General features: G+C 73.4%; 58 protein-coding genes and 1 riboswitch (1 of these 59 cut by a window edge). Of the genes, 23 read left to right on the top strand and 35 right to left on the bottom strand.

The annotated features are described in order from the left end of the window. Nucleotides 1–126 precede the first annotated feature (126 nt). Nucleotides 127–711, bottom strand: coding sequence for a DUF3885 domain-containing protein (locus tag ABTY15_RS28750; RefSeq protein ID WP_350601806.1), 585 nt, complete (start codon nt 709–711; stop codon nt 127–129). A 134-nt stretch (nt 712–845) separates the two neighbouring features. Between ABTY15_RS28750 and ABTY15_RS28755 the strand changes: the two genes are divergently transcribed. The 3 genes from ABTY15_RS28755 (at nt 846) to ABTY15_RS28765 (ending at nt 3,227) form a co-directional block, all read left to right on the top strand. Continuing rightward, nucleotides 846–1,385, top strand: a complete 540-nt coding sequence (locus tag ABTY15_RS28755; RefSeq protein ID WP_350601808.1) for a hypothetical protein — start codon at nt 846–848, stop codon at nt 1,383–1,385. Between the two features lie 112 nt (nt 1,386–1,497). Beyond that, on the top strand, nt 1,498–2,643 hold the full coding sequence (locus ABTY15_RS28760; RefSeq protein WP_350601810.1) for a serine hydrolase domain-containing protein: 1,146 nt from the start codon (nt 1,498–1,500) through the stop codon (nt 2,641–2,643). After that, on the top strand, nt 2,631–3,227 hold the full coding sequence (locus ABTY15_RS28765) for a hypothetical protein (protein ID WP_350601813.1): 597 nt from the start codon (nt 2,631–2,633) through the stop codon (nt 3,225–3,227). Before ABTY15_RS28760 ends, ABTY15_RS28765 begins: the two co-directional genes overlap by 13 nt. A gap of 82 nt (nt 3,228–3,309) precedes the next feature. On the opposite strand, the gene ABTY15_RS28770 is transcribed toward ABTY15_RS28765, so the two are convergent. Further along, entirely contained in the window at nt 3,310–4,704 is a 1,395-nt protein-coding gene (locus ABTY15_RS28770) for an alpha/beta fold hydrolase (RefSeq protein WP_350601817.1), read from the bottom strand. Nucleotides 4,705–4,879: 175 nt separating this feature from the next. Between ABTY15_RS28770 and ABTY15_RS28775 the strand changes: the two genes are divergently transcribed. Further along, the gene (locus ABTY15_RS28775) at nt 4,880–5,869 is read left to right on the top strand and encodes an ArsR/SmtB family transcription factor (protein WP_350601820.1); all 990 of its coding nucleotides are present in this window, start codon (nt 4,880–4,882) and stop codon (nt 5,867–5,869) included. A 15-nt stretch (nt 5,870–5,884) separates the two neighbouring features. Here ABTY15_RS28775 and ABTY15_RS28780 read toward each other — a convergent pair whose 3' ends face one another. Together ABTY15_RS28780 and ABTY15_RS28785 are read right to left on the bottom strand one after the other, a co-directional pair. Next, on the bottom strand, nt 5,885–6,694 hold the full coding sequence (locus ABTY15_RS28780) for an alpha/beta fold hydrolase (protein ID WP_350601823.1): 810 nt from the start codon (nt 6,692–6,694) through the stop codon (nt 5,885–5,887). Between the two features lie 113 nt (nt 6,695–6,807). Beyond that, nucleotides 6,808–7,602, bottom strand: coding sequence for a DUF6215 domain-containing protein (locus ABTY15_RS28785; protein ID WP_350601825.1), 795 nt, complete (start codon nt 7,600–7,602; stop codon nt 6,808–6,810). A 107-nt stretch (nt 7,603–7,709) separates the two neighbouring features. Between ABTY15_RS28785 and ABTY15_RS28790 the strand changes: the two genes are divergently transcribed. The 4 genes from ABTY15_RS28790 to ABTY15_RS28805 all read left to right on the top strand — a co-directional run bounded on the left by ABTY15_RS28790 (nt 7,710) and on the right by ABTY15_RS28805 (nt 10,626). Beyond that, nucleotides 7,710–8,243 (top strand): SigE family RNA polymerase sigma factor, encoded by a 534-nt coding sequence (locus ABTY15_RS28790; RefSeq protein ID WP_350601826.1) that lies wholly within the window; start codon nt 7,710–7,712, stop codon nt 8,241–8,243. Beyond that, entirely contained in the window at nt 8,240–9,187 is a 948-nt protein-coding gene (locus ABTY15_RS28795) for a hypothetical protein (protein WP_350601827.1), read from the top strand. Before ABTY15_RS28790 ends, ABTY15_RS28795 begins: the two co-directional genes overlap by 4 nt. A 126-nt stretch (nt 9,188–9,313) precedes the next feature. After that, complete coding sequence (locus tag ABTY15_RS28800) at nt 9,314–10,108, top strand: ArsR/SmtB family transcription factor (protein ID WP_350601889.1); 795 nt, start codon at nt 9,314–9,316, stop codon at nt 10,106–10,108. Next, the gene (locus tag ABTY15_RS28805; RefSeq protein ID WP_350601828.1) at nt 10,105–10,626 is read left to right on the top strand and encodes a hypothetical protein; all 522 of its coding nucleotides are present in this window, start codon (nt 10,105–10,107) and stop codon (nt 10,624–10,626) included. Before ABTY15_RS28800 ends, ABTY15_RS28805 begins: the two co-directional genes overlap by 4 nt. A gap of 133 nt (nt 10,627–10,759) precedes the next feature. On the opposite strand, the gene ABTY15_RS28810 is transcribed toward ABTY15_RS28805, so the two are convergent. Then, on the bottom strand, nt 10,760–11,644 hold the full coding sequence (locus ABTY15_RS28810) for an NAD(P)H-binding protein (RefSeq protein WP_350601829.1): 885 nt from the start codon (nt 11,642–11,644) through the stop codon (nt 10,760–10,762). An 88-nt stretch (nt 11,645–11,732) separates the two neighbouring features. Between ABTY15_RS28810 and ABTY15_RS28815 the strand changes: the two genes are divergently transcribed. The 9 genes from ABTY15_RS28815 to ABTY15_RS28855 all read left to right on the top strand — a co-directional run bounded on the left by ABTY15_RS28815 (nt 11,733) and on the right by ABTY15_RS28855 (nt 17,911). After that, nucleotides 11,733–12,173 carry a winged helix-turn-helix transcriptional regulator gene (locus tag ABTY15_RS28815; protein WP_350601830.1) on the top strand — a complete coding sequence of 147 codons (441 nt, stop codon included), beginning with the start codon at nt 11,733–11,735 and terminating at the stop codon, nt 12,171–12,173. A gap of 154 nt (nt 12,174–12,327) precedes the next feature. Next, on the top strand, nt 12,328–13,245 hold the full coding sequence (locus tag ABTY15_RS28820) for a phosphotransferase (protein ID WP_350601832.1): 918 nt from the start codon (nt 12,328–12,330) through the stop codon (nt 13,243–13,245). Between the two features lie 139 nt (nt 13,246–13,384). Continuing rightward, entirely contained in the window at nt 13,385–14,725 is a 1,341-nt protein-coding gene (locus tag ABTY15_RS28825) for a serine/threonine-protein kinase (RefSeq protein WP_350601834.1), read from the top strand. Nucleotides 14,726–14,823: 98 nt separating this feature from the next. Then, nucleotides 14,824–15,027, top strand: coding sequence for a hypothetical protein (locus ABTY15_RS28830; RefSeq protein WP_350601835.1), 204 nt, complete (start codon nt 14,824–14,826; stop codon nt 15,025–15,027). A 147-nt stretch (nt 15,028–15,174) separates the two neighbouring features. Continuing rightward, nucleotides 15,175–15,492: a hypothetical protein gene (locus ABTY15_RS28835; RefSeq protein ID WP_350601836.1), complete on the top strand. Its 318-nt coding sequence runs from the start codon at nt 15,175–15,177 to the stop codon at nt 15,490–15,492. Between the two features lie 85 nt (nt 15,493–15,577). Next, complete coding sequence (locus tag ABTY15_RS28840) at nt 15,578–15,934, top strand: DUF6204 family protein (protein ID WP_350601837.1); 357 nt, start codon at nt 15,578–15,580, stop codon at nt 15,932–15,934. Nucleotides 15,935–16,009: 75 nt separating this feature from the next. Then, nucleotides 16,010–16,528 (top strand): MarR family winged helix-turn-helix transcriptional regulator, encoded by a 519-nt coding sequence (locus ABTY15_RS28845; protein WP_350601838.1) that lies wholly within the window; start codon nt 16,010–16,012, stop codon nt 16,526–16,528. 43 nt (nt 16,529–16,571) lie between these two features. Continuing rightward, nucleotides 16,572–17,249 carry a class I SAM-dependent methyltransferase gene (locus ABTY15_RS28850; RefSeq protein ID WP_350601839.1) on the top strand — a complete coding sequence of 226 codons (678 nt, stop codon included), beginning with the start codon at nt 16,572–16,574 and terminating at the stop codon, nt 17,247–17,249. A gap of 203 nt (nt 17,250–17,452) precedes the next feature. Further along, nucleotides 17,453–17,911: a hypothetical protein gene (locus tag ABTY15_RS28855; protein WP_350601840.1), complete on the top strand. Its 459-nt coding sequence runs from the start codon at nt 17,453–17,455 to the stop codon at nt 17,909–17,911. Here ABTY15_RS28855 and ABTY15_RS28860 read toward each other — a convergent pair. From ABTY15_RS28860 to def, 4 genes are all read right to left on the bottom strand, one after another. Next, the gene (locus ABTY15_RS28860; protein WP_350601841.1) at nt 17,896–18,855 is read right to left on the bottom strand and encodes a MerR family transcriptional regulator; all 960 of its coding nucleotides are present in this window, start codon (nt 18,853–18,855) and stop codon (nt 17,896–17,898) included. The two genes, ABTY15_RS28855 and ABTY15_RS28860, sit on opposite strands and share 16 nt — an antisense overlap. A gap of 60 nt (nt 18,856–18,915) precedes the next feature. Continuing rightward, entirely contained in the window at nt 18,916–20,349 is a 1,434-nt protein-coding gene (locus ABTY15_RS28865; RefSeq protein ID WP_350601842.1) for an RsmB/NOP family class I SAM-dependent RNA methyltransferase, read from the bottom strand. A 126-nt stretch (nt 20,350–20,475) separates the two neighbouring features. Then, entirely contained in the window at nt 20,476–21,414 is a 939-nt protein-coding gene (gene fmt, locus ABTY15_RS28870; protein ID WP_350601843.1) for a methionyl-tRNA formyltransferase, read from the bottom strand. A gap of 70 nt (nt 21,415–21,484) precedes the next feature. Beyond that, on the bottom strand, nt 21,485–22,030 hold the full coding sequence (gene def / locus ABTY15_RS28875; RefSeq protein WP_350601845.1) for a peptide deformylase: 546 nt from the start codon (nt 22,028–22,030) through the stop codon (nt 21,485–21,487). A 267-nt stretch (nt 22,031–22,297) separates the two neighbouring features. Here def and ABTY15_RS28880 point away from each other — a divergent pair, with 267 nt between their 5' ends. Then, complete coding sequence (locus tag ABTY15_RS28880) at nt 22,298–22,864, top strand: hypothetical protein (RefSeq protein ID WP_350601846.1); 567 nt, start codon at nt 22,298–22,300, stop codon at nt 22,862–22,864. A gap of 209 nt (nt 22,865–23,073) precedes the next feature. Here ABTY15_RS28880 and ABTY15_RS28885 read toward each other — a convergent pair whose 3' ends face one another. From ABTY15_RS28885 to pyrR, 14 genes are all read right to left on the bottom strand, one after another. Then, nucleotides 23,074–25,161 carry a primosomal protein N' gene (locus ABTY15_RS28885; protein ID WP_350601847.1) on the bottom strand — a complete coding sequence of 696 codons (2,088 nt, stop codon included), beginning with the start codon at nt 25,159–25,161 and terminating at the stop codon, nt 23,074–23,076. 91 nt (nt 25,162–25,252) lie between these two features. Further along, the gene (gene metK, locus ABTY15_RS28890; RefSeq protein ID WP_350601848.1) at nt 25,253–26,461 is read right to left on the bottom strand and encodes a methionine adenosyltransferase; all 1,209 of its coding nucleotides are present in this window, start codon (nt 26,459–26,461) and stop codon (nt 25,253–25,255) included. 150 nt (nt 26,462–26,611) lie between these two features. Beyond that, entirely contained in the window at nt 26,612–27,850 is a 1,239-nt protein-coding gene (gene coaBC / locus ABTY15_RS28895) for a bifunctional phosphopantothenoylcysteine decarboxylase/phosphopantothenate--cysteine ligase CoaBC (protein ID WP_350601850.1), read from the bottom strand. A gap of 195 nt (nt 27,851–28,045) precedes the next feature. Then, nucleotides 28,046–28,312 (bottom strand): DNA-directed RNA polymerase subunit omega, encoded by a 267-nt coding sequence (rpoZ, locus tag ABTY15_RS28900; RefSeq protein ID WP_030056185.1) that lies wholly within the window; start codon nt 28,310–28,312, stop codon nt 28,046–28,048. A gap of 37 nt (nt 28,313–28,349) precedes the next feature. Then, complete coding sequence (gmk, locus tag ABTY15_RS28905; protein WP_350601852.1) at nt 28,350–28,907, bottom strand: guanylate kinase; 558 nt, start codon at nt 28,905–28,907, stop codon at nt 28,350–28,352. Nucleotides 28,908–28,956: 49 nt separating this feature from the next. After that, nucleotides 28,957–29,283 (bottom strand): integration host factor, actinobacterial type, encoded by a 327-nt coding sequence (mihF, locus tag ABTY15_RS28910; RefSeq protein WP_030056187.1) that lies wholly within the window; start codon nt 29,281–29,283, stop codon nt 28,957–28,959. Between the two features lie 385 nt (nt 29,284–29,668). Next, nucleotides 29,669–30,502, bottom strand: a complete 834-nt coding sequence (pyrF, locus tag ABTY15_RS28915) for an orotidine-5'-phosphate decarboxylase (RefSeq protein ID WP_350601853.1) — start codon at nt 30,500–30,502, stop codon at nt 29,669–29,671. A gap of 52 nt (nt 30,503–30,554) precedes the next feature. Further along, nucleotides 30,555–31,679, bottom strand: a complete 1,125-nt coding sequence (locus tag ABTY15_RS28920; RefSeq protein ID WP_350601854.1) for a quinone-dependent dihydroorotate dehydrogenase — start codon at nt 31,677–31,679, stop codon at nt 30,555–30,557. Nucleotides 31,680–31,747: 68 nt separating this feature from the next. Beyond that, nucleotides 31,748–35,056: a carbamoyl-phosphate synthase large subunit gene (carB, locus tag ABTY15_RS28925; protein WP_350601857.1), complete on the bottom strand. Its 3,309-nt coding sequence runs from the start codon at nt 35,054–35,056 to the stop codon at nt 31,748–31,750. Then, nucleotides 35,049–36,221, bottom strand: a complete 1,173-nt coding sequence (gene carA / locus ABTY15_RS28930) for a glutamine-hydrolyzing carbamoyl-phosphate synthase small subunit (protein WP_350601858.1) — start codon at nt 36,219–36,221, stop codon at nt 35,049–35,051. Before carA ends, carB begins: the two co-directional genes overlap by 8 nt. Continuing rightward, nucleotides 36,218–36,784 carry a PH-like domain-containing protein gene (locus ABTY15_RS28935; protein WP_350601859.1) on the bottom strand — a complete coding sequence of 189 codons (567 nt, stop codon included), beginning with the start codon at nt 36,782–36,784 and terminating at the stop codon, nt 36,218–36,220. The genes carA and ABTY15_RS28935 overlap by 4 nt, the downstream gene beginning before the upstream one ends. Then, on the bottom strand, nt 36,781–38,085 hold the full coding sequence (locus ABTY15_RS28940; RefSeq protein ID WP_350601860.1) for a dihydroorotase: 1,305 nt from the start codon (nt 38,083–38,085) through the stop codon (nt 36,781–36,783). The genes ABTY15_RS28935 and ABTY15_RS28940 overlap by 4 nt, the downstream gene beginning before the upstream one ends. Continuing rightward, nucleotides 38,082–39,056, bottom strand: a complete 975-nt coding sequence (locus ABTY15_RS28945; RefSeq protein WP_350601862.1) for an aspartate carbamoyltransferase catalytic subunit — start codon at nt 39,054–39,056, stop codon at nt 38,082–38,084. Before ABTY15_RS28945 ends, ABTY15_RS28940 begins: the two co-directional genes overlap by 4 nt. Nucleotides 39,057–39,061: 5 nt before the next feature. Further along, nucleotides 39,062–39,685: a bifunctional pyr operon transcriptional regulator/uracil phosphoribosyltransferase PyrR gene (gene pyrR / locus ABTY15_RS28950; protein ID WP_350601863.1), complete on the bottom strand. Its 624-nt coding sequence runs from the start codon at nt 39,683–39,685 to the stop codon at nt 39,062–39,064. Between the two features lie 329 nt (nt 39,686–40,014). On the opposite strand from pyrR, the gene bldD reads away from it, so the two are divergent. Continuing rightward, entirely contained in the window at nt 40,015–40,518 is a 504-nt protein-coding gene (gene bldD / locus ABTY15_RS28955; protein ID WP_031072501.1) for a transcriptional regulator BldD, read from the top strand. Between the two features lie 107 nt (nt 40,519–40,625). On the opposite strand, the gene ABTY15_RS28960 is transcribed toward bldD, so the two are convergent. From ABTY15_RS28960 to ABTY15_RS28980, 5 genes are all read right to left on the bottom strand, one after another. Continuing rightward, nucleotides 40,626–41,522 carry a DUF8829 domain-containing protein gene (locus tag ABTY15_RS28960; RefSeq protein WP_350601864.1) on the bottom strand — a complete coding sequence of 299 codons (897 nt, stop codon included), beginning with the start codon at nt 41,520–41,522 and terminating at the stop codon, nt 40,626–40,628. A gap of 141 nt (nt 41,523–41,663) precedes the next feature. Next, nucleotides 41,664–42,491, bottom strand: coding sequence for a thioesterase family protein (locus tag ABTY15_RS28965; protein ID WP_350601865.1), 828 nt, complete (start codon nt 42,489–42,491; stop codon nt 41,664–41,666). 163 nt (nt 42,492–42,654) lie between these two features. Continuing rightward, complete coding sequence (gene nusB / locus ABTY15_RS28970; RefSeq protein WP_350601866.1) at nt 42,655–43,092, bottom strand: transcription antitermination factor NusB; 438 nt, start codon at nt 43,090–43,092, stop codon at nt 42,655–42,657. A gap of 4 nt (nt 43,093–43,096) precedes the next feature. Continuing rightward, nucleotides 43,097–43,660 carry an elongation factor P gene (gene efp / locus ABTY15_RS28975; RefSeq protein ID WP_350601867.1) on the bottom strand — a complete coding sequence of 188 codons (564 nt, stop codon included), beginning with the start codon at nt 43,658–43,660 and terminating at the stop codon, nt 43,097–43,099. Nucleotides 43,661–43,736: 76 nt separating this feature from the next. Then, the gene (locus tag ABTY15_RS28980; protein WP_350601868.1) at nt 43,737–44,843 is read right to left on the bottom strand and encodes a M24 family metallopeptidase; all 1,107 of its coding nucleotides are present in this window, start codon (nt 44,841–44,843) and stop codon (nt 43,737–43,739) included. Nucleotides 44,844–45,053: 210 nt separating this feature from the next. Here ABTY15_RS28980 and rpmG point away from each other — a divergent pair, with 210 nt between their 5' ends. After that, nucleotides 45,054–45,218, top strand: a complete 165-nt coding sequence (gene rpmG / locus ABTY15_RS28985) for a 50S ribosomal protein L33 (protein ID WP_350601870.1) — start codon at nt 45,054–45,056, stop codon at nt 45,216–45,218. A gap of 63 nt (nt 45,219–45,281) precedes the next feature. Here the strand turns inward: rpmG and ABTY15_RS28990 are convergent, their stop codons facing one another. Continuing rightward, complete coding sequence (locus tag ABTY15_RS28990; RefSeq protein ID WP_350601872.1) at nt 45,282–45,854, bottom strand: helix-turn-helix domain-containing protein; 573 nt, start codon at nt 45,852–45,854, stop codon at nt 45,282–45,284. A gap of 174 nt (nt 45,855–46,028) precedes the next feature. Between ABTY15_RS28990 and ABTY15_RS28995 the strand changes: the two genes are divergently transcribed. Then, nucleotides 46,029–46,877, top strand: coding sequence for an EamA family transporter (locus tag ABTY15_RS28995; protein ID WP_350601873.1), 849 nt, complete (start codon nt 46,029–46,031; stop codon nt 46,875–46,877). Between the two features lie 7 nt (nt 46,878–46,884). On the opposite strand, the gene nicT is transcribed toward ABTY15_RS28995, so the two are convergent. Then, nucleotides 46,885–48,000 carry a Nickel transporter NicT gene (gene nicT / locus ABTY15_RS29000; RefSeq protein WP_350601874.1) on the bottom strand — a complete coding sequence of 372 codons (1,116 nt, stop codon included), beginning with the start codon at nt 47,998–48,000 and terminating at the stop codon, nt 46,885–46,887. Nucleotides 48,001–48,033: 33 nt separating this feature from the next. Then, nucleotides 48,034–48,240: riboswitch (cobalamin riboswitch) on the bottom strand. Nucleotides 48,241–48,322: 82 nt separating this feature from the next. On the opposite strand from nicT, the gene ABTY15_RS29005 reads away from it, so the two are divergent. Both ABTY15_RS29005 and ABTY15_RS29010 read left to right on the top strand, forming a co-directional pair. Then, a complete protein-coding gene (locus ABTY15_RS29005) occupies nt 48,323–48,718 on the top strand; it encodes an ArsR/SmtB family transcription factor (RefSeq protein WP_350601875.1) in 396 nt (131 codons plus the stop codon). 55 nt (nt 48,719–48,773) lie between these two features. Then, nucleotides 48,774–50,450, top strand: a complete 1,677-nt coding sequence (locus ABTY15_RS29010) for a CDP-glycerol glycerophosphotransferase family protein (protein ID WP_350601876.1) — start codon at nt 48,774–48,776, stop codon at nt 50,448–50,450. On the opposite strand, the gene ABTY15_RS29015 is transcribed toward ABTY15_RS29010, so the two are convergent. The 5 genes from ABTY15_RS29015 to aroB form a co-directional block, all read right to left on the bottom strand. Further along, nucleotides 50,447–52,444, bottom strand: a complete 1,998-nt coding sequence (locus ABTY15_RS29015) for an AAA family ATPase (protein WP_350601878.1) — start codon at nt 52,442–52,444, stop codon at nt 50,447–50,449. The two genes, ABTY15_RS29010 and ABTY15_RS29015, sit on opposite strands and share 4 nt — an antisense overlap. A 70-nt stretch (nt 52,445–52,514) precedes the next feature. Next, nucleotides 52,515–53,324, bottom strand: coding sequence for an Fpg/Nei family DNA glycosylase (locus tag ABTY15_RS29020; RefSeq protein ID WP_350601879.1), 810 nt, complete (start codon nt 53,322–53,324; stop codon nt 52,515–52,517). A gap of 79 nt (nt 53,325–53,403) precedes the next feature. Beyond that, the gene (locus ABTY15_RS29025; RefSeq protein WP_502893616.1) at nt 53,404–54,381 is read right to left on the bottom strand and encodes an AAA family ATPase; all 978 of its coding nucleotides are present in this window, start codon (nt 54,379–54,381) and stop codon (nt 53,404–53,406) included. A 139-nt stretch (nt 54,382–54,520) separates the two neighbouring features. Beyond that, on the bottom strand, nt 54,521–54,949 hold the full coding sequence (gene aroQ / locus ABTY15_RS29030) for a type II 3-dehydroquinate dehydratase (RefSeq protein ID WP_350601891.1): 429 nt from the start codon (nt 54,947–54,949) through the stop codon (nt 54,521–54,523). 8 nt (nt 54,950–54,957) lie between these two features. Next, a protein-coding gene (gene aroB / locus ABTY15_RS29035; protein WP_350601880.1) for a 3-dehydroquinate synthase crosses the window boundary here: on the bottom strand, nt 54,958–55,417 show its final stretch. The gene runs 632 nt beyond the window's last position; only the last 460 of its 1,092 coding nucleotides appear in the window; its start codon lies beyond the right edge, outside the window — the gene reads right to left on this strand; the stop codon is at nt 54,958–54,960.

Genomic DNA, 55,417 nt, shown 5'->3' on the forward strand with positions numbered 1-55,417 from the left:
CACGAAGACCGCCCCTGACCACCCACCCCGAGGGCGCAGTACGTCCGGCCTGCCCGGGAACGGCACCGCCCGTAGGAGAACGACCGTGGCGAAGCCCCGCCGACTTCCCACTCCACCCCATCACGTTCAGAGCCCGTCCGGGCGGCGCGACAGCCAGTCGGCGTGCCGCTCGCGCAGACGGTCCCGCTCATCCGGCGAGGCGAGGAAGACGTCCGCCCCGCCGTCGTAGGGGCTGTAGAGGCGCCGCATGGCGGTGTCTGTGATGATCACACCGGACACCTCGTCGTCGGCGACCCGGCGCAGCAGGGCGTCGAGGCAGCCGTACCGCCACTCCCGGCGCTCGACGAAAACGTGGCAGTAGCTGCGGAACTCCGGATCCGGGTCGTCCCGGTACAGCCAACTCCGCCAGTGCACACCGCCCCCGCCGGCCGGGGCCTCCGGCGTGCCGGTCCACACCGGCGTGCTGACGTACACCTCCTGGCCCGCGAACAGCTCGTCCAGCACGGTGTTGTAGCGCTCCAGCGCGACGGCGTACTCGGCCTCGTCCCCGGGGTAGCGCTTGGACTCCGGCAGGCTGTGGAAGCGCACCCAGACGTCCCCGTGCTCCTCGCCGATCTCGTACCCGATCGGCGGGCCGCCCGGCCACTGCCGCTCCCACAGATCCCACAGCGCAGCCAGCGCGTCCCGGTCCACGTCGATCCCCTCCGTCACCCGGCTGATCATCCCAGACGCCGATTCCCCCGCCGGGGGGAGGCTCCCGGCCCCTGAGCAGGAGGCCCGGCCGCCGTGATCCACGGCACCGTGGATCACGACGGACGACGGAGATCCCGGAGAGGACCGAGCAGTTGACACCGGAGACGACGCGGCGGGCGGCGGCCACGGCAGGGGCCCTGGCTCTCCCCTACATCGCGCTGAAGACGTACTGGGCGGCAGGCGGGCAGGCAGGGATCGCGGACGGGTTCGACATGGCGGCGGAGTTCGAGCACAACGGTGCGCCCGCCGCACTCGTGTGGCTGGAGCGGCACGGCGTCGACTTCACGGCCGTCCTCGCGCTGGCGGGCCTGGCCCTCGCCTTCGCCCTGCTCTCGCCGATGAGGAGCCGGCGCATGGTCCGCCGGATGCTGCTCGCCCCGGCCTGGGCGGGGACGCTGCTGGTGCCGTACGGGCTGCTCACCGCCCTGGCGGGCGCGTTCGGTGACCGGACGGACGGTCCGCTCACCGGCTGGGTGATCCCCGCCGGGGCGGCCGCCTTCGTGGGCATCGGGACGGCCCTCGCCCTCGGCGCCTGGCCCCGACGCCGCGCACCGGAAGCGACCGGTACCTCCGCCCCGGGGAGTAACCGGCACCCCCGCACCGCAGTGACCGGCGCCCTCCCACCGAAGTGACCCACTCCCTCGTACCGGTGTCCTAAATCTGGTCGTGCCGAGCCCGCCGGGGCCGTACCGTAGTCCGGTCGACGATCTTGGGACGAACTACGAGGGAACGGGGCAGAACGCCATGCAGCAGTACCAGGGGTGGGCCGACGAGCGCTTCGGCGCGGTCGCGGACGTCTTCGCCGCCAACTTTGCCGAGTTCCCCGAACTCGGCGCCGCCGTCACGGTGTTCGCCGGCGGCCGCAAGGTGGTCGAGCTCTGGGGCGGCACCGCCGACGAACGCACCGGGCGGGCCTGGACGCAGGACACCGTGGTGCCGGTGTTCTCCTGCGCCAAGGGACCGGTGAGCATCTCCGCCCACCTGCTCGCCGAGCAGGGCCGGCTCGACCTGGACGCGCCGGTCGCCCGCTACTGGCCGGAGTTCGCCCAGAACGGCAAGCGCGACATCACCACCCGGATGATCCTCGGCCACCGCGCCGGCATCCCGGCCCTGGACGCGGTGCTCTCCTTCGAGGAGATCGCCGCCTGGACGCCGGTCGTCCGGGCGATCGAGGAGCAGCGGCCGCTCTGGGAGCCGGGCGAGACGTACGAGTACCACGGTCATGTGCTCGGCTTCGCGGTCGGCGAGGTGATCCGCCGGATCACCGGGCTGACGCCGGGCGCGTTCCTGCGCAAGGAGATCGCCGAGCCGCTCGGCGGCCTGCCGGTCTGGATCGGCCTGCCGGAGAGCGAACTCCCGCACCTGGCCCGGCTGGTGGAGGCCGAGGGCCGCCGCCCGATGCCCGGCCCGGAGCACCTGCTGACCCGGATCGTGACGATGAACGGCGCGCTGGTCTTCCCCGGCCTGGACGTGCCGCACGGCTGGAACGACCCGGCCCTGCACGCGATCGAGCTGCCGGGCGCGGGCGCCGTCGCCTCGGCGACCGGCCTGGCGGGCCTGTACGCGGCGGCCGTCACCGGACTGGACGGCGGGTCGCGCCTGCTCTCGCCCGACACCGTCACCGACGCGCTGCGCGAACTCTCCGCCGGCCAGGGCTTCCTGGGCTTCGACATGGGTGCCCGCTGGGGTGCGGGCGTGCTGCTCGACTCCCCCGGCTTCCGCCCGCTGCTGGGCGCGCGCAGCTTCGGCAACGACGGCGCGGGCGGCCAGTTCGCCTTCGGGGACGACGAGTTCGGCATCGGCTTCGGCTACGTCGCCAACCGGATGATCGGGCACGGCGACGCCCGCGCGACCCGGCTGGTGGAGGCGGTCCGCGGATGCCTGAACTGACCGGCGGGGCCCCGGACTTCCTCGCGCAGCTCACCACCCTGGCCACCACCGGCGTCCTCGGCGGCCTCGGTGGCCTCGGCGGGCTCCGCTACAACGCCTCGCTGCCCGAACTCGCCGACCGCTACGGGCGACCGTGGGACGGCGGCCGGGTGCACAAGGGGTCCCGCTGGCCGCACCTCTTCGGCTGGGGCGACGTGCAGACGGTGTTCTGCCGGTGCCGCCGGCTCCGCTCGTTCTCCCTGCCCGCCTGGCACGGCGAGCTCGAACTCCCCACCCCCGACGGCGGGTTGCGGACCATCGACTCCCAGGTCACCGAGTCCGCCCTGGTCGCCGCACTCACCGCCGCCAACTGCCGCTGGGAGACCGTGACGTACCAGAACCTCCCCGGCCAGCGGACCCTGGAGGTCACGCCGGCCGAGGAGGTCCGGGTGGGACTCGTCCTCGTCGACCGCGAGGGCTATGACGAACCGCCCCTGGCGGACTGGCTGTTGAACAAGGCCCTGCTCTGGGGCTACGACCACGTCGACTGCCCCGAGCCCGACCGGTCCCAGCCCGACGACGGGTGGGGGGCCGCCGTGGACTGAGCACACCGGCCGCGGTGCGACCGGACCGTTCCGACCCCCGTCCGGAACGGTCCGGTCCTCCCCCCTCCCCCGTTTCCTGCGGCTACTTCAGCAGGAAGTCGTAGACCGCCTGCCGCCCCACGTCGCTGGCCGCCCGGGTCTGCACCGAGTGCGCGGCCCCCGGGACGATCACGACCTGCGCCTGGCGCGCCATGGCCGCCTCCTGGTGCAGCCACTCCAGCGGGGTGGAGAGGTCCCGGTCGCCGCCGAGCAGCAGCACCGGCACGTTCGGCAGCTTGCGGTGCTCCGACGGGGCCGGCGGGACGGGCTCCTGCGGCCAGTTCAGGCAGGTGAGCAGGGAGCCGAGCCCGGTGGCGGTGTCCGCGTCGAACGGCCAGGTCTGTTCGGCGGTCAGCTGCTGCCGGGTGCGCTCCAGCGCGGCCGGGCGGCTCTCCACCGGCGTGTCGGAGGTGCCCCAGGGGTAGCGGCCGTCGGCGCACAGGGCGCTGGCGTGCAGGCCCTGGCTGAGCAGCCAGGCCGGGACGGCGTCGCCCTCGTGGCCGCCGTCGATGTAGCCCTGGAGCTTCTCCGGGTGCCCGGCGGCCGCCTCGTGCAGGGCCTCCGGGATGCCGCCGTAGTTGGGGTCGACGAACTCGTAGGAGGTGAGCGCGTCCAGCACCGCCGGTCCGTTGTGGTAGCGCCGGACGGTCTCGGCGAGGTCGACGGCCGGGTCGGTGGTGCAGCCGGTGGCCTGGCAGGCGGCCCGCAGCACCCGGGCGGCGGCGGGCAGTGCGGCCAGGTCCATCGGGTCGTAACTCTGTTGCGGCACCACGGAGTCGAGCACCAGCCGGGCCACGTGCCCGGGGTGGGCGAGGGCGTACCGCTCGGCGACGAAGGTCCCGTACGAGACGCCGTCGAGAGTGAGGCGGTGGTCGCCGAGGGCGCGGCGCAGCAGGTCGATGTCGCCGACGGTCTCCGCGGTGCCGTAGTAGCGCCGGTTCGGGCCGATCGCGGCCGCGCAGTCGGTGACGGCCTGCGGGGTCGGCGGGGTGAGGTCGGAGGCGCCCATCTGCTCCTGGAGGGCGGGGCACTGCAGGGCGTTGTCGCCGGTGCCGCGCTGGTCGAACATGACCAGGCGGTAGTCCTTGAGGACCGGGCCCAGCTTGCTGACGATGCGCTTGACCAGCGGGACGCCGGGCTGGCCGGGGCCGCCGGTGAGGAACAGCAGGTCGCCCTTGGGGGCCTTGGTGTTGCCGGCGACGGCCACCGCCAGGTTGAGGGTGCCGGGGGTTGCGCCGCTGTGGTCGAGCGGGACGGTGAGCGTCCCGCAGGTGAAGTCGGGCAGCTCCGGGCAGGGTGCCTGCCCGGTGAGTCCGCTGCCCGGGGCGGGCCGGTCCTCACCGGCCGTGGCGCCGACGGCGGGTGTGGCCAGCGTGGTGCCGGCGACCACCGCGACGGCGCCCAGCAGGGCGGCGATACGGCCGCGCGTGCTCGTCATGTTCGTCCTTCCCGTTCGACCGCGTCCCCCGTGTGACGCGGTCACGAAAGAAGCTTGTGCCCTGGACCACTTCGGGCGCGACGATTCGTGTCAGGATTCGACCAGCTTCGAAACCTCAGGGGTCCCGAGGCCACTCGGCCGGCGGAACGGCGGGGGAACAGGGGGAGGAACGGCCATGATCCAGCTCACCATCGACTCCAACGGGCTCGCCCGCTCCCGCTTCGTCGTGTCACCGCTGCACGAGGCGGTGAACACCCTGATGGCCTCCGGCCTGGGCCCCCGCACCGGCCCGTACGCCTGGGTCGGCCGGACCAGACGCGTGCTGCGGCGGGAACGGCTGGAGCTGCTGTCCGGGCTGGCGCTGGACCAGGACGGCGGCTACCTGCCCGACTTCCTCTCCCCGCACCCGACCGGGCCCGCGCCGACGGTCGAGGAACAGCTGGAGGCGGTCCGCCGCACCGCGCCGGAGCGGGTCCGGGCCGAGCTGGCGATCGCCCAACACGGCCTTGCCGCCGCACGCCTGAACGGCCGCCAGGTATCGGACGTGGTGCTGCGCACGCTGGAGCGCGGCCCGCGCTACTTCGCCGAGCGGGTGGCCGACGAACTGGGCCACTACTGGGAGTTGGCGCTCGCCCCGTACTGGCCGGACGCCCGGGCGGTGCTCGACCCCGAAATCGACCAGCGGGGCCGCTTCCTCGCCCGGCACGGTTCGGCGGCGCTGTTCAACTCCCTTGCCCCGGAACTGTCCTGGGTGGAGGGGCGGATCGAGCTGGAGAGCCGCTTCGAGGTCGCGCTGCCCGCCCGGATGGTGCTGCTGATGCCGACGCTGGTGACCCGGACGATCCACGTCATCCTGGACCCGGTCGACGGGTACCACCGGGCGCCGACCCTGATGTACCCGGCCGCGCAGCCGATCGCCGTCCCGCACGCGCCCACGACCGCGCTGGCCCAGCTGCTCGGGCCGACCCGGGCCGATCTGCTCGCCGCGCTGGTCGACCCGGCCACCACGGTGGCCCTGGCGGGCCGGCACTTCCTCAGCCCGGGCACGGTCTCCTACCACCTGGGCGTGCTGCACCGCTCGGGGCTGGTCAGCCGGGTGCGCAGCGGGCGCGAGGTGCTGTACCGGCGGACGCCGCGCGGGGAGGAGCTGGTGGCGGAGGGGTAACGGTCGCGGCCTGCCTCACGCCAGGGCGCGCGGCAGCACCACCCGGACCCACTCCTCCGGCTGCGACAGGTGCGGAGCGTGACCGGCACCCTCGTACAGGTGCCGTTCCGCGTTCGACAGGGTGAGGTCGACCAGGTCCAGCACCTCACCGAAGATCGGCGGGCTGTCGTCGCTCTGGGTGAGCAGCGCGGGCTCGGTGAAGCCGGCCAGCGCGGTGAGGTCGAGGTCCAGCGCGTCCGGGTCGCGCAGCTCGTCCAGGAAAGTCGGCGCGTTGCGCACGAAGGTGTGCCGGACCGGCGCGGGCAGCTGGGCCCACGCGCCGGGGCCGAACGCCACGGTCTCCACGAACAGCTCCGCCGCCGCGGCCGACTCGGCCTGCTCCAGCAACTCCCGGACGCCGGCGATCCGGTCCGCGAAGGCCGTGCCGATCGGCCGCAGCCCCGGGTCGGCGAGCAGGACCCCGATGCCGGGCGGCTCGTGCACGGCGATCCCGCGCAGCAGGTCGGGCCGGGCCGCGGCGAGCCGGAGCGTGATCAGCGAGCCGTACGAATTGCCGCAGACGAACGCCGGGGCCAGGCCCAGGCCCTCGATCAGCCCGGCCAGGTCGGCCGCGTCCTCGTGCACCGACCCCTGGGTGAGCAGGTCCTCGCTGCGGCTGTGCCCGCGCCGGTCGTAGGCGACCACCGTGGTGGACTCGGCCAGCCCGGGCATCACCCGCGCCCAGCCGTCCGCGTCGCTCCACGACCCGTGGACCAGGACGACGCCGGGGCCCTCACCGAGGGCCTCGTAGTGCAGCGACACCCCGTTCACCCTGATCTCGGCCATCACGAGCCTCCCGATCTCGGCGGTGCTCCCCCACCAGCCTGACACAACCCTCGGGAACGCTCAGATCCAGTTCACACAGAGTCACCGACCGGCCGGTCACCGCCGCGCCGTCGTCACGGCGTGGGCGCTCCGGGCCCCGCCACCCAGCCCTGGAGGGTCGGCAGCACCTGGGTGGCGACGCGGTACAGGGTGGTCTCGTCCGGGGTGGCGAAGTCCTGACGCCAGACGGTGAATTCGAAGGTGCCACCGCCCGCCGCGGCGTCCTTCTGGACGACCAGGTGGCGCGACACGCCGCCCGTGCCGGCGCTGGACGTCCCGCCCTTGAACGACAGCGCCGTCGTGCGGCCGTCGTACGTCATCGCGGGGTGGCCGAGGACGGTGGTCGTCGTCGGGTTCCGGTTGCCTCTGACCCGGCCGAGGTCCTCGATCGAGATCTTCTTGTTGTCGGTGACCTCGATGCAGAGCGAGCCGATCTGCACCTGCGCCGAGGCGTCGAACTCCTTCGTCCCGTCCGCGAAGGTGAACGGCCCGCCGCCGGACTGCGCGATCGACACGTGCTCGCCGGGCAGGCCCGCCAGCGTCGGCAGGTCCGGGCGGTTGAGCGCGGCGCACAGCGCCGGGTACTCGGGCGCGTCCGTGTCCTTCGGCGGGTTGCACACGGCCGGCTTGCTGCTCTGACTCGTCAACGGGTCGTCCACCGCGGCGGCCAGCCCCATGAACGCCCCGATGACCCCCGCCACCAGCACCACCGCCGCCGCGATCTGCACCCCCACACTCGGCCCGCGCTTCCCCGGCGCCCCCGCCTCGGCCTCGACCTCCGCCCCGGCCTCAGCCTCGGCCTCGATCTCCACCCCGGCCTCGGTCTCAGCCTCGGTCCCGGCCCCGTCCCCACCCACACGCTCATCCATCACCGGCGGACCGTACCCCAACTCCCGCCGCCGCCCCAGCGGATTTTCGGCCCCATGAGGAAGCGGTTTCGGCGGCACCGGGACTCTAGGAGGGTGAGGAGGTGCTCATGGGAGTAACGAAAGCCGACCGGGGCGACGAGTTCCAGGCGTTCATCGTCGGTGCCTGGCCCCGGCTGCTGCGGACGGCGTACCTGCTGACCGGGGAGCAGTACGCCGCGGAGGACCTGGTGCAGTCCGCGGCGGAGAAGGCCTGTGCGGCCTGGGGGAAGGTCCGCCGGGCCGACGATCCGTACGCCTACGTGCGCCGGATCATGGTGAACGAGTACGCCCGCCGCTGCCGGCGCCGGCCGCCGGAGCTGCTGGTCACCAGCGTGCCGGACGGGCCCGGCGAGGAGGACGGCTTCGCGCGGTCCGACCAGCGCGCGGCGCTGATGGCCGCGCTCGCCACCCTGCCGCCGCGCCAGCGCGAGGCGGTGGTGCTTCGGCACTGGGAGGACCTGAGCGACAGCCAGACCGCGGTGGCGATGGGCTGCTCGGTGGGGGCGGTGCGCAGTCAGACGGCGAAGGGCATAGCGCGGCTGCGGCAGACCGCGGCACTGCGGGCGATCAAGGGCTTGGCACACATCGGAGGCGGGGCATGAGCATGAGCAGCGGCAACGGGACGGGCGCGATGGATCAGATGGACGACGGCGACACCACGCTGTGGGTCGGGCTCGGCCTGGCGGAGGCGGCGGCCGGGGCGAAGGTCGGTCCGGTGCCGGTCGCGGACATCCTGGCGGGCGGGCGCCGGCTGCGGCGCCGACGGCACGCGCTGGTGGGGATGGTCGCGCTGGGGTCGGCGATGGTGCTGGCCGGCGGGGCGATGGCGGCCCTGCACGGCGCCGCGGCGGACGGCGGCTCGGTGGCGGCGATCGCCCCGGCCAACGCCGGGCCGGGCGGCGGCACCGGCGGCGGGCCCTCGTTCGAGCCGCCGGCCGGCGCCGTGGCGGCGGTGCGCAACCCGCTGGTGCCGGTCCGGACGGTGCTGGCTCAGGGCACCGTCGACGGCAAGGAGTGGAAGGTGTGGGCGGCGCTGTGGCCGCTCGCCCCGCAGGAGCGGGCCTACGAGCAGGCGCTGGCCGTCTGGAACGAGCGCCGCACCGTCGACCCCGAACTGAGCAGGCCGACGGAGGACTTCGTCCGGCAGTACTGGCAGCCGGACAGCGACGTCGTCAACGTCTACTTCACGGTGGACGGCGTGCGCCTCGGCCACGACAGCGAGGGCACCGCCCTGGCGCCGGGCCACCTCCCGCCGCAGGCCGCCCAGGCCACCACGTTCGGCGGCGGCCTGCTCGGCCACCGGGGCAAGGACGACACGGTGGCCCCGCTCGACGTGGCGACGGTCGCACTCGGGCCGAACGTCGGCAGGGTGGTGGTCACCTGGACGGACGGCACGACCACCGAGCCGCAGGCGGTCACCGTCGGGGACTCCCCGATCCGCCGCATCGCGCTGGCCGCACCGGACGGCAAGAAGGCCAAGTCCTGGCAGTTCTACGACCGCAACGGCGCCAAGCTCCCGAACGACGGGATCGAGCTGCTGAGCTGAGCCGAGCTGACCTGAGCTGATCCGGACCACCCCTCCCACGCCCCGGCGGGCCCTCACGGGCCCGCCGGTTGACAATAGGCAGGTAAATACCTGCATAATCGAGGGGTGAGCCTCGAAGCAACAGCGATGGACACGGTGTTCAAGGCCCTGGCCGACCCCACCCGACGACTCCTGCTCGACCGTCTCCGGGAACAGAACGGCCAGACCCTGCGCGAACTGTGCGAGCGCCTCGACATGGCCCGCCAGTCCGCGACCCAGCACCTGGACGTCCTCCGGAAAGCCAACCTCGTCACCGTCGTCCGGCGCGGACGGGAACGGCTCCACTACCTCAACCCGGTGCCCATCCACGAGATCGAGGAACGCTGGATCTCCGGGTTCGAGAAGCCCAACCTGCAATTGATCAGCGCCATCAAGAACCAGGCGGAGGAATACGCCATGACCGGCACCACGGCCACCGTGCCCAGCTACGTGTACGTCACCTACATCCGCGCGAGCGCCGAGCAGGTCTGGCAGGCCCTCACCGACGCCGACCTCACCGCCCGCTACTGGAACCACGCCAACGTCTCGGACTGGCAGCCCGGTTCGCCCTGGGAGCACCGTCGGATCGACGGCTCCGGCGCCGTCGACGTGGTCGGCAAGGTGCTCGAAGCCGAGCCCCCGACCCGGCTGGTCATCACCTTCGACGACGCCCCGGACGCCGGGACCAAGCGCGAGCCGTCCGTCGTCACCTTCGACGTCGAACCGCACCAGGACATCGTCCGGCTCACCGTGACCCACGAGAACCTGCCCAACCTGGACATGTACCACGGCATTTCGCGCGGCTGGGCGGCCGTCCTCGCCAACCTCAAGTCGCTGCTCGAAACCGGCGAACCCCTCCCCCAGGCGCCCTGGGAGATGTCGGGCACCACCAGCCACGCGTGACCCGCCGGGACGAGGAGACCGACATGCTCGACACCGCCCCGCTCCGCGACGCCTACCGCGCCCTGCTCGACGCCGCCGTCACCGTGGCCGAGGCCGGCGACGCCGTCACCACCCCGCCCCCGGGCGAGTGGAACGCCGACCAGATCCTGGCGCACGTCTCGCTGGTCACCGCCGCCACCATCACGGCCGTCTCCGAGGTCGCCGCGGGCGCCCACGCCGGCTACGACAACCGCAACGCCCTCGACCCCTGGACCATCGACCGCCTCATCACCCTCGCCGGCGGCCCGGAGGGGCTGCGCACCCGCCTCCGGCACCAGGGCGACGCCCTGTGCGCCCTGGCCGGCCCGCAGCTGAGCGGCAGCGAACTCGACACCCCGGTACCGACCCTGCTGCTCTCGAACGGCACCGTCCTCGTCGACCAACCGCTGGCCCTGCGCGACCTGGTCACCGGCCTAGCCGACGTCGAACTGCCCAACCACACCGCCCAGTTGCTCGCCCTCCTGCCGGCCCGGGCCTGACCGCACACCAGCCGGCCCGGCGCCCCGCCACCCCGACGGGACGCCGGGCCGTCCGGCACCCGGGCGGGGCACCACCAGACGCCGCAACGCACCGAAGCGGGCGGCGCCACCTGCCGGGCCCCAGCTCCCGCGCTCATCCCCCAGCCGCCACCGCCGCCCGCACCGTCGACGCGATCAGCGCCCGCGCCGCCCGGGGCCGGCCCGGCAGCAGCCCCGGCAGGTCGGACGCGGCCGCGACCGCGAACCCGGCGGCGATGTTCGAGTGCAGCGAGACGGCGTGCCCGCGCTGGTACGGATCGGCGCCGAGCGCCTCCCAGACCGCCCAGGTCTCCCGCAGCGGCGACGGCTCGTACCGCACCGGCCGCCCCAGCACCTCGGCCAGCACACCCGCCAGGTCCGCGCCGCCGACCACGGCCTCGCCCTCCAGCTCGTACGTCCGGCCGGCGTGCGGGACGGGCCGGCCCGCGTCGATCGCCCCCTGCACCTCGCGGGCGACCCGCGCCGCGGCGTCGGCCAGGTCCTCCCGGGACACCACCGGCAGCGTCCCCGGCCCCCACGGCAGCCGGAACACGCCCTCGGCGGCGGCGAGTTCGGCCCCCAGCCCGGCCAGCGTCCCGGCGAACTCGGCGTACAGGCCGTTGCGCAGCACCGTCCAGCCGAGCGGCGCGGCCGCCAGCGCCCGCTCCGTCCAGCGGTGCGGCACGGCGAGGGTCATCCGCTCGCCCGAACCGGCGATGCTGGTGTAGACCACGTGCCGGACGCCGGCCCGCACGGCCGCCTCGATCGCCGCGCCGTGCCGGGCGATCACCACGTCGTCGTCGGCGTAGCCCGCCGAGACCAGCAGCAGCACGTCCACCCCCGCGAAGGCCTCGGCCAGCGCGGCCGGATCGTCGAAGTCCACCGTCCGCCCGCCGTCCGGCGGGGTCCGCGAGCCGGCGAGGACGGGCGCGCCGTCCTCGGCCAGTCGACGGTGGACCAGGCTGCCAAGGGCTCCGGAGACACCGGTGACCAGGATCATCTGACACTCCTTTGACGTTCACGCACTCGTGGAGGGGGACGACGTCCATCCTCGGCAGCGGATCCCGATCGGGTAAGGAGGCAGTTCCATGTCACTGGGGCACACCGGGGTAACCAGCGAACCGGCCGGCGAGGTGGCCGACGAGGCGAGCACGGCCGCACTCTTCGACCTCGAGGAGAGCGAGAAGGACTGCGGCATCCGCGACGTCCTGGACCGGCTCGGCGACAAATGGTCCGTGCAGGTGGTGGTCGAACTCAGCCGCGGCGTCCGCCGGTTCCGCGAGCTCCAGCGCGCCCTGCCCGGCGGCATCTCGCAGCGGATGCTCACCCTCACCGTCCGCCGCCTGGAACGGGACGGGATGGTCTCGCGCACCGTCCACCCGACCGTGCCGCCCCGGGTCGACTACGAGCTGACCGACCTGGGCCGCAGCCTCGCCCACCTCGTCCGGACCCTGACCGACTGGTCGCTCCGGCACCACCACGCCATCGCCGAACACCGCGCCCGCTGGGACGCCGCCCAGCCGCAGTGAGCAGCGCTTCCGGTCCGCCCGAAAACCTGTTGCTGCCGCCCCACCGCAACGGCAGGCTCCCCCGGTCCGTCTCCCTTCTCCCCCACTCCACGCCCGGTTCCCCCTCGGCTGGCTAGACTCCCCGGCACCGTCCGAAGCCGAGGGGGACTCCGCCGTGACCAGCCGCACCATCGCCGCCGTCGACGAGCCGCAGCTGCGCGCCCTGCTCCGGGCCCAGCACCCGGACCTCGCGGACCTCCCGCTGCGCCCGGTCCCCGGCGGCTGGGACCACCAGATGTGGCGCCTCGGTGAGGAGTTGGCCGTCCGGCTGCCGCGCACCGCCCGCGCCCCGGAGCTGCTCCGCAAGGAGCGCCGCTGGCTCCCGCTCCTCGCCCCGCACCTGCCGCTGCCCGTGCCCCACCCGCTGCGCGAGGGCGCGCCGACGGCGGAGTACCCGCACCCCTGGTCGGTCACGGCCTGGGTCGCGGGCGTCCCGGGCGACCACGCCGAGGTCACCCGCCCGGAGGCCGCCGCCGACGCCCTCGCCGCCTTCCTCCGCGCCCTCCACCACACCGAACCCCCCACCCCCGCCCCGCACTTCACCACCTCGCAGCGCGGTGGCCCGCTCGCCGCGGGCGAGGAACAGTTCGAGCGGATGATCCCGACCCTCGGCCCCGCCGGGCTCGCCGCCGAGGCCCCGGCGGTCCGCGCGCTCTGGGCGGACGCGGCCTCGGCGCCGCTCTGGCCGGGCCCGCCGGTCTGGCTGCACGCCGACCTCCACCCCGCGAACGTCGTCCTCGCCGACGGCACCCTCGCCGGAGTGATCGACTTCGGCGACCTCTGCACCGGCGACCCGGCCACCGACCTCGCCGCCGCCTGGCTGCTCCTGCCCGCCGCCGCGATTCCCCGATTCCTCGCCGCCTACGGCCCGTTGGACCCCGCGACGGTCCGCCGCGCCCGGGGCTGGGCCCTGCTGCGCGCCCTCGTCCTGATCGACATCGGCCGCGCCGGCGAGCGCGGCCTCCCCGGCGGCCAGCCCACCTGGGGCCCGGCCGGGCGCGCGACCCTCACCCGCCTCCTAGCCGACCACTGAAACACCCAACTCCGCGATCACATCCAAGAGGTGACAACACATCAGCGATCAGCGATAGGTTGTGCCGGAAACCAGCGCCGGGGCCGGGACCAGGGCCAGGACCGACCACGGCACCGAAACGTGCAAAAGGGGCGGGCCATTGCAGCCGGGCGACGTACTCGACGGGCGGTACCAACTGGTCGAGCAGATCGGCGAAGGCGCGTTCGGCGCGGTCTGGCGGGCCCGCGACGCGCGGATCCAACGCCTCGTCGCCGTCAAGGTGATGCTGCCGGGCAGCGCCAACACCCCCAAGGACGAGGCCCGGTTCGCCCGCGAGGTGGCCACCGCCGGCGCGCTCAACCACCCCGCCATCGTCACCGTGCACGACTTCGGCCGGCACGACGAGGCCGGCCGCCCGCTGTTCTTCCTGGTGATGGAGCTGCTCGACGGCGCCCCGCTCAACCGCCACCTGGCCGCCGGGCCGCCGGCCCTGCACCAGGCCCTGACCTGGGCCACCCAGATCTCCCAGGCCCTCGCCACCGCCCACCGGGCCGGCGTCGTCCACCGGGACGTCAAGCCGGCCAACGTGATGATCCTGTCCTCCGGCGCGGTCAAGGTCGTCGACTTCGGCATCGCCCGGGTCGGCACCGCCGACGACGGCATCACCAGCACCAACGTCATCGTCGGCACGCCCGCCTACATGGCCCCCGAGCGCTTCACCGGCGGCGGCCTCGACGCCCGCTCCGACCTGTACGCCTTCGGCTGCCTGCTCCACGAACTCCTCACCGGCCGCACCCCGTTCCGCGGCACCCTCTACGAACTCATCCGCCAGCACGGCGAAGCGGCCCCGGCCGCTCCCGGCACCCAGCGGTCCGGCCTGCCCGCTGAACTCGACGACCTCGTCCTCGACCTGCTGGCGAAGGACCCCGACCGGCGCCCGCCGCACGCCGACCAGGTCGCCGAACGCCTGCGCCGGATCGCCGAGGACAGCCCGCAGGCCCCGGACAGCGCCACCGTCCGCCTCCACCCCGCCGCCGAGGACCCGTACGTCCTCGCCCGCCGCCAGGAGGCCGACGACCTCCTCCGGCGCGCCCGCGAGCAGGCCGCCGAGATCGCGCTGCGGGCGGAGACCGACGTAGCCCAGCGCCACCGCCAGTTCGAGCAGGACACCACCGCCCAACGGGCCCTCGCCGAGGCCGAGGCGCAGCGGATCGTCGCCGAGGCCCGGCAGCGCGCCGAGGAGATCGACCGGGAGGCCGCCGTCCGGGCCACCGCATTCCGCGCCCGCGGCGACGCCGCCAATGCCGCCACCGCCGTTGCCGACGCCGCCGCCAAGGCCAGGGCCAACGCGAAGGCCAGGGCCAGGGCCAACGCCAAGGCCCGGAGCGGCAGCCCCGACCCCGGCGCCCAACGCCGGAGGCTCCCCGCCGGCCCGACCCTCGGGGAGCTCCTCGCCGACCGCGACCGAGCCACCGCGGACGGACCGGACCTGCTGTCCTGACGGTTCGCCAACTCTTGTCGGCGCACCGGGAACCGTGCTTGGCTCCTCCCGACCGGGCCCGTCACGGGGGCGGGCTCCGAGCCCCCGGGGGAACCACCATGCCCACCTGGACGTACGCACTCGCCACCACCCTCGCCGCCGGCGTCCTCGCCCTCACGGCCCCGCAGTACGCGGCACCCGCCCCGCACGCCGACCACACCACCGTCGTCACCACCACCGCCGAGGCCGACGGCCCGATCGCCGACACCGGGAGGAACTTCCCGGACGGCCCCACCGGATCCGACTTCCCCGACACCCTGTAACCACCGCCGCGGCCCTCACCCGGTCGGGTGAGGGCCGGCCCGAGGCAGTACGCACACGCAGGGTCGGCTCGTTCTGCTCTACGTGCCTTCCCTGTCCTTCGCGCCTCCCCCGCCGCCACCCGTCCGCTCCGCCGCCCCGGGGCTCCCGTGGCCCTGATCGGCCGCGCCTCGGCGGCGATGCTGTCCCTGGCCATCCTGCTCGTCCCCGCGGCGGCCACCAGGGGCGGCGAGCGGACGCCCGAGGTCGGGACGGGCTGGTGGGAGGTCTCCGCGAACGCCGCCAACGTCCGGCTCGACCACTCCGGCGGGGACACCGTCATCGGCCTGGCCCGGGCCGGCGACCGGGTGGAGATCGTGGACACCTGGACGTCGCCGCTGGGCGCCCGCTGGGCCGAGGTCATGGTCGTCCGCACCCGGGTGACCGGCTGGATGCTGTGGTCCCTCCTCGCCCACCACGACCCGTGAGGCCCGCCGCCCGGACCCAGCCCCCCGACCCCCGCCCGCCGTTATCGTGTGGCGGGCGGTCGACCGCCCTGCCTATGGTCGGAGGATGACCACCCGAACCTTCCGCATCATGGTGCGCGGCGTCTTCGACGGCCTCGGCACCGAGCAGCACGCCGAACTCCTCGCCCGCGCACCCGAGCACGACGTGCTGCGCGCGGCCTTCACCCGCGAGGGCCACCTCAGCTACGACCTCGGCGCCCGGGCCGCCTTCACCTTCCGCTTCCTCGACTCGGGCGAGGCGGAGGAGGACATCCTGGACGCCACCGAACGGGCCGAACTCGCCGCCCGGGCCTGGCTGGAGAGCCACGGCTACGGCTACAAGAACCTGCGCTCCCAGGCCGAGGACCTCTCCCAGGCCCCGCTCGGCAAGCGCCAACGCCGCGCCGCCAACGCCGCCCGCTAACGGCCCCCCTCCCCCTCCGCCACCTCCTTGACGGCTCGCCCACAGGGATATACTTGAGCAGTCAAGGAGGTGGCAATGACAGACTCGTCCAACACCGATCCGTCCAACACGGACCCGACCCCCACCGCACCCGACCCGCTCGACACCGCCCTACGCCTGGTCCGCGCCCAGACCGCGGTGACCAAGCGCTTCGACGCCAGCCTCAGCGGCCTGCACGGCGTGAGCCTGTCCGACTTCACCATGCTGCTGCACCTGAGCCGCGCCCCCGGCGGCCGACTGCGCCGGGTCGACCTCGCCGAGGCCCTCGGCCTGACCGCCTCGGGAGTCACCCGCGGCCTGGCACCCCTGGAACGCATCGGCCTGGTCAGCCGCGAGGCGGCCGCCCGCGACGCCCGGGTCGCCTACGCCGCCCTGACCCCGACCGGCCACGAACGGCTCGCCGAGATGCTGCACACCGCCCGCCAGGTCGCCGCCGACCTCTTCGCAGCGGACCGCTGGAGCCCCGACGACCTCGACCGCCTCACCACCCTGCTCACCCGCCTCACCGGCCCCGGCCTCACCGAGCGCCCCGCCCGCACCCCGCGCCTAGGCTGAACCCGCACCACCGCACCACCGCACCTCCGCGAAGGGCCGCACCATGACCACCACCCCCGGCGACGACCCCGGCGGCCTCGCCGACGCCCAACGCGCCCACTGGCAGCAGACCTACACCGCCCACCCCGGGATGTACGGGGAGGAGCCCTCGGCCCCCGCCCGGCACGCCGCCCGCGTGTTCGCCGAGGCCGGCGCCCGCGAGGTACTCGAACTCGGCGCCGGCCACGGCCGGGACGCCCTCCACTTCGCCCGCCGGGGCTTCGCCGTGCTGGCCACCGACTTCAGCCCGACCGGCCTGGCACAACTGCGCGCCACCGCCGCCGAACAAGGCCTCACCGACCACCTCACCACCGCCGTCCACGACGTCCGCGAGCCGCTGCCGCTCCCGGACGCCTCCGTCGACGCGGTGTTCGCGCACATGCTGCTCTGCATGGCCCTCTCCACCGCGGAGATCCACGCCCTGGTCGCCGAGGTCCGCCGCGTGCTGCGCCCCGGCGGCACGTTGGTCTACACCGTCCGCCACACCGGCGACGCCCACTACGGCGCCGGCACCGGCCACGGGGACGACATCTGGGAGCACGGCGGCTTCGCCGTCCACTTCTTCCCCCGCGCCCTGGTGGACGCCCTCGCCGAGGGCTGGCACCTCACCGAGGTCCACCCCTTCGACGAGGGCGAACTGCCCCGCCGCCTCTGGCGCATCACCCAGGAGACCCCCCGATGACGACCCCGGACGCCCCCGACCTCACCGTCGACGGCACCGGTCTGCTCTGCGTCGCCCCCACGCCCAACTGACCACCCGCTGCAGAAGGCCTGGAGCCAGGCCTGACCCAGGCCGCACAGCCGCCTCATCCGACACCGGCCGACCAGCCGGTGTGCCACGATGAGAGGAACCAACGGACAAGTGCCACAAGGAGGTTGACCACCATGGAGCCGATCCTCAGCTGCCACTGGCAGAACCCCGACGGCGAGTGGGCACTGACCGTCAGCCGTAACGGCGGCAGCTGGGAGCTGTCCGCCTCCGCCCCGCGCTGGTCCGAGTCGCTGCCCTTCGAGGGCCCGGACGACGTCCGCCGGCTCGCCCAGGCGCTGCTGGACCTGCCCTGCGAGCCGGAACCGTACGAGTGCGAGTGGCAGCTCTCCCGGACGGAGTTCGCGAGCACCGACAAGGAGCGCACCCACTTCGCGACCTTCGCCCTCGGGCTCGACCCCACCGACGGCCACCGCCCGTACCTCGCCTACCAGTCCTACTACCACACCGGCCAGGCCACCGGACTCGGCCTGGAAGTGATCTGCGAGAACCCGCCGGTGGACCACCTGCGCGCCCAGGCCCACGCCTTCCTCACCAACCTCCCCGCCGGCCGGCCCCCTCAGCAACGCCCCTGACACCCACCGGCCGCACACCCCCCGGCCACGGCCCGCGCGGCCCAGTCCAGCACGGGCGCCAGGCTCTCCGGCGCCGCCCACCCGTTGACCACGGCCAGCAGCGCCAGGTACCGCTCCCGCCGCGGGTCCGCCATCGCCGTCAACCGGTCCAGCAGGCGGCCCCGCAGCGCCGGCCCGTCCCCCTCGACCGCCCGCGCCAGCCCGCGGTAGCGCTCCACCAGCACCCCGGCCACCCGCGCCGCCTCCGCCGAGCCCGGATCGACCCCGGCCACCACCGCCGGCCCGGCCAGCTCCCGCACCACCGCCGCCAACCCCGGCCGCGGCAGCCCGACTTCGGCCTCCGCCGCCTCGTCCGCCACCAGCCCGCGCAACAGCTCCCGGAAGTCCGGGTCCAGCGCCAGCTCCGCCAGCTCCACCCACGCCTCGACCTGCTCCGGCTCGGGATCGTCCGGCAGCTCCGGGGTCATCGAACGCGCCACCCCGGCGAACCCGGGGCGATCCGCGTCCGGGTCGCCGAAGGCGTCGGCCAGGAACTCCCCGATCAGGCGGCGGCGTTCGTCCTCCGACAAGCGGGCCAGCTGGTGCACGAGAGTCAGCTCCTCGGGTGTCGACCCGCGCCTGGCCACCGCCCTCAGCACCGCCCGCCGCAGCCGCAGCACCCGGATCTGGACGTCGAGCACCTCGGCGTGCGAGGCCGCGAGCTCGGGCAGCGCGAGCTCGCGCGCCAGCACCTGCCGGATCGCGGGCAGTCCGAGCCCGAGCTCACGCAGACTGCGTACCAGTTCCAGGCGCGCGACGGCGTCGGCGCCGTACCGCCGGTGGCCGGCCGGGTTGCGGTCGGCCGGCGACACGATCCCCTGGTCCGAGTAAAACCGGACGGTCTTGACCGTCAGCCCGGTCCGCCGGGCCAGCTCACCGATGGTGTGGAGCGCGTCGCCGTTCATGGCCGCCACCCTGCCGCCTCCCCCTACGGGAGATGCAACCCGCCGACCCCGCCAGCTCGATCAGGCCGTCCGCCGCAGCAGCGCCAGGTACATCGCGTCCGTCCCGTGCAGGTGCGGCCAGAGCTGCACGTCCGGCCCGTCCCCGAGCGCCGGGACACCGGGCAGCAGCGGGCGCGCGTCGATCCACTCGACCCGGCCGCCCTCGGCCCGCAGCACGTCGTCGACGACGGCCCGGGTCTCGGCGAGGTGCGGCGAGCAGGTCGCGTAGCCGACCACGCCGCCCACCCGGGTGGCCTCGATCGCCGAGCGCAGCAGGTCCCGCTGGAGCGGGCCGAAGGCCGCGACGTCGGCCGGCCGGCGCCGCCAGCGCGCCTCGGGGCGGCGCCGCAGCGCGCCCAGCCCGGAGCAGGGCACGTCCACCAGGACCCGGTCGAAGCCGCCGGAGCGCCAGGCCGGGCGGGTGCCGTCCGCGGCGATCACGGTGTACGGGCCGGGGTTGCCCTCCAGGGCGCGGGCCACCAGCCGGGCCCGGTGCGGCTGCTTCTCGCTGGCGACCAGCGCCGCGCCGCGCTCGGCGGCCAGGGCGCCGAGCAGCGCGGCCTTGCCGCCGGGGCCGGCGCAGCCGTCCAGCCAGAGCCGGTCGGGGCCGTCCAGCGGGGCGGCGGCCAGCGCGAGCGCGACCAGCTGACTGCCCTCGTCCTGCACGCCGGCCCGGTTCTCCCGGACCGCCGTCACCGCACCCGGGTCGCCGCCCTCGGCGAGCCGCAGCGCGAACGGGGACCAGCGGCCGGGCTCGGCCTCCGGCAGGGCCTCGGCGAGCTCGCCGACGGTGGCCCGACCGGGGCGGGCGACCAGGGTGACCTCGGGCCGCTCGTTGTCGGCGCGCAGCAGCTCCTCCATGGCGCTGCGCCCGGAGGCGTCGGGCTGCCAGCGGCCGAGCGAGTCCCAGAGCGCGGAGACGACCCAGCGCGGGTGGGAGTGGACGACGGCCAGGTGGTCCTCGGCGTCCTTCTCGTACGGCGGGGCGACCTGCTCGATCCATGCCGCCAGGTCGTGGGCGCTGATCCGGCGCAGCACGGCGTTGACGAACTTGGCCTTGCCGTCGCCGAGCACGACCCGGGCGAGCTCGACGGTCGCCGAGACGGCCGCGTGGCTGGGGATCCGAGTGGTGAGCAGCTGGTGGGCGCCGAGCGAGAGCACGTCCAGCACCGGCGGGTCGACCTTGCTGAGCGGGCGGTCGATGCAGGCGGCGATGATCGCGTCGTAGGTGCCCTGTAGGCGCAGGGTGCCGTAGACGAGTTCGGTGGCGAGGGCGGCGTCGCGCCGGTCCATGCCCTTCTGCTCGGCCTCGCGGAGCAGCGAGGGCAGGATCAGGTTGGCGTACGCGTCGCGCTCGTCGACGGCGCGCAGTGCGCGGAACGCGACGATCCGGGCCGGGTCCTTCTTGGGCCGGCGGTGCGGACGGGGGGCGCGGTTGGCGCTGGGGGTGCTCACAGGTGCCTCAAGGTGCTGCGTTGGCTATCGGACGAACTGATGGCCGGACGAAACCGGCATCGAACAAACGGGCTGATCTACCTATCTACGTACAGTAACGCCAAACCGGGGCCCTCAGCCCCCGAACTACTCCCCGAACCGCTCCCCGGCCTCCAGCCGGGCCCCGCGCGCCCAGTCGGCGGCCCGCATCTCCTTCTTGCCCTGCGGCCGGACCTCGCCGAGCTCGACGTCGAAGCTCCCGGTCCCGACCCGCACGCTGTTCTTGCCGGCCATCGCCACCTCACCGGGCGCCAGTTCGGACGACTCCGGCAGCAGCTTGACCGGCCCGGTGACCTTCAGCCGCTCGCCGCGGAAGACCGTCCACGCGCCGGGGGCCGGGGCGCAGCCGCGCACCACCCGGTCGACCCGCAGGGCGGGGTGGGTCCAGTCGATCCGGGCGTCCTCGACGCTGATCTTGGGGGCGAGCGTGACGCCCTCGGCCGGCTGCGGGACGGCGTGCAGGGAGCCGTCCTCGATGCCGTCCATGGTGGCGGCGAGCAGTCGCGCGCCGGAGTGCGAGAGGCGGGTGAGCAGTTCGCCGCTGGTGTCGGTGGGGCGGATCTCCTCGGTGATCACCCCGTAGACCGGGCCGGAGTCCAGGCCCTGCTCGATCAGGAAGGTGGACGCGCCGGTGACCTCGTCGCCGGCCAGCACCGCGTGCTGGACCGGGGCCGCGCCGCGCCAGGCCGGCAGCAGCGAGAAGTGCAGGTTGACCCAGCCGTGCTTGGGGATCTCCAGGGTGCCGGGGCGCAGCAGCGCGCCGTAGGCGACCACCGGGCAGCAGTCCGGGGCGAGTTCGGTGAGCCGGGCGACGAACTCGGGGTCGCTGGGCTTCGCCGGCTTGAGGACCTCGATCCCGGCCTCCTCGGCGCGCTGCGCGACGGGGCTGGCGACGAGCTTGCGCCCGCGCCCGGCGGGGGCGTCGGGGCGGGTGACCACCGCGACGACCTCGTGCCGCTCGGAGGCGAGCAGGGCCTCCAGCGCGGGAACGGCGACCTCGGGAGTACCGGCGAAGACGAGACGCATCAAGTGCCTTTCTACGGAACGGAGTTCAGGTGAACCAGCGGAACCAGCGAAATCAGCTGAATCAGCCGACTCAGCGCGCGGCGCCGAACGTGCTGTGCGGCGAGACCTTGACGACCGGCGCCGGCCCGCCGCCCCAGTCGGCCTCCCGGAGGGCCTTCAGCGCGGCCTTGCGCTGCTCACGGTCGAGCCGGTCGATGAAGACGATCCCGTCGAGGTGGTCGGTCTCGTGCTGGATGCAGCGGGCGAGCAGTTGGGTGCCCTCCAGGGTGACCGGATCGCCGTACATGTTGAAGCCCTTGGCCACCACGCCGTACGCGCGCCGGGTGTCGTAGCGCAGGCCCGGCAGCGACAGGCAGCCCTCGGGGCCGTCCTGCTCCTCCTCGCTCAGCGACAGGTCCGGGTTGATCAGGTGCCCGGTGACGCCGTCCACGTGGTACGTGAACACTCGCAGGGAGACGCCGAGTTGGGGCGCGGCCAGGCCGGCGCCGGGGGCGTCGAGCATGGTGTCCGTGAGGTCCCGGACGAGGGTGCGCAGTTCCTTGTCGAAAACGGTCACCGGCTGGGCGGTGGCCCGCAGGACGGGGTCTCCGAAGAGGCGGATCGGCTGGATCGCCACGGGGTGCGGTCTCCTGTCCGTCGGTACGGGGGCTGTCAACAAGTGAGGGGCGACGACAAGTCTATGCAACGCTCTGGGACCGCCGCCCACGCCCCGCAACCCGGCCCGCACGCCCCCGGCACCGGCATCTGGCATATCCCGACTCTGCCGAGCGGCGTTACCCCGGCCCCCGCTTCGGCGTTGGTCAAGTGAGATTGACCAGGGCCGGGGCGCGCGGGACACGGCGTTCCGACCGAGCCGAACCGTACGGAAGGTGGCACGTAGGCCATGGCCGAGCAGATCAACCACGACGCCCGGGCGCGGGCGAGCCTTCACCTGCTGGTGCGGGACATCGAGCGGGTGAGGCGGCAGGTCGACGCGCTGCGGACGCTCACCGCCCAACTGGGCAACGTCTACCGGCCGCGCCGCCCCAGCACCTCGGCCGGCTTCGTGGTGTACGGACGGGCGCCCGCGCCGACCGTGCGCCTGGCGCAGGAGCTGCGGGAGAGCGTGGAGACGCTGGTGGCGGCGGCGGTCGAGTTCGACCGGGCGCTGGGCTTCTCCTGGGACTCGGTGGGCTCGGCCCTCGGGGTCACCAAGCAGGCCGTGCACCGCCGGTACGGCATGCGCCGGCCGACCAGCGAACTCCTCGCCGCCAGCGGCGCGGTCCCGGGGCCGAGCCGCCCGGACCGCTCCGAGGAACTGCCCGCCGCCCCGTCCGGCGGCCTGGCCGCCACCGTCCCCGCCGCCCGCCAGGGCGGCCTGGACCGCGCCGCCCTCGACCGCGGCACCCTCGACCGCACGCAGTCCGACCGCACCCCGGCCGACCGCACCGGCCTGCCGCTACGCGGCTGACCGTCCCCCCGAGGGCCACCCGGGGCGGGGTGGCCCACTCACCCCGCCCCAGTTACTCGCCCGCTCGCCTCCGGGGCGCTCCCGACCCGGTGCCGACGGTCGTCGCTCCGGCACTCCCTCCTCCGTCGGTCGCTTGTCGCTCCTCGCTTTCGGCACCGGCGCGCCCCTTCGGCTCGGGGCGGCGACCACTCACCCGACGCCCGCCCACCTCACCCGATGTCCGTCGGATCCACCCGCACCCGCACCGTCTCCGGCGTCCGCAACGCGATCCGCGCGATCTGCGCCGCCTTGAGCGCCGCCGCCAACGCCGTCCCCTGCCCGGGCGGCACCCGCAGCAGCGCCCGTTCCTGCTCCTCCCCGCGCAGCGCCGCCACCGGCACCGGCCCGAGCACGTCCGCCCCCTCCGGCAGCCGGATGAGCCCCAGCAGGTCGGCGACGGCCGCCGGGCTCCCGGACACCGAGGCCATTCGCGACACCGGCGGGAAGTGCAGCTGCGCCCGTTCGTCCCGCTCCAGCCCGGCGTGGCCGAGCGGGTCCCAGCGGACCAGCGCCTGCACCGGCCGCGCCGAAGGCTCCGCGACCACGACCACCGTCCCGCCCTCGGTCGAGGGCCGGACCAGGGCGGCCGCCGCCAGCCAGAGCCGCAGCGCCTCCTCCCCGGCCCGCAGGTCGGGCCGGCCGAGCAGCGCCCAGCCGTCCAGCAGCAGCGCGGCCCCGTACCCGCCACCGCCCTCCACCACCGGCTCCGCACCGGGCGTGGAGATCACCAGCGAGGGCTCGTCCGGCACGGTGGCCAGCACCGCCTCCCGTCCCGAGGTCCGCACCGGGATGCGCGGGAACGCCTTGCCGAGTTCCTCCGCCGTCCGCCGGGCGCCGACCACCTGCGCCCGGAGCCGGAACGAGCCGCACTCGGGGCAGTGCCAGTCGCTCTCGGCCTCCCCGCACCACCCACAACACAGCGGGGCGTCCGCCGAGGGCGCCTCCAGCGGCCCCTCACACCGCCGACACCGTGCCGGGGTGCGGCAGCGCCCGCAGGCGAGCCGGGGCACGTAGCCCCGCCGGGGCACCTGGATGAGCACCGGACGGCCGGCGGCGAGCGCCTCCCGGGCGGCCTCCCAGGCCACCGAGGGCAGCCGGGCGGCCTGCGCGGCGGCGTCCCGGTGCTGGTCCTGGTCGGTGACGGTCCGCACCCGCGGCGCGACCTGCCGGACGGTCTCCCGGTCCGCGGTGAGCGGCCGCGCCCAACCGGTGCTGACCAGCTGCGCGCCCTCCACCGTCACCGCGTGACCGCCGAGCAGCACCGCCGCCCCCTCCTCTGCGGCGCGCAGCAGCGCGACCTCGCGGACGTGCGGGTGCGGGGCGCGCGGGTCGCTGTGGCTGCCGTCGCCGTCCGACCAGACCACCACCAGTCCGAGGTCCCGGACCGGGGCGAACATCGCCGCGCGGGTGCCGATGGCACAGTGCACCGAGCCCCGGCTCACCGCGAGCCAGCGCCGGTAGCGCTCCCGCGGCCCGAGGTCGGCCTCCAGCGCCACGTGCAGGCCTTCGCCCAGCAGCTCGGTGAGCGCCTGGTCGACCCGGGCCACCGACCGGCCGTCGGGCAGGACGACCAGCGCGCCCCGCCCACCCGCCAGGGTCGCGGCCACGGCCCGGGCGATCTCGTACGGCCAGCCCGGCCCGGGCAGCGCCGCCCAGACGGCGCGCGGCGCGCCGCCCCCGGCCAGCGCGGCGAGGAAGTCGGGCCCGGCCGGGTAACGCTGCCAGCCGCCCGGGCCGGGGGCCGCCGGTCGCGGTCGCGGCGGCGGCGAGGGCTCGGCCTCGGCCTTGGCGTGCCGGGGCGGGACGGCCAGCTGGAGGACGTCGGCGAGCGTTCCGGCGTACCGGTCGGCGACGGTCCGGCAGAGCCGGAGCAGCTGCGGGGTGAGCACCGGCTCCGGGGAGAGCACCTGGGCGAGCGGGGCGAGCGGGCCGGGGAAGTCGCTCTTCTCCAGCCGGGCGACGATGAACCCGTCGTGCAGTTCACCGCCCTCGCGCTGGCCCTTGACCACCCGCGCGCCGAACCGGACCCGGACCCGGACGCCCGGCCGGGCCTCCTCGGCCATGGTGGCGGGCACCTCGTAGTCGAAGAACTTGTCGATGGTGAGCACGCCCTTGTCCACCACGACCCGGGCCACCGGCAGGTGCTCGGCCCGCTTGGCCCCGCGCCACGTCCGGGGCTTGGCCCGCTTCACCGTCTCCCGGATGAACGCCAGCTGCTCCGGCTCGGCGGCGGCGCCGTTCTCCCCTGTGTTGCTCATCGCTCCCAAGTACTACCAGCTCACACCGACAACGCGCACAGAAGCGGCGCCCACCCCGTCCCCGGGGCAGACGCCGCTTCGAAAGAACCGATCAGGCCTGGACGGCCTTCTTCAGCTGCTCCACCCGGTCGGTGCGCTCCCAGGTGAAGTCCGGCAGCTCCCGGCCGAAGTGGCCGTACGCCGCGGTCTGGGCGTAGATCGGCCGCAGCAGGTCCAGGTCGCGGATGATCGCGGCCGGGCGGAGGTCGAACACCTCGCTGACGGCCTTCTGGATGGTCAGGACCGGCACGGTCTCGGTGCCGAAGGTCTCGACGAAGAGACCGACCGGCTCGGCCTTGCCGATCGCGTACGCGACCTGCACCTCGGCGCGGCGGGCGAGGCCGGCGGCGACGATGTTCTTCGCCACCCAGCGCATCGCGTACGCGGCCGAGCGGTCGACCTTGGACGGGTCCTTGCCGGAGAAGGCGCCGCCACCGTGGCGGGCCATGCCGCCGTAGGTGTCGATGATGATCTTGCGGCCGGTGAGGCCGGCGTCGCCCATCGGGCCGCCGATCTCGAAGCGGCCGGTCGGGTTGACCAGCAGGCGGTAGCCCTCGGTGACCAGCTTGATGCCCTGGTCGGCCAGCGCCTTCAGCTCCGGCTCGACCACGAACTCGCGGATGTCCGGGGTGAGCAGCGACTCCAGGTCGATGTCGCTGGCGTGCTGCGAGGAGACCACCACGGTGTCGAGGCGGACGGCCTTGTCGCCGTCGTACTCGATGGTGACCTGGGTCTTGCCGTCGGGGCGCAGGTAGGGGATGGTCCCGTTCTTGCGCACCTCGGAGAGGCGCTTCGACAGGCGGTGCGCGAGGGTGATCGGCAGCGGCATCAGCTCGGGCGTCTCGTCGGACGCGTAGCCGAACATCAGGCCCTGGTCGCCGGCACCCTGCTTGTCCAGGTCGTCCTCGTCGCCCTCGACCCGGGCCTCGTACGCGGTGTCGACACCCTGGGCGATGTCGGGCGACTGGGCGCCGATGGAGACCGAGACGCCGCAGGACGCGCCGTCGAAGCCCTTCTTGGAGCTGTCGTAACCGATCTCCAGGATCTTGTCCCGGACGAGCTGGGCGATCGGCGCGTACGCCTTGGTGGTCACCTCGCCGGCCACGTGCACCTGGCCGGTGGTGATCAGCGTCTCCACGGCGACCCGGGACGTCGGGTCCTCCCGCAGGAGAGCGTCAAGGATGGTGTCGCTGATCTGGTCAGCGATCTTGTCGGGGTGTCCCTCGGTCACGGACTCCGAGGTGAACAGGCGGCGAGACACAGCGCTCCCTGGGGTTGCAGCGGCTGCTGACTGAAGGCCCCCGGCGAACCGGGGACATCCGGAAAGACTTGATTCCTGGAGTGTAACGGGCAGGTTCCGCCGAACGTCACCCGCTTCCAGAAATCAAGACCGTTCTCCAGCGGCGCTCGATCAGCTCCCGATCGGTTCCAGCCGCTGCGCGACCAGGTCCCAGACCACGTCCGCCAGGGCCTCCTTGGGGCCCACCGGAACGGGCGTCTCGCTGCCGTCGGAGCCCAGCACCACGGCCTCGTTCACGTCCGTCCCGAAGGCCTTGCCGTTGCCCACCTCGTTCACGACCAGCAGGTCACAGCCCTTGCGGGCGAGCTTGGCGCGGCCGTTGGCGAGCACGTCGTCGGTCTCCGCCGCGAAACCCACGACCAGTTGAGCCGAACGGGGGCGGTGGGCCGACAGCTCGGCCAGCACGTCGGGGTTGCGGACCAGCGCGACCGGCGCCGGCTCGACCCCCTCGACCTTCTTGATCTTGCCGGTGGCGTACTCGGCGGGCCGGAAGTCGGCCACCGCCGCGGCCATGACCACGGCGTCCGCGTCCTCGGCCGCCTTCAGCGCGGCCTCGCGCAGCTCCAGCGCGGTCGACACGTGCACCACGTCCACCCCGGCCGGATCCGGGAGTTCCGCATTGGCCGAGACCAACGTCACGCGCGCCCCGCGCGCCGCGGCCGTCACGGCGAGCGCGTAGCCCTGCTTGCCGGAGGAGCGGTTGCCGAGGAAGCGCACCGGGTCCAGCGGCTCGCGGGTGCCGCCGGCCGAGACCACCACGTGCCGGCCGGCCAGGTCGGTCGGCACCGCCCCGCCGCGACGCAGCACGGCCCGGCAGGCGTCGAAGATCGCGGACGGCTCGGGCAGCCGCCCCTTGCCGGTGTCCTTGCCGGTCAGCCGGCCGACGGCGGGCTCCAGCACGATCACGCCGCGGCGGCGCAGCGTGGCGACGTTCTCCCGGGTGGCCGGGTGCTCCCACATCTCGGTGTGCATGGCGGGCGCGACCACGACCGGGCAGCGGGCGGTGAGCAGGGTGTTGGTGAGCAGGTCGTCGGCGAGGCCGTGGGCGGCCTTGGCGATCAGGTCGGCGGTGGCGGGGGCGACCACGACCAGGTCGGCCTGCTGGCCGATCCGCACGTGCGGCACCTCGTGCACGCTCTCCCAGGTCTCGGTGGCGGCCGGGCGGCCGGACAGCGCGGCCCAGGTCGCCTCGCCGACGAAGTGCAGCGCGGCCTCGGTGGGCACCACGGTGACCTGGTGGCCGGACTCGGTGAACCGACGGAGCAGTTCGCAGGCCTTGTACGCGGCGATGCCGCCGCTGACGCCGAGGACGACCCGCGGGGCGTCCGTCCGGTCCGAAGTCGCGCTCATGTTCCGACATTCCTCCAGCTCTGGGACGTGCTCACCCTACGACCCCTCAGCAAGCGCCCGCACCGTGGTCCCGCCCACAGCACCGGGAAGCCCGACGAACGAACACCGGGAGACCCGACGAACGAACACCGGAGGGCCCGGCGGAAACGATTCCGCCGGGCCCTCCGGGAAAAACAGGGAAAAGCAGCGTCCGCCTCAGGCGGCCTCGACCGCCTCGGCGGTCAGCATGCCCGCGTTGATCTCGCGCAGCGCGATCGACAGCGGCTTCTCGTGCACGTGGGTGTCGACCAGCGGGCCGACGTACTCCAGCAGGCCCTCACCGAGCTGCGAGTAGTAGGCGTTGATCTGGCGCGCGCGCTTGGCGGCGTAGATCACGAGGCTGTACTTGGAGTCGGTGGCCTCGAGCAGCTCGTCGATCGGCGGGTTGATGATGCCCTCGGGCGCGGTCATGGAAGAGGACACGCTAAAACCTTCCGAAAGGGTGGAAAAGACAGACAGGTCAGGCTACACCGAGCAAGGCTAGCAGTTCGGCCGCTACCTGCTCGACGGAGGTGTTGACAAGGGTCGTGTCGAACTCCGGCTCGGCGGCCAGCTCGACCTTGGCGGCCTCCAGCCGCTTCTCGATCACGTCCTGCGGTTCGGTGCCCCGGCCGGTCAGCCGGCGGACCAGCTCGTCCCAGCTCGGCGGGGCCAGGAAGACCAGCTGCGCCTCGGGCATCGACTCGCGCACCTGGCGGGCGCCCTGCAGATCGATCTCCAGCAGGACGGGCTCGCCGCGCTCCAGCTTCTCCAGCACCGCCGAACGCGGCGTGCCGTAGCGGTTGCCGGCGAAGACGGCCCACTCCAGCAGCTCGCCGTTGGCGATCAGCTTGTCGAACTCGTCGTTGTCGACGAAGTGGTACTGGACCCCGTTCTGCTCGCCGGGCCTCGGGTGGCGGGTCGTCGCCGACACCGAGAGCCAGACCTCGGGGTGCTGCTTCCTCATATGAGCGACGACCGTGCTCTTGCCGACCCCCGAGGGGCCGGAGAGCACGGTCAGCCGCGGACGCTCACTCATGCACCGATTATCCCGGATCGCGGACGATCCCGGGACCACGGGGGCACGGTCAGGCGGCACCGCCGCCGAACTCCCGCTCCAGGGAGGCGATCTGGTTCGTGCCGAGGCCACGGACGCGGCGGCTCTCGCTGATGCCGAGGCGCTCCATGATCTGCTTGGCACGGACCTTGCCCACGCCCGGAAGGGACTCCAGCAGGGCGGAGACCTTCATCTTGCCGATGACGTCGTTGTCGGCCTTGCCGGCCTTGATCACCTCGTGCAGGGAGGCGCCGGAGTGCTTGAGCCGGTTCTTGACCTCGGCGCGCTCCCGGCGAGCCTCGGCGGCCTTGGCGAGCGCGGCGGTGCGCTGTTCAGGGGTAAGGGGCGGAAGAGCCACGCCGTTCACCTCAGGGTGTGGAAGGAAGGGATTGAGCTATGACTGGTTTGGTTCCCAGGACACCGTCCACAAGCGGAACCAAAGGGCCCTGACCTGCGGGAGCTACGAGAATCGCGGCTCTTCGATGACCTATCGCCGGACACTACCCGGATTGCGGCGCCACGTCAGGAAAAGAACACGAAAAGTCCTGGTCAGCCAAGGCCGACCAGGACTTTCCCGGGCAAAATGACCGTGATTGCGAAACTTTGACACCGCCAATGTGACGGCGCTCACGTCGGTCGACCGGACGCCCCGCCGTGCTGCGCACACTGCACAGGGTCACCGCGCGGCTACCTGCCAATGCCCACGGCCCACTTGACCGCCTCCGCCGCGGCCTTCGGCGGCGCTACTTGACCGCGTCCGCGAACTCCCCGACGAAGCGGTCGGCCGCCTCCCGCAGCGCCGCCACCGACGGGCCGTGCTTGAGGACGTCCCGGCTGACGCTCGGCACCACGTTGATCACCGCACCGCCGAACACCCGCGGCAGGTCCGCCATGGTCGCGCCCTGGGCGCCGATCCCGGGGGCCAGCAGCGGGCCGTTGATGGCCAGGTCCACACCCGCGTCGGCCAGCGTCGCCCCGACCACCGCGCCGAAGGAGCCCAGCGGCGCCGCGTCGCCGTTCTCGGCCGCCAGCTGCCGCAGCACCGAGGCCGCCACCGGCTCGCCGTCCGCGCCGACCGCCCGCTGCACCTCGGCGCCCTCCGGGTTGGAGGTGAGCGCGAGCGCGAACACGCCGCAGCCCTGCTCCCGGGCCAGGTCGAGCGCCGGGCGCAGCGAGCCGAAGCCCAGGTACGGGCTGACCGTGACGGCGTCCGAGAACAGCGGGCTGGCGGGCGAGAGGAAGGCCTCGGCGTACGCGGCCATGGTGGAGCCGATGTCGCCGCGCTTGGCGTCCATCAGGACCAGCGCGCCGGCCGCCCGGGCCTCCTCGACGGACTTCTCCAGGACGGCGACGCCCTTGCTGCCGAAGCGCTCGAAGAAGGCGGCCTGCGGCTTGAGCACCGCCACCCGGTCGGCCAGCGCCTCCACCACGGTGCGGCTGAAGGTCTCCAGGCCGGCGAGGTCGTCGCCGAGCCCCCAGGCCGAGAGCAGGGAGGCGTGCGGGTCGATGCCGACGCAGAGCTGGCCGCGGGTGTCGAGGGCCTGGCGCAGCCGGGCACCGAACGGGGCGAGGGTCATGTCGTCCTTTCCGATCGTCGTACGGAGGTTCGTCGTACGGGAGTACGGGAGTTCAGGAGGCGGCCTTGCTGCCACCGGAGGTGCTCACGGCGCTGCCGACGGCCGCGGCCAGGTCACGGAAGCCGGCGGCGCGGATCCGGGCCGAGAGCCCCCGGTGGATCCGGCGGCACCAGAACGGACCCTCGTAGATGAAGGCGCTGTAGCCCTGGACCAGGTCCGCGCCGTGGATGATCCGCTGCCAGGCGTCCTCGGCGGTCTCCACGCCGCCGACCGAGACCAGCGTCAGCCGGCCCCCGGTGCGGGCGCGCAACCGCTGGAGGACCTCCAGGGCCCGGGCCTTGAGCGGCGCGCCGGACAGGCCGCCCATGCCGATCTCCTCGACCCGGGCGGCGTCGGCCCGCAGGCCCTCGCGGCCGATCGTGGTGTTGGTGGCGATGATGCCGTCCAGGCCCAGCTCCAGGGCGAGGTCGGCGACCGCGTCGACGTCCTCGTCGGCCAGGTCGGGGGCGATCTTCACCAGCAGCGGCACGTGGTGCGCGGTGGTGCGGTCGGCGGCCTCACGGACGGCGGCGAGCAGCGGGCGCAGGTGATCGACGGCCTGGAGGTTGCGCAGCCCGGGGGTGTTCGGCGAGCTGACGTTGACCACCAGGTAGTCGGCGTAACGGGCCAGCCGCTCGGTCGACTTGACGTAGTCGGCGACGGCGTCGGCCTCCTCGACCACCTTGGTCTTGCCGATGTTGACGCCGATCACCGGGGTGGAGCTGGTGTGCGGGCGGGCGGCCAGCCGGGCGGCGACCCGGGCCGAGCCCTGGTTGTTGAAGCCCATCCGGTTGATCAGCGCGCGGTCCTCGACCAGGCGGAACAGCCGCGGCGTCGGGTTGCCGGGCTGCGGCTCACCGGTGATGGTGCCGATCTCGACGTAGTCGAAGCCGAGCATCGACAGGCCGTCGATGCCGACGCCGTTCTTGTCGAAGCCGGCCGCCAGGCCGAACGGGCCGGGCAGGTCGAGGCCGAGGGCCCGGGTGTGCAACGCCCGGTCGCGCGGGGCCAGCACCAGCCGGACGACCGTGCGCAGGCCGGGCACCGAGGAGGCGAGCCGGATCCAGAAGAAGGCCAGGTGGTGGGCCTTCTCCGGGTCCATCTTCTTGAAGACGAGGTCGAACAGCAGCTTGTACAAAGCGGGGCTCCCTGGGCATGGAAGTGGGGGGCAACCGACTGGCTTCGGCGCCCCCCACTGTGGCGGTGCTACTTGCGGCCGGCGTTGATCAGCTCGGCGTGCTCCTGGAGCGACATCACCCCGACCTCGTCACGCAGCAGCCGGTCGATGCCCTGCACGGCCGCGCCCATCGCCTGGACGGTGGTCAGGCAGGGCACCGCGCGGGCCACCGCGGCGGTGCGGATCTCGTAGCCGTCGAGGCGACCGCCGGTGCCGTACGGCGTGTTGATGATGAGGTCGACCTCGCCGTCGTGGATCAGCTGGACGATCGTCTTCTCGCCGTTCGGGCCCTCGCCCTCGCTGTGCTTGCGCACCAGGGTGGACGGGATGCCGCCGCGCTGGAGCACCTCGGCGGTGCCGGCGGTGGCGAGCACCTCGAAGCCGAGGTTGACCAGCGCGCGGGCCGGGAAGACCAGGTTGCGCTTGTCCCGGTTGGCGACCGAGACGAAGACCTTGCCCTTGGTCGGCAGCGCGCCGTAGGCGCCGGCCTGGGCCTTGGCGTAGGCGGTGCCGAAGACCTTGTCGATGCCCATGACCTCGCCGGTGGAGCGCATCTCCGGGCCGAGCACGGTGTCCACGCCGCGGCCGTGGATGTCGCGGAAGCGGCTCCACGGCATCACGGCCTCCTTGACCGCGATCGGCGCGTCGGCGGGCAGCGTGCCGCCGTCGCCCTCAACCGGGAGCAGGCCCTCGGCGCGCAGCTCGGCGATGGTGGCGCCGAGCGAGACCCGGGCGGCGGCCTTGGCCAGCGGCACGGCGGTCGCCTTGGAGGTGAACGGCACCGTCCGGGAGGCGCGCGGGTTGGCCTCCAGCACGTACAGGATGTCGCCGGAGAGGGCGAACTGGATGTTGATCAGACCGCGCACGCCGACGCCGCGGGCGATCGCCTCGGTGGAGGCGCGCAGCCGCTTGATGTCGTAGCCGCCGAGGGTGATCGGGGGCAGCGCGCAGGCGGAGTCGCCGGAGTGGATGCCGGCCTCCTCGATGTGCTCCATGACGCCGCCGAGGTAGAGCTCGGTGCCGTCGTAGAGCGCGTCGACGTCGATCTCCACCGCGTCGTCGAGGAAGCGGTCGATGAGCACCGGGTGCTCGGAGATCAGGCCCGCGTGGCGCTCCAGGTAGGAGGCGAGCGAGGCCTCGTCGTAGACGATCTCCATGCCGCGGCCGCCGAGCACGTACGACGGGCGGGCGAGCACCGGGTAGCCGATCTCGTCGGCGATCGCCTTGGCCTCCTCGAAGGAGAAGGCGGTGCCGTGCTTGGGCGCGGGCAGGCCGGCGTCGCGCAGCACGCGGCCGAAGGCGCCGCGCTCCTCGGCGAGGTCGATCGCCTCGGGCTGGGTGCCGACGATCGGCACGCCGTTGTCCTTGAGCGCCTGGGCCAGGCCGAGCGGGGTCTGGCCGCCGAGCTGGACGATGACGCCCGCCAGCGGGCCGGCCTGCTGCTCGGCGTGGACGATCTCCAGCACGTCCTCCAGGGTGAGCGGCTCGAAGTAGAGCCGGTCGGAGGTGTCGTAGTCGGTGGAGACGGTCTCCGGGTTGCAGTTGACCATCACGGTCTCGTACCCGGCGTCGGCCAGCGCGAAGGAGGCGTGCACGCAGGAGTAGTCGAACTCGATGCCCTGGCCGATGCGGTTCGGGCCGGAGCCGAGGATGATCACCGCGGGCTTGGTGCGCGGGGCGACCTCGTTCTCCTCGTCGTAGGACGAGTAGAAGTACGGGGTCTTGGCGGCGAATTCGGCGGCGCAGGTGTCGACGGTCTTGAACACCGGGCGGATGCCGAGCGCGTGCCGGACCTCGCGGACCACGTCCGGGCGCAGGCCGCGGATCTCGCCGACCTGCTGGTCGGAGAAGCCGTGCCGCTTGGCGTGGCGCAGCAGCTCCGGGGTGAGCTCGGCGGCCTCGGCCAGCTCGCCGGCGATCTCGTCGAGCAGGAAGAGCTGGTCGACGAACCACGGGTCGATCTTGGTGGCCTCGAACACCTCCTCGGGGGTGGCGCCGGCCCGGATCGCCTCCATCACGGTGTTGATCCGGCCGTCGGTCGGCACGACCGCCTTGGCCAGCAGCTCGGCCTTGTCGCCCACCGGGCCGACCCAGGTGAACTGGGAGCCCTTCTTCTCCAGCGAGCGCAGCGCCTTCTGCAGCGCCTCGGGGAAGTTGCGGCCGAGCGCCATGGCCTCGCCGACCGACTTCATGGTGGTGGTCAGCGTCGCGTCGGCGCTCGGGAACTTCTCGAACGCGAACCGCGGCACCTTGACCACGACGTAGTCGAGGGTCGGCTCGAAGGAGGCCGGGGTCTCCTCGGTGATGTCGTTGGGGATCTCGTCCAGCGTGTAGCCCACCGCCAGCTTGGCCGCGATCTTGGCGATCGGGAAGCCGGTGGCCTTGGAGGCCAGCGCGGAGGAGCGGGAGACGCGCGGGTTCATCTCGATGACGATGACCCGGCCGTCGTCGGGGTTGACGGCGAACTGGATGTTGCAGCCACCGGTGTCGACGCCGACCTCGCGGATGACGGCGATGCCGATGTCGCGCAGGATCTGGTACTCGCGGTCGGTGAGCGTCATCGCCGGGGCGACGGTGATCGAGTCACCGGTGTGCACGCCCATCGGGTCGAAGTTCTCGATGGAGCAGACGACCACGACGTTGTCGTGCTTGTCGCGCATCAGCTCCAGCTCGTACTCCTTCCAGCCGAGGATGGACTCCTCCAGGAGCACCTCGGTGGTCGGCGAGAGGGTCAGGCCCTGGCCGGCGATGCGGCGCAGGTCCTCCTCGTTGTGGGCGAAGCCGGAGCCGGCGCCGCCCATGGTGAAGGAGGGGCGCACGACGACCGGGTAGCCGCCGAGCGTGTCGACGCCGGCCAGCACCTCGTCCATGGTGTGGCAGATGACCGAGCGGGCGGACTCGCCGTGGCCGATCTTGGCGTTGACGGCCTCGACGACGCCCTTGAACAGGTCGCGGTCCTCGCCCTTGTTGATCGCCTCGACGTCGGCGCCGATCAGCTCGACGCCGTACTTCTCCAGCGTGCCGGCCTCGTGCAGCGAGATCGCGGTGTTGAGCGCGGTCTGCCCGCCGAGGGTCGGCAGCAGCGCGTCGGGGCGCTCCTTGGCGATGATCTTCTCGACGAACTCCGGGGTGATCGGCTCGACGTAGGTGGCGTCGGCGATCTCCGGGTCGGTCATGATCGTGGCCGGGTTGGAGTTGACCAGGACGACCCGCAGGCCCTCGGCCTTGAGGACGCGGCAGGCCTGCGTGCCCGAGTAGTCGAACTCGGCGGCCTGACCGATCACGATCGGGCCGGACCCGATCACCAGAACGGACTTGATGTCAGTGCGCTTAGGCACGCTGGCCCTCCATGAGCTTCACGAAACGGTCGAAGAGGTAGGCCGCGTCGTGCGGGCCGGCAGCCGCTTCGGGGTGGTACTGCACGCTGAAGGCGGGGACGTCGAGCGCCTGGAGGCCCTCGACCACGTCGTCGTTGAGGCAGACGTGGGAGACCTCGACCCGGCCGAAGCGGGTGTCGCTCACCTTGTCCAGCGGTGCGTTCACGGCGAAGCCGTGGTTGTGCGCGGTGACCTCGACCTTGCCGGTGGTGCGGTCCTGCACCGGCTGGTTGATGCCGCGGTGGCCGTACTTGAGCTTGTACGTGCCGAAGCCCAGCGCGCGGCCCAGGATCTGGTTGCCGAAGCAGATCCCGAAGAACGGGGTCTTGCGCTCCAGCACGCCCTGCGCGACGGCGACCTGGTGGTCGGCGGTGGCCGGGTCGCCCGGGCCGTTGGAGAAGAAGACGCCGTCCGGGTTGACGGCGTAGACGTCCTCCAGGGTGGCGTTGGCCGGCAGCACGTGCACCTCGATGCCGCGCTCGGCCATCCGCTGCGGGGTCATCGCCTTGATGCCGAGGTCCAGCGCGGCCACGGTGAACTTCTTCGCACCGATGGCGGGCACGATGTACGGCTCGGTGGTGGCGACCTCGGCGCACAGGTCGGCGCCCTTCATCTCGGGCGAGGACTGCACCCGGGCCAGCAGCGCGGCCGGGTCGGCCAGCGCCTCGCCGGAGAAGATGCCGCAGCGCATCGCGCCGCGCTCGCGCAGGTGCCGGGTCAGCGCGCGGGTGTCGATGCCGCTGATGCCGACGACGCCCTGGCGGACGAGCTCCTCGTCCAGCGAGCGGCGGGAGCGCCAGTTGGACGCCACCCGGGCGGGGTCGCGCACGACGTACCCGGCGACCCAGATCTGCTTGGACTCGTCGTCCTCGTCGTTCCAGCCGGTGTTGCCGATCTGCGGGGCGGTCATCACGACCACCTGGCGGTGGTACGACGGGTCGGTCAGGGTCTCCTGGTAGCCGGACATGCCGGTGTTGAAGACCGCCTCGCCGAAGGTCTCGCCGATCGCGCCGTAGGCCTGGCCGCGGAAGGTCCGGCCGTCCTCCAGGACGAGCACGGCGGCAGCACGATCCAAAAACGTGCGCTCCCGCCGTTGGCGCTGCGTGGTGGGGGCAGGTGCGGTCATGGGGCGGCCTCTTCCGTCTTCGTCTTCGTACGTGTTGCAAGGTGAGCGACCGCCTCGACCCAGGCGGCGTGCTCATCGGGGTGGTCGGCCCGGAAGCCGGAGTCCAGCTCGGTGCCCTCGTGCGTCCAGGTGACGACGAGCAGCCCGGCCGGGACGACCTTCCCCGCGATCCCGGAGTCCGTGCGGGCACCGGTCAGGTTGCCGGCGGGGATCCAGAGGTCGACGTCCCCGGGGCGGTGCACCAGCAGGCCGTCCTCGCCGAGGGTGAGGTCGGCGCGGCTGCGGGTGCCCAGGCCGTGCGCGACGACCCGGTCGAGCCAGTTCCCGGCGGTGGTGGTGCCGTGGTACCGGCCGCTGGTCTCCAGGATGGTCCGGCCGGCGCCGGCCGGCACGGCGGGCAGCGGCGGGATGCCGGACTGCAGGGTGCGGCGCCAGTTCCAGCCCTGGCGCATCAGCCAGTAGACGAGGCCGATCAGGATCAGCAGCCCGACGGCCCAGCCGATGTACCCGGGCCAGTTGGTGACCTTGGCCTGTTCCTGGGCGAGCGTGACGAGTCCGGTCACCCGAGCTCACCCTGCTCGACCAGCTCGCCGGCCAGCACGGTGGCACGGCCGCGCAGGAACGTGGCGTGCACCCGTCCGGGCAGGTCAAGGCCCTTGTAGGGGGTGTTGCGGCTGCGGGTGGCGAAGCTCTCGGGGTTCACGGCACCACGGTACGCGGGATCGAAGAGCACCAGGTTCGCCGGCTCACCGACCGAGACGGGCCGGCCCTGCCCCGCGAGACGGCCGATCCGGGCCGGGCGGTGCGACATCCGGTCGGCGACGCCGGCCCAGTTCAGCAGGCCGGTCTCGACCATGGTCTGCTGCACGACCGACAGCGCGGTCTCCAGGCCGACCATGCCCATCGCGGCGACGGCCCACTCGCAGTCCTTGTCCTCGGCCGGGTGCGGCGCGTGGTCGGTGGCGACGGCGTCGATGGTGCCGTCGGCGAGCGCCTTGCGCAGCGCCTGGACGTCCTCGGCGGTGCGCAGCGGCGGGTTCACCTTGTACACCGGGTCGTAGGAGCGGACCATCTCGTCGGTCAGCAGCAGGTGGTGCGGGGTGACCTCGGCGGTGACGTCCCAGCCCTTGGCCTTGGCCCAGCGGACGATCTCGACCGAGCCGGCGGTGGAGAGGTGGCAGACGTGCAGCCGGGAGCCGACGTGCGCGGCGAGCAGCACGTCCCGGGCGATGATCGACTCCTCGGCGACGGCCGGCCAGCCGCCGAGCCCGAGCTCGCCGGAGACCTGGCCCTCGTTCATCTGGGCGCCCTCGGTCAGCCGCGGCTCCTGCGCGTGCTGGGCGACGACCCCGTCGAAGGCCTTGACGTACTCCAGGGCGCGGCGCATCAGCACCGCGTCGTCCACGCACTTGCCGTCGTCGGAGAAGACCCGGACGTTCGCGGCGGACTCGTGCATCGCGCCGAGCTCGGCGAGCTTCTTGCCCTCCAGGCCGACGGTGACGGCGCCGACCGGCTGCACGTCGCAGTAGCCGGCCGACTTGCCGAGCCGCCAGACCTGCTCGACCACACCGGCGGTGTCGGCCACCGGGGTGGTGTTGGCCATCGCGTGCACGGCGGTGAAGCCGCCCATCGCGGCGGCCTGGGTGCCGGTGAGCACGGTCTCGGCGTCCTCGCGGCCGGGCTCGCGCAGGTGGGTGTGCAGGTCGACCAGGCCGGGCAGGACGATCAGCCCGCTGGCGTCGATCTCGATGTCGGCCTCGACGGCGAGGTCGGTGCCGATCGCGGCGATCACACCGTCGGCGAGGTGGAGGTCCTGCGGAGCACCGCCGAGGATCTGGGCGTTGCGGATCAGGTAGGTGGTCACTGAGCGGTCTCCACGGAGTCGGGGCGGGCGTCGTTCAGGGTGGCGCCGCCGAGCAGCAGGTACAGCACGGCCATGCGGATCGAGACGCCGTTGGCGACCTGCTCGACCACGGTGCAGCGCGGCGAGTCGGCGACCTCGGCGGTGATCTCCATGCCGCGCACCATCGGGCCGGGGTGCATCACGATCGCGTGCTCGGGCAGCTGGGCCATCCGGGTGCCGTCCAGGCCGTAGCGGCGGCTGTACTCGCGCTCGGTCGGGAAGAACGCGGCGTTCATCCGCTCGCGCTGCACCCGCAGCATCATCAACGCGTCCGTCTTGGGGAGCACGCTCTCCAGGTCGTAGCTGATCTCGCAGGCCCAGTTCTCGATGCCGATCGGCAGCAGCGTCGGCGGGGCGACGAAGGTGACCTGGGCGCCGAGGGTGGTGAGCAGGTGCACGTTGGAGCGGGCGACCCGGCTGTGCAGGACGTCGCCGACGATGGTCACCCGGCGGCCCTGGAGGTCGTGGCCGAGGCCCGGGTTGAGGTGGCGGCGCATGGTGAAGGCGTCGAGCAGCGCCTGGGTGGGGTGCTCGTGGGTGCCGTCACCGGCGTTGATCACACTGCCGTGCAGCCAGTCGGACTGGGCGAGACGGGCCGGCGCGCCGGAGGCGTGGTGCCGGATGACAACGGCGTCCGCGCCCATCGCCTGGAGGGTGAGGGCGGTGTCCTTGAGGCTCTCGCCCTTGGAGACGGACGAGCCCTTGGCGGAGAAGTTGATGACGTCGGCGGAGAGCCGCTTCTCGGCGACCTCGAAGGAGGTCTTGGTGCGGGTCGAGTCCTCGAAGAAGAGGTTGACGATTGTCCGGCCGCGCAGCGTGGGCAGCTTCTTGACGGCCCGTCCGGAGAGCTGGGCCAGCTCCTCGGCGGTGTCCAGGATCAGCAGCGCGTCGTCGCGGCTGAGATCGGCGGCGGAGACGAGGTGGCGCTTCACGCGGGTTACTCCGGGAGGTGCGGTTCGGACGGCTGGGAGGCCAGGGCCTGCGACGAGCGGGCGGTGTAGTCGCGGTCGCCGACCAGGACGGCGTCCACGCCGTCGGAGTCGGAGAGCCGGACCTGCACGGCCTCGCGCAGCGAGGTGGGGAGGTTCTTGCCCACGTAGTCGGCGCGGATCGGCAGCTCGCGGTGGCCGCGGTCGACCAGGACGGCGAGCTGGACTGCGCGCGGGCGGCCGATGTCGCTGAGCGCGTCGAGCGCGGCGCGGATGGTGCGGCCGGAGAAGAGCACGTCGTCGACGAGGACGACGAGCTTGCCGTCGATGCCGCCGGGCGGGATCTCGGTGTGCTCCAGGGCGCGCGCGGGCTTCAGCCGCAGGTCGTCCCGGTACATGGTGATGTCCAGGGTGCCGAGCGGGATCTCGCGGCCGGTGATCTGGGCCAGCCGGGCGTGCAGCCGCCGGGCGAGGTGGACGCCTCTGGTGTGGATGCCGAGCAGCACGACGTCCTCGGCGCCCTTGGCGCGCTCGACGATCTCGTGCGCTATCCGGGTGACGACCCGGGCGATGTCCGTGCCGTCCAGCACCTGGTGCGGCGGCCGCGGCGTGGGATCCTGGTGTGTGGTCATGCCGAAGCGGACCTCCTTCCCCGCCTCACGGGACGGGCCTTAAAGGATGTCTGGGAGGGCCCCGCCGACGCGGCGTGGGCTTCGGGTCATCCTATCAGCGCGGCGGAGTCCAAACGGACCTCCACCATTCCGCTTCACCGGGTTCACGCCCCGGACGCGCCGACGATGCGGGCCATTCGCACGACTGCCCCATTCGGCTTGACGCAGCTACCTTACTCTACGTAACCTCACAGTGAGTTACGAGACGGACGTCGAACCCACCGGTAACGACGTCGGCAATCGCCCGTGACCCACCACTGAACGCGAAGCAATCTCGTCCGGGGAGATCAATGTCCAGCGACTACGCGAAGCAACTCGGAGGCAAGCTCCGAGCGATCCGCACTCAGCAGGGGCTCTCCCTGCACGGTGTCGAGGAGAAGTCCCAGGGGCGCTGGAAGGCAGTCGTCGTCGGTTCGTACGAGCGCGGCGACCGTGCGGTCACCGTGCAGCGGCTGGCCGAGCTGGCGGAGTTCTACGGCGTCCCGGTGCAGGAGCTGCTGCCCGGCGGCACCCCCGGTGGCGCGGCCGAGCCGCCGCCGCGCCTGGTGCTCGACCTGGAGAGACTGACCCAGGTCCCGTCCGAGAAGGCCGGCCCGCTGCAGCGCTACGCGGCGACCATCCAGAGCCAGCGCGGCGACTACAACGGCAAGGTGCTGTCGATCCGCCAGGACGATCTGCGCACCCTGGCCGTCATCTACGACCAGTCGCCGTCGATCCTGACCGAGCAGCTCATCTCCTGGGGTGTCCTGAACCCCGACGCGCGCCGTGCGGTGCGCGAGGAGGAGGCGAGCTGACGCTCGCCGTACCGGCTACCGCCGAAATCGCTCAAATCCGAGCAGAAACGTCACGGCGCGGCTCCCCGAACCCCGGGGGCCGCGCCGCGGCGCGTTCCTGAGAGCGGTCAGCAGACCGTCCCCAGGCTGTAGCCGGGCCGCGCCGCCACCCCGTCCAGCCGTACCGGCCGGGCCGCCGGCGCCCAGTCCTGCCCCCCGCTCGACCAGGCCCAGGAGGCCGGCAGGTACTCGCCGCAGGACGCCGCCGACCCCTGCGAGCCGTGCAGCACCGCCACCCCGGGCAGCTCCAGCGCCAGCCCGGCGCAGAGCACCGCGCAGAGCAGCTCCAGGTCCTCGTCGTTGATCCGTACCACGCCGTCCTCCCACTGGAGCACCCGGGCCGCCGCGGTCAGCCGCCCGCCCGGCGCGTCCACCCGCAGGCGCAGCTCGTACACCCCGGCGCCCGCGCCCACCAGCATCCGGCGGAACACCTCGCCGCCGCGCCGGTACGCCGCGCGCACCCAGACGGCGTGCTCCTCGTCGGCCTCACCGCCGCGCCCGTACAGGCCGCCGTCCAGCAGCAGGTCCGCGTGGCAGAGCGTCAGCCCGTTCTCGCGGGCCCGGACCAGGCGCGGCAGGAAGTCCCCGACCAGCTCCTCGCCCTGGTAGGCCAGCAGCTGGGTCTGGAGCGGCGGGTTGACCAGGTACCGGTCGCGGGCGGCCGGCTCGGCCGGGTCCACCCCGTGCAGCACGCAGAACTCGGCGAAGTCCTGCGGGTGGAACATCCGGGCCCGCACGGTGTCGAAGCGGCGCTGCGCGTCGGTCAGCAGCTCGGCGGTGTCGGCCAGGTAGCGCTCGTAGTCGGGCGCGTCGGACAGCCGCCAGGCGCGGGCCCGCTCGAAGTCCGCGGCACTGGTCAGCACCCCGATGACGAAGGCCTGCTCCGCCCCCTCGGCCCGGTGCCGCCGCTGCGGCGCCCGGACGCCCGTGCAGTCGGAATTACGGCGGGCGCGCTTTCGACTCATCGATGGCTCCTGGCGTCGGCGGACGGATGACGGTCAGCGGCGGGTGCGCCGCTGACCCCTCTCCTCCCCACCACCGCCCGCCGCACACGTACGGCGTGTCACAGGAATGTAACCGACGGTAAGTCACCGCCCGGACAGGCGCTAGGCCTTCCGCGGCACCCGGGCCAGCTGGCGGGACTGGGCGACCAGGCGGCCGGACTCGTCCCAGATCTCGGCGTCCTCCTCGAAGTACCCGCCGGCCAGGTTGCGGGTGGCATGGACGACCCGCAGCCAGCCCGGCACCGGCTTGGCCCGCAGGTGGACGGTCAGCTCGACGGTCGGCGCCCAACCGGGCAGGCCCAGGTCGAAGGTGACCGGCGGCAGGGCGTCGGCGACCAGCAGGAGCAGCAGCGGGTCGGGCTCGCGCCCGTCGGCGAGCCGGAACCAGCCCTGGATCCGCCCGTTGCCGGACGGCTGGCCGAGCGCCCACCCGACGGTGGACGGGTCGAGCCGCAGGTCGAAGCGCTCCAGCAGCGCGGCCTGGTCGATCAGCTCCTTGGGGGCGTGCTCGACGCCGATGCACTGGTCCGGCGGCGGCAGCTGCGGCGGCGTGGCGCTGGTGCGCACCTCGCCCTCGGCAGTGGCGAGGTCGCCGTGGCTGGCGATCACCCGCAGCCGCTCGACGCCGTCCTGGCTGAGCGAGGCGGTGCCGGTGGAGAGTCCGCGCCCGGAGCGCAGCACCTCGGTGCGGACGGTGGCCGGGCCGGGGGTCGAGGCGGACAGGTAGTAACCGCTGATCGAGACCGGGTCTGGGTGGTCGCCGTGCTCCTGCGACAGCGCGTGTCCGGCCACGGCGAGCAGCAGCCCGCCGTTGACCCCGCCGCCGATCTGCCAGCCGGCGCCGAGCTCGGCCTCGTAGCGGCCGGCCTCCTCGGGGTGTCTGGTCAGGGCGATGCCCTGGTCGAACTCGCTGCGGATCGCGGTGGTCATGGGGGTGGCCTGCCCTTCACTGCGGGGTGCGTGCGGATACCTGGGAATGCCGAGCGCCATGTTACTGGCGAGTAGGCATCAAGATACGCCACCCGGGTGAAACGCGCGACGGCCACCGGACCCGGATCCTCCGGGTCGGGTGGCCGTCGCACAGGTGCACCGGTTACCGACGGATGCTCGGCTTCAGCTCCAGGAAACGGGCGAGCAGACCGTTGACGAAGGCCGGGGAGTCGTCCGTGGAGAACTCCTTGGCGATCTCGACGGCCTCGTCCAGGACGACCGCGTCCGGGACGCCGTCCTCCCAGATCAGCTCGTAGGCACCGAGCCGCAGGACGTTGCGGTCCACGATCGGCATCCGGTCGAGCTCCCAGCCCACCGCGTACTGCTCGATCAGGTCGTCGATCCGGCGGGCGTGCTGGACGTACCCCTCGATCAGCTCCATCGTGTACTCGCCGACCTGCGGGGTGCCCTCGTCGGGCTTGGGCTCGCGGGCGCGGGCCACCCAGTCGGCGAGGACCTGCTGCGGGTCGACCCCGCGGTGGTCGGCCTCGAAGAGGATCTGGAAGGCCCGAGTGCGGGCCTTGCTGCGTGCGGCCGACACGGACTTACTTCACCCGGCCGAGGTAGCTGCCGTCGCGGGTGTCGACCTTGACCTTCTCGCCGGTCACGACGAAGAGCGGCACCTGGATCTCGGCACCGGTCTCCAGGGTGGCCGGCTTGGTGCCACCGGTGGAGCGGTCGCCCTGGACGCCCGGCTCGGTGTGCTCGATGGTCAGCTCGACCGCGGCCGGGAGCTCGATGTACAGCACGGCGCCCTCGTTGGTGGCGACCAGGGCCTCGAAGCCCTCCAGCAGGTACTTGGCGGCGTCGCCGACGACGGCCGGCTCGACCGTCAGCTGGTCGTAGGTGTCCATGTCCATGAACACGAAGTTCTCGCCGTCCTTGTACGAGAACTGCATGCCGCGCTTGTCGACGTTGGCGGTCTCGACCTTGGTGCCCGCGTTGAAGGTCTTGTCGACGACCTTGCCCGTCAGGACCTCCTTGAGCTTGGTGCGCACGAAGGCCGGGCCCTTGCCGGGCTTGACGTGCTGGAACTCGACGACGGACCAGAGCTTGCCGCCATCGAGCTTGAGGACCATGCCGTTCTTGAGATCGTTCGTGGAAGCCACGGGCGCACTTACTCCTGGATATAGCTGTCAAGGAACCAAGGGTTGCGTCCTGCCGCCGACGGCCCGGGGGCCGTGGTCACAGGGCGAGGAGCTCCTTGGTGGTGATGGTGAGCAGCTCGGGCCCGCCCTCCTCAAGGGGGCGCACGACGAGCGTGTCCTCGATCCGGACGCCGCCCTTGCCCGGGAGGTGGACCCCTGGGCCGACGGTGACCGGCACGCGGCTGTCCAGTTTACCCATGTCCGACGGACCGAGGCGCGGCGCCTCCCGGATCTCCAGCCCGATGCCGTGCCCCACCGGGTGCGGGGAGAGCTCGGAGTGGCCGGCCGCCTCCAGGATCTGCCGCGCGGCCCGGTCGGGCACGCACTGCTCGACACCCGGCCCGAGCGCCTCCCGGCCGGCCCGCTGGGCCCGGAACACCAGCCGGTGCAGCTCGACCTGCCAGGGCGCGGGGGCCGCGCCGATCACGAAGGTCCGGGCGGTGGAGACCCCGTAGCCGCGGTACTGGGCACCCATCACCACGGTGAGGAAGTCGCCCTCCTCCACCCGGCGGTCGGTCGGCTGGTGGGCGGGCTGGCCGGAGTGGCTGCCGGTGCCGACGGACACCGGGAAGGCCGCCCGGTCGGCGCCGTGGTCGATCATCCGGCGCTCCAGCTCCATCGCCAGGTGCCGCTCGGTGCGGCCGACCAGGATCGACTCCAGCAGCTCGCCGAGCGCCTGGTCGGCGATCTCGGCGGCGATCCGCAGGTCGGCGATCTCGTGCTCGTCCTTGACCACCCGCAGCCGCTCGACCACCTGGCCCAGGTCGGCCAGCCGGACGCCCTCGGCGAGGCCCGCGACCGCCCGGTGCCGACTGACGGTGAGGTCGTGCTCCTCCACCGCCAGGTCCGAGACCCCCAGCCGCGCCGCCGCGGCGGCGGCCGCGAGGGCGGTGTCCGCCCCGGCCGACACCGGGACCTGCGTGACGTCCGCGGCGATCAGGTGTTCCCCGGTGTCGTCCGGCGGCAGGTCGTCCGGCAGCGCCAGCAGCACCCGCTCCCGGGTCAGCAGCAGCGTGGCGCCGCAGGGCGCGCAGCCGGTGAGGTACCGCACGTTCGCGGCCCGGGTGATCAGCGCCGCATCGGCCCCGGCCGCACTGCAGTGCTCCCTCACACGCTCCCGCCGGCCCGCGTACGCATCAGACATGCGTCGAGCCTACGAAGCCCCACCCCGATCCGCCCGCCGAGCGCCCCCGACTGAGCGCGCTCCCGCCTCCACACGCCCTCCCCCACGCCCGCGCGCCACCCGGGAATGACCGCGGCGGAGCCGGCGTTGAGGGCAAGTGAAAACGACATCCATTTCGGTGTACGGTTCGAGCTCGGCCCCGAACCAGCACCGCACACCCCGGGAGGACCCATGGCCCGCAGCGAACTGCGCCCCGTCGTCAAGCTCCGCTCCACCGCCGGCACCGGCTTCACCTACGTGACCCGGAAGAACCGCCGCAACGACCCGGACCGCATCGTCCTGCGCAAGTACGACCCGGTCGCCGGCCGGCACGTCGACTTCCGCGAGGAGCGCTGAGCCCCGGACACGCGAACGGCGCCACCCCCAGCCCGGGGCGGCGCCGTTCGTCGCGTTCGAGGCTCAGCGCGGCGGCGGGACGGAGACCACCATGGTCAGCCGCAGCACCGCGCCGCCCGCGTTGCGGTAGGCGTGCGGGTGCGCGGCGTCGAAGGAGACGGTGTTGCCGGCCGGCACCACGTGCTCGCGTTCGCCGTGCACCAGGGTCAGCTCCCCCTGCTCGACCCGGATGATCTCCATCGTCCCCACCGGGTGCGCCTCCGCGGAGTACCCTTCGCCGGGCTCCATCCGCCAGGCCCACAGCTCCAGCGGCCCGGGCGCCTCGACCCCGTTGAGCAGGGTGCCGGTGCCGCCGGACGGCCCGGTCCACAGCGGGACGGCCTGCTCCTCGGGCACGATCCGCACCCCCGGCCCCTCCTCGTAGTCGAGCAGCCGCGCGATCGAGACGCCGAGCGCGTCGGCCAGCCGGACGACGGTGGCCACGCTGGGGTTGGTGCGGTCCTGCTCGATCTGGACGATCATGCCGCGGCTGACGCCGGAGCGGGCGGCGAGGGCGTCCAGGGTGTGGCCGCGCTCGGCGCGCAGCCTCCGGAGGTTCCGGGCGAGGGCCTGGGAGACGAGATCGGGGTCCGGCACGCGGGCAGTCCTTGAAGTCCTCGGTGCGAAATGGTCACGGCAAAGTGCAAAATCTTGTTCGATAAGTTCAGTTCAGTGCACTACGCTGCCATCCCGGCAACAAAGTCCACCCGACTGTACTGCGGAGTGCATTGTGCTGTCCTCACTTCCCCCCTGCCCTGCCGGCGCGCTCCGGTGACCGCCGTCCTCGCCCTCAGTGCCAGCCTGCTCTGGGGCGTGGCCGACTTCGGCGGCGGCGTGCTCGCCCGGCGGCTGCCCGCGCTCACCGTGGTGGTCGTCTCCCAACTGATGGCGGCCGCCGTCCTGCTGCTCGCCGTGCTCGCCACCGGCAGCTGGACCGACGCCTCCCCCGCCCTCTGGTACGCCGTCGCCGCCGGGGTGATCGGCCCGTTCGCCATCCTCGCCTTCTACCGGGCGCTGGCACTCGGGCCGATGGGCGTGGTCTCCCCGCTGACCACCGTCGGCATCGCGGTGCCGGTCGGCGTCGGGCTCGCGCTCGGCGACCGGCCCGGCCTGCCCCAGCTCGCCGGGATCGCGGTGGCCCTGGCCGGTGTGGTGCTGGCCGCCGGGCCCGAGCGCGGCGGTCCGACGGCCGCCCGCAAGGCGCTGCTGCTCACCCTGGGCGCCGCCTTCGGCTTCGGCTCGTGCATGGCGCTGATCGCCCACGCCACCACCGGCGGGCTGCTGCTCGCGCTCTGCGTCCAGCGGCTCTGCAACGTCGCCGTCGGCGGCACCACGCTGCTGGTCACGCTGCGCGGCGCGCGGCCCGCCGGCCTGCTGCCCCGGCTGCGGGCCGGGCTGCCCGCCCTCACCGCGGTCGGCCTGGCCGACGTCGCCGCCAACGGCGTCTACGCGCTGGCCTCGAACGGCGGCTCGGCGGCCGCCGCCGCCGTGCTCGCCTCGCTCTACCCCGTGGTCACCGCACTGATGGCGCGCGGGGTGCTCAAGGAGCGGTTGCGCCCGGTCCAGGTGGTCGGCGCCGGGCTCGCCGTGGCGGGGACACTGCTGCTCGCCGCCTCCTGACCGACGGTCACTGCTCGGCCGGCGCCCAGCGCTTCTCGACCCCGGCCAGCTTCCAGTAGCCGATCGCCACCGCCCAGACCACCACGAACAGCCCGGCGATCGCGTAGCCGACGTTGTCCAGCGAGATGTCCGCGATCCAGCCGCTGACCGGGTCGCTCAGACCGAGCTTTTCGTGCAGCACGGTGACCAGCTCGATGGTGCCGATGATGAACGCCACCGCGATCGACAGCCCGGTGATGGTCAGGTTGTAGTAGACCTTCCGCACCGGGTTGGAGAACGCCCACTGGTAGGCGAAGTTCATGAACGTCCCGTCCAGCGTGTCGAACAGGCTCATCCCGGCCGCGAACAGCAGCGGCAGGCAGGCGATCGCGTACCAGGGCAGCCCGGAGGCCGCGCCCGAACCGGCCATCACCATCAGGGTGACCTCGGTCGCGGTGTCGAAGCCCAGGCCGAGCACCATGCCCACCGGGAACATCTGCCCCGGCCGGGTGATCGACTTCGTCGCCCGGTTCAGCACCCGGGCCATGAAGCCGCGCGAGTCGAGGTGCTGCTCCAGCTCCGCCTCGTCGTACTGCCCGGCCCGCATCGCCCGGAACACCTTCAGGATGCCCAGCAGCGCGGCCAGGTTGAGCGCGCCGATCAGGTAGAGGAAGACGCCGGAGGTGCTGGTGCCGATCATGCCGAGCCACTTGTGCGTGGTCGACTCGTCGTCCATCAGGGTGTCGGCCAGCTGAGCGCCGCCCGCCACCAGGGCGGCCATGATGACCACCATCGAGGAGTGTCCGAGGGCGAACCAGAAGCCCACCGAGACCGGCCGCTTGCCGTCCGCCATCAGCTTGCGGGTGGTGTTGTCGATCACCGCGATGTGGTCGGCGTCGAAGGCGTGCCGCATACCGAGGGTGTACGCGGTGATACCCAGGCCCACCCCGAAGACCTGGGTACCCACCGCGTAGTTCCGGGGCGCGACCAGGAAGATGAGCGTCCCGAAGGCCACCACGTGCATGGCCAGGATCACCCCCATCAACCCGGCCGTGCGGAGGGTGTCCTCGCGCTTCCAGCGGAAGGACGGCAGGACGGACGACGTCGCCGCGGCCGTGGGGGCCGCGGTTTCGGGCAGGGTCATCTCGGGATCACGCTCCAGCACCTCGTGGAAAGACGGTCGTGAGATGCCGTGGCCGGTCTCCTGGCTCCCGGGGATCCGTACCCGCCTTCCCAGGCGCGCGAGGCGCCCAGTGGCGTCGTGGGTACGGACGGACTCCATCGCTGCCGATGGCCCCGGTCACAGTGGCGAGGGCCGCTCCGGACTGGGACCCCTGAGGGTCCGTCACCGGTCTTCCCGAGCACCACGGCGGGCAACACCGTAGGGGTGCGGAGCAGGCCGGTGCAAGGCTGCACACCTGCGCAGGTGTTCAGGATCACAGCCCCTGGCCTGCAAGAATGTCCCCATGCATCTCGTACCGGCCGACCGCGCGGACCACCGCACCATCGACGGGCACCGGGTCTGCGAGGCCATCGCCGCCATCGGCGACACCGCGCACGTCCGGTCCTGGTCCGAGCGGTTCTCCCTGCTCGCCGACCCCGGCCGGCTGGCCCTGCTGCTCGCGCTGCACCGGGCCGGCCCGCTCGCCGTCACCGACCTCGCCGTCGCCACCGGCATGCGCGACCCCGCCGTCTCCCAGGCGCTGCGGCTGCTGCGCACGGCCGGCGTGGTCACCGGCGACAAGGACGGACGAGTGGTGCGCTACCGGCTCGTGGACGAGGCCATGCGCCCCCTGCTGGACGAGTGCACCGCCGCCGAACACCACGAGCCGGTCACCGGGCCCACCGCGGCGGCCGGCTGACCGACACTCGGGAAACGCACCCCGGGGCGGCACCCCGGATGAGTACGATCATGGTGTGCCGTCCCGCCCCCACGCCTGGCCCGCCGACCGTTGGAACACCCGACCGGTCAAGGCCCGCGTGCTGGCGGTCGCCCGCACCCTCACCTCGGCCACCCGCGTCCTGGACGTCCTCACCCTGCTGAACCCCGACGGCATCGCCCGGTACTTCACCGTCAACCCCGGCTCCGCCTTCGCCGACCGCGCCCTGGACGACTACGTCCGCGGACTGCCCGGCTTCACCGTGCTGGACTGGGAGGACGCCGTCCGGCACCGCTTCGACCTGGCCGTCGCCTGCGCCGTCCACTCCTCCATGCACCGCCTGGACGCCCGCCTGGTCGTCCTCCCGCACGGCGCCGGCTACAACCGGCTGGTGACCGAGTCCACCGGCGACACGGTCAGCGCCGCCGGCCTCTCCCGCAACGAACTCACCCACCGCGGGCGGGTGTTCGTGGACGTCCTCGGCCTCTCCCACCCCGAGCAGCTGGACCGCCTGCGGGTCTCCTGCCCCGAGGCCGTGGACGTCGCCCGGGTGGTCGGCGACCCGTGCTTCGACCGGATGCTGCGCAGCCACCGCTCCCGCGACGCCTACCGCGCCGCGCTCGGCGCCGTCGACGGCCGACGGCTCGTCGTCGTCAACTCCACCTGGAGCGAGCACTCGTTATTCGGCCGCCACCCCGACCTGCCGCAACGCCTGGTCCGCCGGCTCCCCGCCGACGAGTACACCGTGGCCGTCGTCCTGCACCCCAACATCTGGAGCCGGCACGACCCCGAGGCCCTGCTCGACAGCGCCCGCCGGATGGGCCTGCGCCTGATCCCGCCCCACCAGGGCTGGCAGGCCGCCCTGGTCGCCGCCGACTGCCTGATCGGCGACCACGGCTCGGTCTCCGTCTACGGCGCCGCCCTGCAACGGCCCACCGTGCTCGTCGCCACCGGCGCCGCCGAACTCGACCCGCACTCCCCCAGCCACGCCTTCGGCCAGGCCGCACCCGTGCTCGACCCCGACGGCGACCTCGCCGCCCAGCTCGAACTGGCCCTCGCCCAGGACCCGGCCGACCTGCGCGGGATCACCGACCGTTCGCTCGCCCGGCGCGGCGAATCCGCCCGGGTGCTGCGCCCGTTGCTCTACTCCTTCCTGGACCGGCTGGACGAACCCACCGACGAGCCGCTCCTGCCGCCCTACCCCAGGCCCGACCCGCGCCCCGGCAGCACCGACCGGCCCACGGCCTACGACGTCGAGGGCAAGAGCGAGGGCACCGAGGTCAGCCTGCGGCGCTACCCCTTCGACCCGAACGACCACACCCCGCGCGGCTTCCACGCGCTCGCCGACGAGTACCCCGGCGACGCCCTGCGCTACACCGCCGAGGTCCTCGCCCGCACCGAGGCGCACGCCGAGCGCCCCGCCGCACGCTGGCTCGTCGACACCGCCGCCGAACTCCCCGGCCTCGCCGTCGCGGTGGCCGCCCTCGGCCCGGCCCGCCACCTCCTCCGGTTGCGCACCGGCCTGCTGCTGGAGGCCCGCGCCGAACCCGCCTGGGGAGCCCCCGAACCCGCCCTCGACCCGCTGCTGCTCGGCAGCGCCGTCGCCCAGTGGCTCACCTACGGCGGCGACCCGGCCGCCCTGCCCGCCCACGGCCTCACCGTCCGCACCGGCGAGCACCGCACCCGGGTGTCCTTCACCACCGGGCCTTCCTAGGGCCTGTCCTCAAGCTCCCGCAGCCGCGCCCGGCTGCGCTCCGCCAGCGCCTCGTCGCCCAACTCCTCCGCGAGGCCGACGAGCAGGGTGTGCGCCTGGGCCTCCTTCGCGTACTGGCTCCGCTCCCCGGCCTGCCGGGCGCAGTCCTCGGCATGGGCGACGGCGTGGTCGAGCTGCCCCAGGGCACGGTGGGCCCGGGCGCGGACCAGCGGCAGCTTCATCAGCATGTCGTCGTCACCGGTGTCCACGGCCCGGACGGTGGCCGCCTCCAGTACGGTCAGCCCCTCCTCCGGACGGCCGTCGGCGATCAGCGCCTGCGCCAGGTTGTAGCTCTGCACGATCTCGCCGTGGTCGTCACCCCGGTTGTCCGCCAGGGCCAGCGTGAACCGCTGCACCGCCTCGCCCGGGCGGCCGTCGGCCAGGCAGAGCAGGCCGTCGGTCTCGTGGAGCACCCCCGCCACCCTCCGGTCCGCCACCAGTGGCAGCTGCTCCGAGGCCAGTGCCAGCTGCTCGGCGGCGAGCCGGTACTCCTTGCGCTCGAAGCGGGCGCGGGCGAGCTGGTTGCGCATCCGGACCACGGCGTCCGGCCGGTTGTCCCACTGGGCCGACTCGATGCCGCGCTCGTGGGTCGCGATCCAGTCCTGGTAGAGCTTGCGTCCGTGGTACAGCGGCCAGAGCGACTCGCAGAGCCGCCACACCTCGCCGTGCCAGCCCTGCTGGGCCGCGGCCTCCACCACCGCGCGCAGGTCGGCCCGTTCGGCGTACAGCCACTCCAGAGCCGTCGCATCCGAGGCGAAACCGGGCAGTCCCTCGCCGCCGTCCTCCTGGAGCCGCAGCCGCGCGCCCATCGCCCGGTCGGCCAGCGAGGCCCGGCCCCGAAAGTACGCCACCACCCGGGCGAGCAGCTCGACCCGGCCGGGGAGCTCGCGCGCGCAGGCGTAGGCGTGCGTCCGCACCACGTCGTGGGCCCGGAAGCGGTCCTCCGGCCCGTCGTCGACGACCACGTCCAGCAGGTGGACGTCGCACAGCTCGTCCAGGGCCTGATCCGGCCGCTCGACACCCACCGCGCCCGCCAACTCGGCCGACACGAAGGAGCCCGGATGCACGCCGATCAGCCGGTAGAGCGCCTGCCCCGGCGGCGAGAGCCTCGCGTACACCGGATCGTAGGTCCGGCGGAGCTCCCCCTCCTCATTGTCGAGCATCGCCAACTTGGCTCCCTGGTCGGAGAGTTCGGCCACCACCTGGCCCACGGACAGCCGGCCCCGGCGCAGCAGCTGGCTGCCGACGGCGTTGAGTGCGAGCGGCAGTCCCGCGCACCGCTCCACCAGCGCGGCGACCTCACCATCGGTGCCCCGCCCCGCGCTCAACCAGCCCCGGACGAGGGCGGCACCAGCCGCCGCGCTCAACCGGTCCAGCTGTCGCACCTCGGCACCGTCCATCCGCAGCGCGTCCAGGCGCCGCCGACTCGCCACCACCACCAGCCCCCGGGACGGCAGCAGGGCGCGGACCTCGGAGGCGTGCTCGGCGTTGTCCACGACGAAGAGGCACCGTCGCCCGGCCGTGGCCGTACGGAACGCCGCGAACCGCTCGGCCTCCACGTCCGGCGGGCGCAGACCGAACGCCCGCAGGAATCCGCCCACCACCCCGGCGAGGTCCACCCCGGACTCGCGCCGGTAGGCCTTGAGGTCGGCGTACAGGACGCCGCCCCGGAAGTCCGCCGCATGCTCGTTCGCGAACTTCGTCGCCAGCTCGGTCTTGCCCACGCCGCCCAGGCCGGTGAAGACGACGATCGACGGTCCACCCTGGTCGGCCTTCCGCAACGCGGCGGTGAGCGCGGCGAGTTCACCCTCACGGTTGACGAAGAACGCACGGGCCGGTCGCACCTGGTGCGGGACCGGCAGCTCGGGCTCCGGATGGACCGTGACGTTCCCGCCCTGGATCACGTTCCCGTACACCGTGCCCGACACACTGTTGGAGACCTCGTAGTCGTCCACCCGTACGCTCCCTCCGGCCGGCCCGGGCCCCAGCCTACGGGCTCCGGGCCGCACCGGAACTGAGTCCGCCTCAGGCCGCCTGGCAGGTCGGGCACCAGAAGAGGTTGCGCGAGGCGTGCTCCTCCGTCCGTACGTCCGTCCCGCAGACCAGGCAGGGCATCGCCGCCCGCCGGTAGACGTAGACCTCGCCGCCGTGGTCGTCGACGCGCGGCGGGCGGCCCATCGCCTCGGGGGTGTGCTCGGGCCGGACGGTGTCGATCCGCCCGGCGCCGACGCCCTCGCGCATCAGGGCGACCAGGTCGGCCCAGATGACGCCCCACTCGGCCCGGGTGAGGTCGCGCCCGGCGCGGTGCGGGTTGATGCCGTGCCGGAACAGCACCTCGGCCCGGTAGACGTTGCCCACCCCGGCCAGCACCTTCTGGTCCATCAGCAGCGCGGCGACGGTTGTCCGGCTGGTCGATATCCGCCGCCAGGCGGCCTCCGGGTCGGCGTCGGCGCGCAGCGGGTCGGGGCCGAGCCGGGCGGCGACGGCGGCCTTCTCGGCGCCGGTGACCAGCTTGCAGGTGTTGGGGCCGCGCAGGTCGGCGTACCCTTCGTCGTTCGCCATCCGCAGCCGGACCAGGCCGACCGGTGCGGGCGCGGGGCCGGCGCCGAAGGTGAGGCCGCCGTAGAGGCCGAGGTGGATGTGGACCCAGCCGCCCTCCTCGAAGCCGAGGAACAGGTGCTTGCCGGTGGCCTCGGCGTCGGTCAGCAGCTGCCCGTCGATCGCCTTGGCCTCGTCGGCGAACCGGCCCTGCGGGCTGGAGACCCGGACGGGGCGGCCGCCGAAGGCGCGCAGGTTCTCGGCGGCGAGGCGGTGGATGATGTGGCCTTCCGGCACGGGCGTCGGCTCCCCCGGGTGGTTGGACAGGACCGGTCCATCATCGCAGTCGGCACCGACAAACCCGCAGGTCCGCCGGTCAGCGCACCGGCATGCCCATCAGCCGGGCCAGGATGACGCGGTCCAGCTCGGCGGCGGTGGCGGCGACGTCCAGGTACGAGTTGTCGATGATCGGCAGCCCGGAGTTGTACCAGCCGGCCATCCGGCCGTGGATGCGCGCCACCTCCTCGTCCCCGAGCCGCCGGTTGCCGCTGCGGCGGGCGTTGCGGCGCAGCACCGAGTCCAGGCTGGGCAGCAGCACCACCGGGATCATGCCGGGGCCGATGTGCCGCTTCCAGCCGCCGAGGCCGATGGCCGGGCGATCCGGGAAGACGGCGTCGTCGATGATGCAGGAGATGCTGTTGGCGAGGTAGTTGCGGCAGGCGAAGCCGCAGGTGCGGCGGGCCAGCCGGTACTGCGCCTCGGAGGCGTTGTTCCAGCCGGACTGCGGGTTGGCGAAGCCGGACTGCACCCACTCGCGGACGTCGTCCAGGCTGATGTGCGCGGTCGGGGTGGCCCGGTGCTCGGCCCAGTACCGCGCGACGGTGGTCTTCCCGGCGCCGGCCGGTCCGATCAGCAGGACTGCGATCGGCCCGCTGGGCGCGTGCCGCTGCGGCGGGTGGGCGGGCAGCTGGACGGGCGCCCCGGCGGGCAGCACGAAGTGCCCGGTGCCGCCCGCCGGTACCGGCGCGGTCGGCATGGCCGCAGTCGCCGCGGGAGCCTGCGGCACCGGGGCCTGCGGTGCCGGGGCCTGCGAAGCGGGAGTCTGCGGAGCCGGTGCCGGGGCAGCGGGTGCCGGGGCAGCGGGTACCGGGACGGTGGGTGCCGGGACAGTGGGTGCCGGAGCCGGGGCCTGCGGCGCCGGCGCAGGAGGCACGGCCGCGGGAGCGGGCACCGGAGCGGGCGGCGGCACCGAGGCGGGCGCCACCGGCGGCGGTGGCACCGGCGCCCCCGGCGGTGGCACGGATCGGCCGGCGGCCTGCTGCCCACCCGAAGCACTGCCCGGGTACGGCGGCACCGGCGGAGCGACGGGACGCGGCGGGACCTGCCCACCTCCGGCGTACTGCGTCACGGTCACCTCCCGACACCTCTCAGCGGGGACACTACACGTCGGCCCGGCAGCGGGCACAGTCCGCCGCCGGGCCGCTGACCAGCGGTCAGCGAGAGGTGAGCTGCTCGGCCAGGGCGCGCAGGGCCAGTTCGTACGAACCGATGCCGAAACCGGCGATGGTGCCGGAGGCCACCGCGGCGATCACCGAGGTGTGCCGGAAGGTCTCCCGGGCGTACGGGTTGGAGATGTGCACCTCGATCAGCGGCGCGGTGCGCTGCGCGGCGGCGTCCCGCATCGCGTACGAGTAGTGCGTGAACGCACCGGGGTTGATCACCACCGGCACCTGCCCGTCGGCGGCCTCGTGCAGCCACTCGACCATCTGTTGCTCGGAGTTGGTCTCGTGCACCTCCACCTCGAAGCCGAACTCCTTGCCGAGCACGGTGCAGCGCTCGACCAGCCCGGCGTACGAGGTGGCGCCGTAGACGTCCGGCTCACGGCTGCCGAGCCGGCCGAGGTTGGGGCCGTTGAGCACCATGACCCTGGTCACGCCGAGACCTCCGCGTAGGCGGCGGCCAGCAGGGTCGGGTCGGGGCCCTCCAGCACGGAGGTCTTGCCGAGGCCGTCCAGGACGATGAAGCGGAGCAGGTCGCCGCGGGTCTTCTTGTCGATCTTCATGGCGTCGACCAGCTTCGGCCAGGCGTTCGCCGGGTAGCGCAGCGGCAGCCCGAGCGCGGTCAGCACGGTGCGGTGCCGGTCGGCCGTCTCGTCGTCCAACCGGCCTGCCAGGCGGCCGAGTTCGGCGGCGAACAGCATGCCGACGGAGATCGCCGCGCCGTGCCGCCACTTGTACCGCTCGTTGCGCTCGATGGCGTGGCCGAGGGTGTGGCCGTAGTTCAGGATCTCGCGCCGGCCGGACTCCTTGAGGTCGCCGGAGACCACGTCGGCCTTGACCTGGATGGAGCGGCGGATCAGCTCGACGGTGTGCCGGCCGGACGGCGTCTTG

This window comes from Kitasatospora sp. NPDC097643, assembly GCF_040302625.1.
Taxonomy (GTDB): Bacteria; Actinomycetota; Actinomycetes; order Streptomycetales; family Streptomycetaceae; genus Kitasatospora.

Excerpts from the sequence above, each read along its gene's own strand:
- ABTY15_RS28765 (WP_350601813.1), top strand. The coding sequence starts at position 2,631 with ATGCCTGAACTGACCGGCGGGGCCCCGGACTTCCTCGCGCAGCTCACC.
- ABTY15_RS28815 (WP_350601830.1), top strand. The coding sequence starts at position 11,733 with ATGTCACTGGGGCACACCGGGGTAACCAGCGAACCGGCCGGCGAGGTG.
- ABTY15_RS28760 (WP_350601810.1), top strand. The coding sequence starts at position 1,498 with ATGCAGCAGTACCAGGGGTGGGCCGACGAGCGCTTCGGCGCGGTCGCG.
- coaBC (WP_350601850.1), bottom strand. The coding sequence starts at position 27,850 with ATGAGCGCGACTTCGGACCGGACGGACGCCCCGCGGGTCGTCCTCGGC.
- bldD (WP_031072501.1), top strand. The coding sequence starts at position 40,015 with ATGTCCAGCGACTACGCGAAGCAACTCGGAGGCAAGCTCCGAGCGATC.
- ABTY15_RS28850 (WP_350601839.1), top strand. The coding sequence starts at position 16,572 with ATGACCACCACCCCCGGCGACGACCCCGGCGGCCTCGCCGACGCCCAA.
- ABTY15_RS28795 (WP_350601827.1), top strand. The coding sequence starts at position 8,240 with ATGAGCATGAGCAGCGGCAACGGGACGGGCGCGATGGATCAGATGGAC.
- ABTY15_RS28840 (WP_350601837.1), top strand. The coding sequence starts at position 15,578 with ATGACCACCCGAACCTTCCGCATCATGGTGCGCGGCGTCTTCGACGGC.
- ABTY15_RS28830 (WP_350601835.1), top strand. The coding sequence starts at position 14,824 with ATGCCCACCTGGACGTACGCACTCGCCACCACCCTCGCCGCCGGCGTC.
- ABTY15_RS28855 (WP_350601840.1), top strand. The coding sequence starts at position 17,453 with ATGGAGCCGATCCTCAGCTGCCACTGGCAGAACCCCGACGGCGAGTGG.
- fmt (WP_350601843.1), bottom strand. The coding sequence starts at position 21,414 with ATGCGTCTCGTCTTCGCCGGTACTCCCGAGGTCGCCGTTCCCGCGCTG.
- pyrR (WP_350601863.1), bottom strand. The coding sequence starts at position 39,685 with ATGACCACACACCAGGATCCCACGCCGCGGCCGCCGCACCAGGTGCTG.
- ABTY15_RS28770 (WP_350601817.1), bottom strand. The coding sequence starts at position 4,704 with ATGACGAGCACGCGCGGCCGTATCGCCGCCCTGCTGGGCGCCGTCGCG.
- ABTY15_RS28780 (WP_350601823.1), bottom strand. The coding sequence starts at position 6,694 with ATGGCCGAGATCAGGGTGAACGGGGTGTCGCTGCACTACGAGGCCCTC.
- ABTY15_RS28845 (WP_350601838.1), top strand. The coding sequence starts at position 16,010 with ATGACAGACTCGTCCAACACCGATCCGTCCAACACGGACCCGACCCCC.
- ABTY15_RS28810 (WP_350601829.1), bottom strand. The coding sequence starts at position 11,644 with ATGATCCTGGTCACCGGTGTCTCCGGAGCCCTTGGCAGCCTGGTCCAC.
- ABTY15_RS28800 (WP_350601889.1), top strand. The coding sequence starts at position 9,314 with ATGGACACGGTGTTCAAGGCCCTGGCCGACCCCACCCGACGACTCCTG.
- gmk (WP_350601852.1), bottom strand. The coding sequence starts at position 28,907 with ATGAGTGAGCGTCCGCGGCTGACCGTGCTCTCCGGCCCCTCGGGGGTC.
- ABTY15_RS28980 (WP_350601868.1), bottom strand. The coding sequence starts at position 44,843 with ATGTCTGATGCGTACGCGGGCCGGCGGGAGCGTGTGAGGGAGCACTGC.
- ABTY15_RS28785 (WP_350601825.1), bottom strand. The coding sequence starts at position 7,602 with ATGGATGAGCGTGTGGGTGGGGACGGGGCCGGGACCGAGGCTGAGACC.
- carA (WP_350601858.1), bottom strand. The coding sequence starts at position 36,221 with ATGACCGCACCTGCCCCCACCACGCAGCGCCAACGGCGGGAGCGCACG.
- ABTY15_RS28790 (WP_350601826.1), top strand. The coding sequence starts at position 7,710 with ATGGGAGTAACGAAAGCCGACCGGGGCGACGAGTTCCAGGCGTTCATC.
- rpmG (WP_350601870.1), top strand. The coding sequence starts at position 45,054 with ATGGCCCGCAGCGAACTGCGCCCCGTCGTCAAGCTCCGCTCCACCGCC.
- pyrF (WP_350601853.1), bottom strand. The coding sequence starts at position 30,502 with ATGACCCTCGCCCCGTTCGGTGCCCGGCTGCGCCAGGCCCTCGACACC.
- aroQ (WP_350601891.1), bottom strand. The coding sequence starts at position 54,949 with ATGGTGCTCAACGGCCCCAACCTCGGCCGGCTCGGCAGCCGTGAGCCG.
- nicT (WP_350601874.1), bottom strand. The coding sequence starts at position 48,000 with ATGACCCTGCCCGAAACCGCGGCCCCCACGGCCGCGGCGACGTCGTCC.
- ABTY15_RS28880 (WP_350601846.1), top strand. The coding sequence starts at position 22,298 with ATGGCCGAGCAGATCAACCACGACGCCCGGGCGCGGGCGAGCCTTCAC.
- ABTY15_RS28885 (WP_350601847.1), bottom strand. The coding sequence starts at position 25,161 with ATGAGCAACACAGGGGAGAACGGCGCCGCCGCCGAGCCGGAGCAGCTG.
- ABTY15_RS28965 (WP_350601865.1), bottom strand. The coding sequence starts at position 42,491 with ATGACCACCGCGATCCGCAGCGAGTTCGACCAGGGCATCGCCCTGACC.
- ABTY15_RS29005 (WP_350601875.1), top strand. The coding sequence starts at position 48,323 with ATGCATCTCGTACCGGCCGACCGCGCGGACCACCGCACCATCGACGGG.
- ABTY15_RS28860 (WP_350601841.1), bottom strand. The coding sequence starts at position 18,855 with ATGAACGGCGACGCGCTCCACACCATCGGTGAGCTGGCCCGGCGGACC.
- ABTY15_RS28960 (WP_350601864.1), bottom strand. The coding sequence starts at position 41,522 with ATGAGTCGAAAGCGCGCCCGCCGTAATTCCGACTGCACGGGCGTCCGG.
- ABTY15_RS28775 (WP_350601820.1), top strand. The coding sequence starts at position 4,880 with ATGATCCAGCTCACCATCGACTCCAACGGGCTCGCCCGCTCCCGCTTC.